At 68.1% G+C, this 55,478-nt stretch carries 54 protein-coding genes (1 of these 54 running past the window's edge); 22 read left to right on the top strand and 32 right to left on the bottom strand.

Annotation, left to right across the window (positions count from 1 at the left end; genetic code table 11):
- A protein-coding gene (locus tag F624_RS0115340) for an NAD(P)-binding protein (RefSeq protein ID WP_019575207.1) crosses the window boundary here: on the bottom strand, positions 1-1,979 show its 5' portion. 190 nt of this gene lie to the left of the window's left edge; 1,979 of the gene's 2,169 nt are visible here — the first part of the coding sequence; it begins with the start codon at positions 1,977-1,979; its stop codon lies beyond the left edge, outside the window.
- A 221-nt stretch (positions 1,980-2,200) separates the two neighbouring features.
- Here F624_RS0115340 and F624_RS0115335 point away from each other — a divergent pair, with 221 nt between their 5' ends.
- From F624_RS0115335 to F624_RS0115285, 11 genes are all read left to right on the top strand, one after another.
- On the top strand, positions 2,201-2,740 hold the full coding sequence (locus F624_RS0115335) for a nucleoside deaminase (protein ID WP_031255160.1): 540 nt from the start codon (positions 2,201-2,203) through the stop codon (positions 2,738-2,740).
- 10 nt (positions 2,741-2,750) lie between these two features.
- Positions 2,751-3,446 (top strand): TetR/AcrR family transcriptional regulator, encoded by a 696-nt coding sequence (locus F624_RS0115330; protein WP_019575205.1) that lies wholly within the window; start codon positions 2,751-2,753, stop codon positions 3,444-3,446.
- Between the two features lie 145 nt (positions 3,447-3,591).
- On the top strand, positions 3,592-4,179 hold the full coding sequence (locus tag F624_RS0115325) for an NAD(P)H-dependent oxidoreductase (protein ID WP_019575204.1): 588 nt from the start codon (positions 3,592-3,594) through the stop codon (positions 4,177-4,179).
- Positions 4,176-5,480: an amidohydrolase family protein gene (locus F624_RS0115320; protein WP_019575203.1), complete on the top strand. Its 1,305-nt coding sequence runs from the start codon at positions 4,176-4,178 to the stop codon at positions 5,478-5,480. Before F624_RS0115325 ends, F624_RS0115320 begins: the two co-directional genes overlap by 4 nt.
- Positions 5,481-5,502: 22 nt before the next feature.
- Positions 5,503-5,967: a RidA family protein gene (locus F624_RS0115315; RefSeq protein WP_019575202.1), complete on the top strand. Its 465-nt coding sequence runs from the start codon at positions 5,503-5,505 to the stop codon at positions 5,965-5,967.
- A 28-nt stretch (positions 5,968-5,995) separates the two neighbouring features.
- Positions 5,996-6,844: a creatininase family protein gene (locus tag F624_RS0115310; RefSeq protein WP_019575201.1), complete on the top strand. Its 849-nt coding sequence runs from the start codon at positions 5,996-5,998 to the stop codon at positions 6,842-6,844.
- Between the two features lie 77 nt (positions 6,845-6,921).
- On the top strand, positions 6,922-7,932 hold the full coding sequence (locus tag F624_RS0115305) for an ABC transporter substrate-binding protein (protein WP_019575200.1): 1,011 nt from the start codon (positions 6,922-6,924) through the stop codon (positions 7,930-7,932).
- Between the two features lie 86 nt (positions 7,933-8,018).
- Positions 8,019-8,867 (top strand): ABC transporter ATP-binding protein, encoded by an 849-nt coding sequence (locus tag F624_RS0115300; RefSeq protein ID WP_084679524.1) that lies wholly within the window; start codon positions 8,019-8,021, stop codon positions 8,865-8,867.
- On the top strand, positions 8,864-9,691 hold the full coding sequence (locus tag F624_RS0115295; RefSeq protein WP_019575198.1) for an ABC transporter permease: 828 nt from the start codon (positions 8,864-8,866) through the stop codon (positions 9,689-9,691). Before F624_RS0115300 ends, F624_RS0115295 begins: the two co-directional genes overlap by 4 nt.
- A 52-nt stretch (positions 9,692-9,743) precedes the next feature.
- Entirely contained in the window at positions 9,744-11,105 is a 1,362-nt protein-coding gene (locus tag F624_RS0115290; RefSeq protein WP_019575197.1) for an FAD-binding oxidoreductase, read from the top strand.
- Between the two features lie 66 nt (positions 11,106-11,171).
- Positions 11,172-12,326, top strand: coding sequence for an FIST signal transduction protein (locus tag F624_RS0115285; protein ID WP_019575196.1), 1,155 nt, complete (start codon positions 11,172-11,174; stop codon positions 12,324-12,326).
- A gap of 23 nt (positions 12,327-12,349) precedes the next feature.
- Here the strand turns inward: F624_RS0115285 and F624_RS0115280 are convergent, their stop codons facing one another.
- From F624_RS0115280 to F624_RS0115210, 15 genes are all read right to left on the bottom strand, one after another.
- On the bottom strand, positions 12,350-13,078 hold the full coding sequence (locus F624_RS0115280) for a GntR family transcriptional regulator (RefSeq protein WP_019575195.1): 729 nt from the start codon (positions 13,076-13,078) through the stop codon (positions 12,350-12,352).
- A gap of 12 nt (positions 13,079-13,090) precedes the next feature.
- Entirely contained in the window at positions 13,091-13,777 is a 687-nt protein-coding gene (locus F624_RS0115275) for a cysteine hydrolase family protein (RefSeq protein WP_019575194.1), read from the bottom strand.
- Between the two features lie 70 nt (positions 13,778-13,847).
- Complete coding sequence (locus F624_RS0115270; protein WP_019575193.1) at positions 13,848-15,464, bottom strand: ABC transporter ATP-binding protein; 1,617 nt, start codon at positions 15,462-15,464, stop codon at positions 13,848-13,850.
- Between the two features lie 15 nt (positions 15,465-15,479).
- The gene (gene biuH, locus F624_RS0115265) at positions 15,480-16,208 is read right to left on the bottom strand and encodes a biuret amidohydrolase (RefSeq protein ID WP_031255153.1); all 729 of its coding nucleotides are present in this window, start codon (positions 16,206-16,208) and stop codon (positions 15,480-15,482) included.
- A 25-nt stretch (positions 16,209-16,233) separates the two neighbouring features.
- Positions 16,234-17,151: an ABC transporter permease gene (locus F624_RS0115260; protein ID WP_019575191.1), complete on the bottom strand. Its 918-nt coding sequence runs from the start codon at positions 17,149-17,151 to the stop codon at positions 16,234-16,236.
- Positions 17,148-18,221 carry an ABC transporter permease gene (locus F624_RS0115255; protein WP_019575190.1) on the bottom strand — a complete coding sequence of 358 codons (1,074 nt, stop codon included), beginning with the start codon at positions 18,219-18,221 and terminating at the stop codon, positions 17,148-17,150. The genes F624_RS0115260 and F624_RS0115255 overlap by 4 nt, the downstream gene beginning before the upstream one ends.
- A gap of 21 nt (positions 18,222-18,242) precedes the next feature.
- Positions 18,243-19,358, bottom strand: coding sequence for a BMP family ABC transporter substrate-binding protein (locus tag F624_RS0115250; RefSeq protein WP_019575189.1), 1,116 nt, complete (start codon positions 19,356-19,358; stop codon positions 18,243-18,245).
- 88 nt (positions 19,359-19,446) lie between these two features.
- Positions 19,447-19,845, bottom strand: coding sequence for an oxalurate catabolism protein HpxZ (hpxZ, locus tag F624_RS0115245; protein WP_019575188.1), 399 nt, complete (start codon positions 19,843-19,845; stop codon positions 19,447-19,449).
- Between the two features lie 11 nt (positions 19,846-19,856).
- Positions 19,857-21,293 (bottom strand): AtzE family amidohydrolase, encoded by a 1,437-nt coding sequence (locus F624_RS0115240; RefSeq protein ID WP_019575187.1) that lies wholly within the window; start codon positions 21,291-21,293, stop codon positions 19,857-19,859.
- Positions 21,283-21,531, bottom strand: a complete 249-nt coding sequence (locus F624_RS0115235) for a DUF4089 domain-containing protein (RefSeq protein WP_019575186.1) — start codon at positions 21,529-21,531, stop codon at positions 21,283-21,285. Before F624_RS0115235 ends, F624_RS0115240 begins: the two co-directional genes overlap by 11 nt.
- Positions 21,528-22,349, bottom strand: coding sequence for an ABC transporter ATP-binding protein (locus tag F624_RS0115230; RefSeq protein ID WP_019575185.1), 822 nt, complete (start codon positions 22,347-22,349; stop codon positions 21,528-21,530). Before F624_RS0115230 ends, F624_RS0115235 begins: the two co-directional genes overlap by 4 nt.
- 3 nt (positions 22,350-22,352) lie before the next feature.
- A complete protein-coding gene (locus F624_RS0115225; RefSeq protein ID WP_031255149.1) occupies positions 22,353-23,198 on the bottom strand; it encodes an ABC transporter permease in 846 nt (281 codons plus the stop codon).
- A 35-nt stretch (positions 23,199-23,233) separates the two neighbouring features.
- Entirely contained in the window at positions 23,234-24,232 is a 999-nt protein-coding gene (locus tag F624_RS0115220; protein ID WP_019575183.1) for an ABC transporter substrate-binding protein, read from the bottom strand.
- Positions 24,233-24,324: 92 nt separating this feature from the next.
- Positions 24,325-26,046: an allophanate hydrolase gene (gene atzF, locus F624_RS0115215; RefSeq protein ID WP_084679523.1), complete on the bottom strand. Its 1,722-nt coding sequence runs from the start codon at positions 26,044-26,046 to the stop codon at positions 24,325-24,327.
- Positions 26,047-26,305: 259 nt separating this feature from the next.
- On the bottom strand, positions 26,306-26,749 hold the full coding sequence (locus F624_RS0115210) for a universal stress protein (protein WP_031255145.1): 444 nt from the start codon (positions 26,747-26,749) through the stop codon (positions 26,306-26,308).
- 446 nt (positions 26,750-27,195) lie between these two features.
- Between F624_RS0115210 and edd the strand changes: the two genes are divergently transcribed.
- A complete protein-coding gene (gene edd, locus F624_RS0115205; protein ID WP_019575180.1) occupies positions 27,196-29,019 on the top strand; it encodes a phosphogluconate dehydratase in 1,824 nt (607 codons plus the stop codon).
- Entirely contained in the window at positions 29,010-29,663 is a 654-nt protein-coding gene (gene eda, locus F624_RS0115200; protein WP_031255143.1) for a bifunctional 4-hydroxy-2-oxoglutarate aldolase/2-dehydro-3-deoxy-phosphogluconate aldolase, read from the top strand. Before edd ends, eda begins: the two co-directional genes overlap by 10 nt.
- A 22-nt stretch (positions 29,664-29,685) precedes the next feature.
- On the opposite strand, the gene gloA is transcribed toward eda, so the two are convergent.
- Together gloA and F624_RS0115190 are read right to left on the bottom strand one after the other, a co-directional pair.
- Positions 29,686-30,096 carry a lactoylglutathione lyase gene (gloA, locus tag F624_RS0115195; protein ID WP_019575178.1) on the bottom strand — a complete coding sequence of 137 codons (411 nt, stop codon included), beginning with the start codon at positions 30,094-30,096 and terminating at the stop codon, positions 29,686-29,688.
- A 57-nt stretch (positions 30,097-30,153) separates the two neighbouring features.
- Positions 30,154-30,747, bottom strand: a complete 594-nt coding sequence (locus tag F624_RS0115190; protein WP_019575177.1) for a PaaI family thioesterase — start codon at positions 30,745-30,747, stop codon at positions 30,154-30,156.
- A 53-nt stretch (positions 30,748-30,800) separates the two neighbouring features.
- On the opposite strand from F624_RS0115190, the gene F624_RS0115185 reads away from it, so the two are divergent.
- On the top strand, positions 30,801-31,304 hold the full coding sequence (locus F624_RS0115185) for a MarR family winged helix-turn-helix transcriptional regulator (RefSeq protein WP_019575176.1): 504 nt from the start codon (positions 30,801-30,803) through the stop codon (positions 31,302-31,304).
- Between the two features lie 16 nt (positions 31,305-31,320).
- Here F624_RS0115185 and F624_RS0115180 read toward each other — a convergent pair whose 3' ends face one another.
- The gene (locus F624_RS0115180) at positions 31,321-32,124 is read right to left on the bottom strand and encodes an SDR family NAD(P)-dependent oxidoreductase (protein ID WP_019575175.1); all 804 of its coding nucleotides are present in this window, start codon (positions 32,122-32,124) and stop codon (positions 31,321-31,323) included.
- A gap of 92 nt (positions 32,125-32,216) precedes the next feature.
- Here F624_RS0115180 and F624_RS0115175 point away from each other — a divergent pair, with 92 nt between their 5' ends.
- Positions 32,217-32,636 carry a cupin domain-containing protein gene (locus tag F624_RS0115175; protein ID WP_019575174.1) on the top strand — a complete coding sequence of 140 codons (420 nt, stop codon included), beginning with the start codon at positions 32,217-32,219 and terminating at the stop codon, positions 32,634-32,636.
- Between the two features lie 18 nt (positions 32,637-32,654).
- Here F624_RS0115175 and F624_RS0115170 read toward each other — a convergent pair whose 3' ends face one another.
- Complete coding sequence (locus tag F624_RS0115170) at positions 32,655-33,713, bottom strand: endonuclease/exonuclease/phosphatase family protein (protein ID WP_019575173.1); 1,059 nt, start codon at positions 33,711-33,713, stop codon at positions 32,655-32,657.
- A gap of 8 nt (positions 33,714-33,721) precedes the next feature.
- On the bottom strand, positions 33,722-35,542 hold the full coding sequence (locus F624_RS0115165; RefSeq protein ID WP_031255139.1) for a DEAD/DEAH box helicase: 1,821 nt from the start codon (positions 35,540-35,542) through the stop codon (positions 33,722-33,724).
- A 231-nt stretch (positions 35,543-35,773) separates the two neighbouring features.
- Here F624_RS0115165 and ettA point away from each other — a divergent pair, with 231 nt between their 5' ends.
- Together ettA and F624_RS32545 are read left to right on the top strand one after the other, a co-directional pair.
- Entirely contained in the window at positions 35,774-37,435 is a 1,662-nt protein-coding gene (ettA, locus tag F624_RS0115160) for an energy-dependent translational throttle protein EttA (protein ID WP_019575171.1), read from the top strand.
- 79 nt (positions 37,436-37,514) lie between these two features.
- Positions 37,515-40,085: a DUF1631 family protein gene (locus F624_RS32545; RefSeq protein ID WP_019575170.1), complete on the top strand. Its 2,571-nt coding sequence runs from the start codon at positions 37,515-37,517 to the stop codon at positions 40,083-40,085.
- 6 nt (positions 40,086-40,091) lie between these two features.
- Here F624_RS32545 and F624_RS0115150 read toward each other — a convergent pair whose 3' ends face one another.
- The 6 genes from F624_RS0115150 to F624_RS0115125 all read right to left on the bottom strand — a co-directional run bounded on the left by F624_RS0115150 (position 40,092) and on the right by F624_RS0115125 (position 46,363).
- The gene (locus F624_RS0115150; protein ID WP_019575169.1) at positions 40,092-41,465 is read right to left on the bottom strand and encodes a TAXI family TRAP transporter solute-binding subunit; all 1,374 of its coding nucleotides are present in this window, start codon (positions 41,463-41,465) and stop codon (positions 40,092-40,094) included.
- A 9-nt stretch (positions 41,466-41,474) separates the two neighbouring features.
- Positions 41,475-42,527, bottom strand: a complete 1,053-nt coding sequence (locus F624_RS0115145) for a P1 family peptidase (protein WP_157443478.1) — start codon at positions 42,525-42,527, stop codon at positions 41,475-41,477.
- 75 nt (positions 42,528-42,602) lie between these two features.
- Complete coding sequence (locus F624_RS0115140) at positions 42,603-44,117, bottom strand: multicopper oxidase family protein (protein ID WP_019575167.1); 1,515 nt, start codon at positions 44,115-44,117, stop codon at positions 42,603-42,605.
- A gap of 2 nt (positions 44,118-44,119) precedes the next feature.
- Positions 44,120-45,565, bottom strand: coding sequence for a TolC family protein (locus tag F624_RS0115135; protein WP_043426060.1), 1,446 nt, complete (start codon positions 45,563-45,565; stop codon positions 44,120-44,122).
- Positions 45,566-45,675: 110 nt separating this feature from the next.
- A complete protein-coding gene (locus F624_RS0115130) occupies positions 45,676-46,047 on the bottom strand; it encodes a hypothetical protein (protein WP_019575165.1) in 372 nt (123 codons plus the stop codon).
- A gap of 43 nt (positions 46,048-46,090) precedes the next feature.
- Positions 46,091-46,363: a hypothetical protein gene (locus tag F624_RS0115125; protein ID WP_031255132.1), complete on the bottom strand. Its 273-nt coding sequence runs from the start codon at positions 46,361-46,363 to the stop codon at positions 46,091-46,093.
- Between the two features lie 166 nt (positions 46,364-46,529).
- Between F624_RS0115125 and F624_RS0115120 the strand changes: the two genes are divergently transcribed.
- Complete coding sequence (locus tag F624_RS0115120) at positions 46,530-47,750, top strand: cyclic di-GMP phosphodiesterase (protein WP_031255130.1); 1,221 nt, start codon at positions 46,530-46,532, stop codon at positions 47,748-47,750.
- Positions 47,751-47,777: 27 nt separating this feature from the next.
- Here F624_RS0115120 and F624_RS0115115 read toward each other — a convergent pair whose 3' ends face one another.
- From F624_RS0115115 to lptF, 5 genes are all read right to left on the bottom strand, one after another.
- Positions 47,778-48,956 (bottom strand): pyridoxal phosphate-dependent aminotransferase, encoded by a 1,179-nt coding sequence (locus F624_RS0115115; protein ID WP_019575162.1) that lies wholly within the window; start codon positions 48,954-48,956, stop codon positions 47,778-47,780.
- Positions 48,957-48,984: 28 nt separating this feature from the next.
- The gene (locus tag F624_RS0115110) at positions 48,985-49,926 is read right to left on the bottom strand and encodes a CysB family HTH-type transcriptional regulator (protein WP_019575161.1); all 942 of its coding nucleotides are present in this window, start codon (positions 49,924-49,926) and stop codon (positions 48,985-48,987) included.
- Positions 49,927-49,997: 71 nt separating this feature from the next.
- Positions 49,998-50,357: a sirohydrochlorin chelatase gene (locus F624_RS0115105; RefSeq protein WP_019575160.1), complete on the bottom strand. Its 360-nt coding sequence runs from the start codon at positions 50,355-50,357 to the stop codon at positions 49,998-50,000.
- Between the two features lie 37 nt (positions 50,358-50,394).
- Positions 50,395-51,492 (bottom strand): LPS export ABC transporter permease LptG, encoded by a 1,098-nt coding sequence (lptG, locus tag F624_RS0115100; RefSeq protein ID WP_019575159.1) that lies wholly within the window; start codon positions 51,490-51,492, stop codon positions 50,395-50,397.
- The gene (gene lptF / locus F624_RS0115095; protein WP_019575158.1) at positions 51,489-52,595 is read right to left on the bottom strand and encodes an LPS export ABC transporter permease LptF; all 1,107 of its coding nucleotides are present in this window, start codon (positions 52,593-52,595) and stop codon (positions 51,489-51,491) included. Before lptF ends, lptG begins: the two co-directional genes overlap by 4 nt.
- A gap of 22 nt (positions 52,596-52,617) precedes the next feature.
- Here lptF and F624_RS0115090 point away from each other — a divergent pair, with 22 nt between their 5' ends.
- From F624_RS0115090 to F624_RS0115075, 4 genes are all read left to right on the top strand, one after another.
- Positions 52,618-54,189 carry a leucyl aminopeptidase gene (locus F624_RS0115090; protein ID WP_019575157.1) on the top strand — a complete coding sequence of 524 codons (1,572 nt, stop codon included), beginning with the start codon at positions 52,618-52,620 and terminating at the stop codon, positions 54,187-54,189.
- Positions 54,186-54,620 carry a DNA polymerase III subunit chi gene (locus F624_RS0115085; protein WP_019575156.1) on the top strand — a complete coding sequence of 145 codons (435 nt, stop codon included), beginning with the start codon at positions 54,186-54,188 and terminating at the stop codon, positions 54,618-54,620. The genes F624_RS0115090 and F624_RS0115085 overlap by 4 nt, the downstream gene beginning before the upstream one ends.
- Positions 54,620-54,919 carry a hypothetical protein gene (locus tag F624_RS0115080; RefSeq protein ID WP_031255127.1) on the top strand — a complete coding sequence of 100 codons (300 nt, stop codon included), beginning with the start codon at positions 54,620-54,622 and terminating at the stop codon, positions 54,917-54,919. Before F624_RS0115085 ends, F624_RS0115080 begins: the two co-directional genes overlap by 1 nt.
- A 149-nt stretch (positions 54,920-55,068) precedes the next feature.
- Positions 55,069-55,478 (top strand): ABC transporter substrate-binding protein (locus F624_RS0115075; protein WP_043426069.1); only part of this gene is annotated, 410 nt, incomplete at its 3' end.

Raw genomic sequence — 55,478 nt, 5'->3', positions numbered from 1 at the left:
GCCACCGACATCACATAGCGCTCCGAGGGGTCGACGTTGGCGCGCTGGTAGACCTCGACCACGGTATCGGCGGGCAGGGCGCCCGCGCCGTCCACGGCCTCGGGCCACAGCAGGCGCACATGCTCGCGGGTCAAGGTGGCCGTGGCGGCCTTGACCTTGTCCAGGGCCCGGTAGGGTGTGGCTGCGTCTTGCGGGTCCAGCGGCGGTTCGTCCAGAGCGCCGCAGAAATAGGCCACGTTGCGCGGCGCCTGGCCTTCGGGCCAGACCTCCATCGGTAACAGATGGCTCATGTCGGCCCAACTGTCCAGCGGCTCAAGGAAGGAGTCGACGATGGGCGCTGGGGCCGTCCAGCCCAGTTCGGGCAGGCTGGGCCGCAGCCAGAACTGCACGCCCTGGGTGCACACCGTCTTGACCCGGTCGACCATGGTCTGCCAGCGCGGCTCGGCCCGGCACAGCTCCTTGCACAGCAGGGGCACGCTGCCCAGCGAGATGCCGAACACCACGGTGTCGAAATCGCGCCCGCGCTGCAGCTCGAACTCGGCCGCGTTGTCCCAGCGGAACCACAGCGACTCCAGGTCCAGGCCCTGCTCGGCCACCGCCTGGCGCAAGGCCTCACCCTGGCTCAGCTGGCTGTAGTCGGGCTCGGCTGGCCAGCAGTCCAGGCCTTTCACGTTCACCAAGGGCTGGTAGGGGCCGGCGGTGTCGACCTGGCGCACCATGGCGATGCGCTCGATCGAGCGGCGGTCCTCCGACAGGCCCAGGCTCTGCACCTTGTGGAAGAAGCGGAACTGCACCCCGCGCTGGGCCAGCGCCTTGTACAGCGGGGTGAAGATGGTGTCGCCCATGCCGGCGCGCATCTTCCAGAAGATCGCGCCGTTGTAGGTGCAGCACATGCGAAACAGGGTGCGCACCGTGGGCGCGGTGGCGTAGTTGGCCGTGCGTTCGGTGTCCTGGCTGTCCCCGTTGTCAAAGGCGAACACAAAGTCATAGAACAGGCGCAGCAAGGGGTTGATGCGGGTGTCCAGCGTGGCCGGCATGGCGCCGTGGCGCTTCAGCCAGACCCGGATCTCCTCGTCCAGCTCACCCAGGGGGCGGCCTTCCAGCACCTCGTCCACCAGCAGGCCACGCAGCACCGACACCACCAGATCCACCATCAGCAGGTGGCGCAGCGCGGCCAGGTCGTCCGGGTCCAGTCGCTCGTACTCGTGCGCCACCCAGGTCTGCAGGTGGCCCAACAGGCTTTCGATCAGCGCGCGTTCGCGTGCTTGGTGCGCCGCAGGGTCCTTGGCCAGGCGGGCCAGCAGGTGTTGCAACAGCACCAGGGCACCCAGGCCCGCACTGACGGCCACTTCCTCCACGGTCAGGGCGAGTTCCAGGGCCTGTTCCTTGATCCAGCCGATCAGTCCGTGGTGGTGGGTCGGGTGCTCGTTGCGGTACACCTGGGCATGCACCGACTGGCCGGCCTGGCCCAGCAACAGCTGCACCAGCTCGGACAGGTAGGACCACAGCGAGGGCAGGGCGCCGCCCTCCCAGGGCTTCTGGCCATTGGTGGGCATCTGCATCATCCAGGGCGTGGGGTCGCCGTCGAAGGCCTCGTAGGCGCCCACATAGCTGTGGGGTTCGAAGGCGTCCTCGCAGCGCAGGAACACGCCCTTGGCGATGCGCGGCGGTGTGTGGCCCACGGCCACAGGCGCGGCTTCGGGGTTCAGCTCGGTCAGGGCCTGCTGCATCATGCGAAAGGCGTTGTGGTAGAAGCCCAGCCAGATGTGCAGCCCATGCTCCTCGATGCGCCAGTGCGGGGCACGCCGCCCGCTGGCCCCCTTGCCGCCCAGCCGCCAGCCCATCTGGTACACCGTCACTTCGTAACGGTCTTGCCAGCCGGGCTCGCTGGTGATCTGGAAGGCGCTGGTCATGGCACCGACGCCACCTCCCAGAATGGCGATCTTCTGCTTGGGGCGGGTGTTCTGCGCTGTGTTCATGGAGCGGTTTGAATTGTTAATAATGATCATTTTCCGATCGGCGGCGAGAGTATCCCGGGGCGTTCAGGCCGGGGTCAAGTCGTTTTTTCAGTCCGCCGGTGCAGCGCAGCCCCTGTGCTGTGGCATGGGAAATGCTTCGGTCCGGGGCGCAGCCGGTGGCCGTCCGGGCCCTGGCTGCGGCGGCTCCGTGTTCCTTCATTTCGCCTTTGGGCCTGTTCCTGATGTCCTCTGATTCACCTCTGGCAACCCCTGATACCGCCGCCGCCTTGCCGGCCGAAGTGCCCCTGGACGAGCGCGATGGCCGCTACCTGCGCCAGGCCATCGGCCTGGCCGATCTGGGGCGCTCGCGTGGCAATCGGCCCTTCGGGGCGGTGCTGGTGTCACCGGGCGGCGAGGTGATGGGCGAGGCCTGGTGCAACACCACCGAAACCGGCGACTGCACCGGGCATGCCGAGACCAGCCTGGTGCGCGCCGTCAGCCCCCGTTACTCTCGGGACGTGCTGGCCCAGGCCACGCTGTATTCGTCGGGCGAGCCCTGCGTGATGTGCGCCGGGGCCATCTACTGGTCCAACATCCGCCGCGTGGTGTACGGCATTGACGCCTGGCGGCTGCGCGCCTTCCGCGGCGAGCGCCTGGACCAACGCGACGCCGAGCTGTCGTGCCGCGATGTGTTCGAGGCCTCGCCCTACGCCATCGAGTGCATCGGCCCGGCGCTGATCGAAGAGGCCAGTCGTTCGCACGTCGGTGCCTGGAAGCTTTGACGGGCGCCGCATGAGCGCCGAGCCCCTGTCCCTGGACGAGCCTGCCCCCCAGGCCCGGCATCGGCTGGGCCGTGAGCGCACGCTGGCGCTGATCCGTGAGGCGGCCATCGCCGAGTTCAGCCTGCACGGCTTCAAGGGCGCCTCCACCCAGGCCATTGCCGAGCGCGCCGGCCTGACCAAGCCCCAGCTGCATTACTACATCCGCGGCAAGGACGAGCTGTACGAAGAGCTGCTGGGTTCGGTGCTGGCCGGCTGGAGCAATGCCTTCGTGTTCGACGGCAATGCCGCCGAGCCGCGCGAGGTGCTGCGCGAGTACGTGCGCCGCAAGCTCGACTACGCACTGGACAACCCCGGCCTGTCGCGCATCTTCACCAGCGAGGTGCTGGCCGGCGGGCGCAAGCTGGGGCGCTACTGGCCGGTGGCCCGCCAGTCCACCGACGACAAGGTGGCCATCATCGAGCGCTGGATGGCGCAGGGGCTGATCCGCCCCCTCAACCCGCGCGTGCTGCTGATGCAGATCTGGGGCATGACCCAGCACTACGCCGACTACGGCGTGCAGGTGCGGGTGATGCTGGGGTTGGCCCCCGATGCACCGATCGAACGCGGGCCGATCGTGCAGGAACTCACCAATTTCGTGCTGCTGGGCTGCGGTCTGCCCGCGGATGACGCAGCGGTGCATCGCCCTGGGGCATCCGACACCGCTTGACCCGGGTCATGCCCGCTTTGGCCTCGAAACAGGCCTGGCACAGCGTTTGCAAGTGATTTGACCGATTGATCAAATCAAACGGTCAACTTTCAGCCGAACGGGTTTTGCTGGGGTTGATTCCTTCGCCACGAAAGGGGAGAAGTCGATGCGGATTCTGGTGATTTACGCCCACCCGGTGGAGACCAGCTTCAATGCGGCGCTGCACCGCCAGGTGCTGGAGAGCCTGCGCCAGGCAGGCCACGAGGTGGATGATTGCGATCTGTACGCAGAAGAGTTCAACCCCGTGATGTCGCGTGAAGAGCGCCTGGGCTACCACGAGGTGCCGCACAACCAGCGCCCGGTGCAGCGCTATGTGGACCGCTTGCTGTGGGCCGAGGCCCTGGTGTTCTGCTTCCCCACCTGGTGCTTCGGGCTGCCGGCCATCCTCAAGGGCTTTTTCGACCGGGTGCTGATGCCCGGCGTGGCCTTCGACATCAGCGACCCGCAAAACGTCAAACCCTCGCTGACCCACATCCGCCACATCTCGGCCGTGGTCACCTACGGCCGCCCGCGTTGGACGGCGCTGCTGATGGGCGACCCGCCGCGCAAGGTGATCTCGCGCTACCTGCGCCTGCTCACCGGCGGCGGGGCCAAGGTCAGCTACCACGCCCACTACCACATGAACGTGGCCACCCCGAAGACGCTGGAGGCCTTCAAGGCCCGCGTCGGCCAGGCCATGAGGCGCTTCGCATGAGCCCGCTTGACCTGAACTTGAACCTGAACACAGGTGCCGTCCTGGACGACGCACCACCCGCCCTGGGCGGTGCCCGCCTGCCCACCTGGGCGCTGCCGGCCGATTGGCCCCGCAGCCAGGGCCTGCCCGTGCTGGCCGACATGTTGCTCGAAGGAGGGCGCATCACCGCCGTGCGCCCTCAGGGCGCCGCCCCTTTGCCACCGGGGGCCTGGGCCCTGGGCGGCGCGCCTGTGCTGCCCGGCCTGGTGGATGCCCACACCCACCTCGACAAGGCTTTCACCCTGCCGCGCATGGGCCAGGTGCAGCCTGGCCTGCTGGGCGCCATCGAGGCCATGATGGCCGACCGCGCGCACTGGACGCCGCAGGACGTGCACCAGCGCGCCAGCCAGGGCCTGCAGTGGGCCCATGCCGCCGGGGTGGTGCAGTTGCGCAGCCATTGCGACTGGTGGGAGCCCGAGGTCACACCGGTGGCCTGGCCGGTGCTGCGCGAGCTGGCCGAAGACTGGCGTGGCCGGGTGCAGCTCGACCGCGTCAGCCTGATCCCGCTGCACCTGTTTGCCGAGCTGGACACTGCGCTTTCACTGGCCGCCCGGGTGGCGGCCTCCGGCCCCGGCGCCTGCCTGGGTGGCTTTGTGCACAGCACCAACTGGGACCCGCAGGCCCTCAGGCACCTGCTGATGGCCGCCCGCCAGCACGATCTGGATGTGGACCTGCATGTGGACGAGGAACTGCAGGCCAACGCCCAGGGCCTGGCCCACATCGCCGAGCTGGTGCCGGCCCTGGGCCTGCAGGGGCGCGTGGTGTGCGGCCACACCTGTGCCCTGGCCGCCATGCCCGAAGACCGGGCCCTGCGCACCCTGGACGCGGTGGCCCGCGCCGGCCTGACCCTGGTCACCCTGCCCATCACCAACTTGCTGCTGCAGGACGCCGTCACCGGGCGCACGCCGCGCCAGCGCGGGCTGACCCTGGTCAAAGAGGCGAGGGCGCGGGGCATCCCGCTGCTGCTGGCCAGCGACAACGTGCAAGACCCTTTCTGCCCGCTGGGCAGCTTCGACCCGCTGGAGGCCTTTGGCGTCGGGGTGGCCATGGGGCAGTTGACGCAGGCCTTCGACGACTGGACCGACACCCTGTGCCGGCGCGACTGGCTGGCCCGCGCCGAGGCAGCCCGCCCCTGGGGCGTGGGCAGCGAGGCCGACCTGCTGATCTTTCCCGATGCCAACGCCTGGGGCTTTCCCTCGCGCAGCGCCCGCCGCGTGGTGCTGCGCCAGGGGCGGCGCCTGGCCCCTTTGAACCCGTTCTGAATCCGCTGCAGGAGGCCCGCTCATGACCCCGCAACCCACGCCCACCATCGCCCAGCCCCTGGCCCGCTATGCCGCCTGGCGCCGTGCCGGTGATTTCATCTTCCTGTCGGGGGTGATCGCGGTGGAGCCGGCGCAGCAGAAGATCGTGCGCGGCTTTGCCGACATCCCCGACGAGGCGGCCGAGTTGATTGGCCGCACCGGTGAGTTCTCCAGCGACTACAAGGACGGCCCCATCCTGGCCCAGAGTTGGTTCGTGCTGGACCGCATCCGCCTCACCGTCGAGGCCGCCGGCGGCCAGATGAGCGATGTGTTCAAGCTGGTCCAGTATTTCAAGTGCCTGGACGACTTTCCACGCTACAGCCGGGTGCGCCGGCTGTTCTTCCCGGGCGAGCCACCGGCCTCCACCGTGGTCGAGGTCAGCGGCATGCTGCCCAGCCCCGACATCGTGATCGAGGTCGAAGCCACCGCCTACCTGCCGCTGCGTTGAACCCCGGCGTTGAACCCAAGGAACCCCCATGCTGCACGGCTACAACCCACCCCAACGCTACCTGCCCTACCTGAGCTGGCGCCAGATCGCTGACCTGCCCGACCCGGCCAACACCGTCATCGTGCTGCCCACCGGCGCCACCGAGCAGCACGGCCCGCACCTGCCGTGCGCGGTGGATTCGGTGATCGCCGCCGGCGTGGTGGGCCACGCGCTGGCCCGTCTGGGCGCTTCGGTGCCGGCCTATGCCATGGCGCCCATCACCTACGGCAAGAGCGAAGAGCACCTGCACTTTCCCGGCACCATGACGCTGAGTGGCGAAACCCTGCTGGCCACCATGAACGAGATCGGCGAATCGGTGTACCGCGCCGGCTTTCGCAAGCTGCTGATCGTCAACGGCCATGGCGGCCAGCCGCAGGTGATGGAGATGGCGGCGCGCGAGCTGCGCCTGCGCCATGGCGACTTCATCGTGGTGCCCAGCTTCACCTGGCGCGTACCCCATGTGGCCGGGCGCTACCTGTCGGAGCGCGAAAAAAAGCTGGCCATGCACGCCGGCCATGCCGAGACGGCCCTCATGCTGGCCCTGGCCCCCGACACCGTGGACATGTCGCTGGCCGTGAGCAACTACCCACCCGAATTCCCCTCGCGCCTGCTGTCGCCCGATGGTCGGCCTGCCTGTGCCTGGAGCGCGCGTGATTTCGGCCCCAGCGGGGTGATCGGCGACCCGCTGCCGGCCACGGCCGAGCAGGGCCAGGCCATCCTCGATTCGCTGGCCGAGAGCTGGGCCCAGGCCATCACCGAGTTGCACGAGCTGAGCTGGGCACCGCGTGCCGAGCCCACCTGGGGCCGCGCCCAGCACACCGGCCACATCGAGGGCTGAGGCCTGGCCCGCTTTGTGCCTGTGCCGCTGCCATCCACCGTTCCCCCCTGTTTCAACCACCCCACTGGAGCTATGCCATGACCTTCTCTGCCGTGTCGTCCACTCTTCGCCGCCTGCGCCCGCTGGCCCTGGCCAGCCTGGCCCTGTGCGCCCTGGGCTCCGGTGCCGCGCGGGCCGATGAGTCCTTTGTGTACATGACCAACTGGTACGCCCAGGCCGAGCATGGCGGCTTCTACCAGGCCCTGGCCACCGGCCTGTACAAGAAGGCCGGGCTGGATGTGAGCATCAAGATGGGCGGCCCCCAGGTCAATGTGGTGCAGATCATGGCCGCCGGCCAGGCCGACTGCGTGATGGGCTCCAGCGACCTGCAGATGGTGCAGATCCGCGAAGGCGGCGTGCCCGTGGTCAACGTGGCCGCGCTGTTCCAGAAAGACCCGCAGGTGCTGATCGCCCATGAGGACGTGAAGAAGTTCGAAGACCTCAAGGGCAAGACCATCCTGATCGCCGGCTCGGCCCAGAAGGGCTTCTGGCCCTGGCTCAAGGCCAAGTACGGCTTCACCGACGCCCAGACCCGCCCCTACACCTTCAACATCCAGCCCTTTGTGGCCGACAAGAACACGGCCCAGCAGGGCTACCTGACCAGCGAGCCCTTCGCCATCCAGAAGGCCGGCGTCAAGGCCAACACCCTGATGTTCAGCGACCACGGCTTCCCGGCCTATGCCACCACCATCTCCTGCATGGACAAGACCACCCAGACCCGCAAGAAGGCGGTGGCCGCCTTTGTGAAGGCCTCCATCGAGGGCTGGAAGAGCTACCTGGCCGACCCGGCCCCGGGCAACGCCCTGATCAAGAAAGACAACCCGCAGATGACCGACGAGCAACTGACCTACAGCGTGGCCAAGCTCAAGGAAACCGGGATGGTGGGCGGCGGCGACGCGGCCAAGCTGGGCATCGGCGTGATGACCGAGGCACGCATCAAGGCCAGCTACGACTTCCTGGTCAGCACCCAGCTGATCGACCCGGCCAAGGTCAAGATGAGCGAGGCCTACAGCACCGAGTTCGTCAAGGACGTGAAGGTTCTGCCTTGACCCTGCTGCATTGACTCTGCTGCATTGACCTTGCTGAGGGCGGCCTGTGCCCGCTCACAGGCCGCTTCGATCCGGAAAGCCCCGCCATGAAACCCGACCCCAGTAGTCTGCCGTCCGCGCCCCGGCCCCCCGTCGTCGAGCCAGCCCCCGTGCCCGAGGTGCCGGCCGTCGACATCCTGTCGGCCGAGAAGATCTACCCCAACGGCACCCGGGCCTTGTTGCCGGTGGACCTGAGCCTGCGCGAGGGTGAATTCGTGACCCTGCTGGGCCCCTCGGGCTGCGGCAAGAGCACCTTGCTGAAGATGGTGGCCGGCCTGCTCGAACCCAGCGACGGGCGCCTGCTGCTGTGGCGCAAGCCCGTGGCCGATCTGGCCCAGACCGGGCGGCGCATGGCTTTTGTGTTCCAGTCGCCCACGCTGATGCCTTGGGCCAGCGTGCGCAGCAATGTGCGCCTGCCGCTGGACCTGGCCGGCGTGCCCCGTGCCGAGGCCGAGGCCCGCGTGAGCGAGGTGCTGGCCCTGGTGGGCCTGTCCAAGTTCGACCGGGCCTTGCCCCGGGCCCTCTCCGGCGGCATGCAGATGCGGGTGTCGATTGCCCGCGGCCTGGTCACCGAGCCCGATCTGCTGCTGATGGACGAGCCCTTTGGCGCCCTCGACGAGATCACCCGCCACAAGCTCGATGCCGACCTGCTGGAGCTGTGGCGCAAGAAGAAGCTCACGGTCATCTTCGTCACCCATTCGATCCATGAGGCGGTGTTCCTGTCCAGCCGTGTTGTGATGATGGCGGCCCGCCCCGGTCGGGTGGTGGAGCAGTTCTTCATCGACGAGCCGCACCCGCGGCACGCCGACTTCATGGTCTCACCCCAGTTCAGCCAGTACGCCCGCCAGTTGCAGGACAGCCTGCTGCGCGCCAGCATCGAGGAGCCCCAGCCATGAGCCCGCATGCACCTGCACCCAAAGCCCCCGTGGCCTGGCTGCACCGCCCCGAGGTGCAGCGCGTTGTCTACCCGCTGCTGGTGGGCCTGTTCCTGCTGGCGCTGTGGCAGGGCCTGGTCACCGGGCTGGAGCTGCCCCCCTACCTGGTGCCCTCGCCGGGCCTGATGCTGCAGACCCTGATCAAGGACTGGGCCACCCTGGGCCTGGCCCTGTGGGTCACCCTGAAGATCACGCTGTTGGCCTTCGCCCTGGCGGTGGTGGTGGGCGTGCTGATTTCGTTCCTGTTCGTGCAGAGCCGCCTGATCGAGACCGCCTTGTTCCCGTATGCCGTGCTGCTGCAGGTGACCCCCATCGTGGCGGTGGCCCCGTTGATCATCATCTGGGTGCGCGATGCCACGCTGTCGATGGTGATCTGCGCCGCCCTGGTGGCGCTGTTTCCGATCATCAGCAACACCACGCTGGGCCTGCGCAGCATCGAGCCCGACCTGCAGAACTACTTCCGGCTCAACCACGCCACGCGCTGGCAGTCGCTGGTGCGCCTGCGCATCCCCAGCGCCTTGCCGTACTTCTTTGGCGGCCTGCGCATCTCCAGCGGCCTGGCCCTGATCGGGGCGGTGGTGGCCGAGTTCGTGGCCGGCACCGGTGGCACCGGCGCCGGGCTGGCCTACCAGATCCTGCAGGCCGGCTTCCAGCTCAACATCCCGCGCATGTTTGCCGCGCTGTTGCTGATCTCGCTCACCGGGGTGGCGCTGTTCGCGCTGATGGCCTGGCTGAGCCGGCGCGCCCTCAGCGGCTGGCATGCCAGCGAGACCTCCCACGAGTGAGCCTGTTCCCTGAGCACTCTTTGATCCTCCCCAGCTTTCCGGAGACCCCACCATGACCGCCCCCAGCCTGACCGCTGCCGAACTGCCCGACCAACTGCCCCAGATCGACTGGATCACCGACCCCTCACGGGTGGCGCGCCTGTCGCAGGACTTTGCCTGGTTCAGCCCCGTGCTCAAGCGCGAGCTGGGCGGCAAGGTGGGCGAGGTGGTGGTGCGCCCGCGCACCGAAGACGAGATCCGCCAGGTGGTGTCGCTGTGCGCACGCCAGGGCGTGCCCATCACGGTGCGCGGCAGCGGCACCGGCAACTATGGCCAGAGCACACCGCTGTCGGGCGGCGTGGTGCTGGACCTGAGCGCCTACAACGGCTTCATGTGGTGCCGCGACGGCGTGGGCCGGGCCCAGGCCGGCATCCGCCTGGCTGATTTCGACCAGCGCAGCCAGCCCCTGGGCTGGGAGCTGCGCTGGCTGCCCTCCACCTACCGCAGCGCCACCCTGGGCGGCCTGTTCGGTGGCGGCTTTGGCGGGGCCGGTTCCATCACCTGGGGCCCATTGGCCGCCAGCGGCAATGTGCTGGGGGTGCGGGTGATGTCGGTCGAGCCCGAGCCGCAGATCACCGAGCTGCGCGGCGAAGACGCCATGCTGCTGCACCACACCTACGGCACCAACGGCATCGTGCTGGAGCTGGAGGTGGCCCTGGCCCCGGCCACGCCCTGGTTGGAGTGCATCGCGGTGTTCGAGGATTTCGAGGCCGGGCTGCGCTTTGCCAGCGAATTCGGTGCCGCCCCGGGCCTGCTCAAGAAAGAGGTGTGCTTTCTGGGGGCGCCCATCCCCGACTACTTCGTCAACCTGGCCGATCACCTGCCCACCGGCAGCCACGCCGTGCTGCTGATCCTGGCGCCGGCGGCCGAGGCCGGCATGCAGGCCCTGCTGGCGCGCCACGGCGGGCGCATCAGCTACCGCAAGACGGCCGAAGAGGTGGCCGACAGCCACCGCACGCTGCTGGAGTACACCTGGAACCACAGCACCTTGCACGCCCTCAAGGTGGACAAGGGCCTCACCTACATCCAGAGCGGCTTCGACCCCAGCCGCCACCTGGCCCAGGTGTTGGCGCTGGAGGAGGTTCTGGCCGGTGAGGTGATGACGCACCTGGAGTTCTTGCGCACCAAAGAGGGCGTGTTCACCTGCAGCGGGCTGCAAATCATCCGCTACAGCACCGAGGAGCGCCTCAACGCCATCATGCAGATCTACCGCGATCACGGTGTGTTCATCAACAACCCGCACGTGTTTGTGGTGGAAGACGGCAAGCAGGCCGGCAAGCTGGCTGAGGGCGTGCTGGACATGAAGCATCGCTTCGACCCGCAAGGCCTGCTCAACCCCGGCAAGCTGCGCAGTTGGCAGGCGGCTGCCATGTGAGGGGGCGCGCGCCAGCGGCCGGGCCGCATGTGAGAATGTGCGTTCTGCCAGAACCTCACCGTGCCCATGTTTGCCGCCCAGCACCTGATCCCTGCCGATCTTCCCGATCTGTCTGATACCTTGTCGGTCAGCTTGGCGGCCTGGCAGGCCCGCTGGCCCGACATGGGCGTGCTGGCCCTGGTGCCCGAAGCCTTGGCCGACCGGGTGCCCAGCCTTCAGGCCGCCTGCCGCGACCACGTCGTGCCACTGTTGGGGGCGGTGTTCCCCAGCCTGTTCACCGCCCAGGGCTTTGTCACCGACCAGGTGCTGCTGCTGTGCCTGGCCCCCATGCCCCCCTGGCTGTTTCAGCCCGTGCTCGATGCTGCGGGGCGCGAGGCCTGGCACGAGGCCGTGCGCTTCATGCAGGCCACCCAGCCTGTGGCGCCTGGTGCCGAGCCGCTGCTGTTCATGGTCTTCGACGGCATGCTGCCCGACGTGGGCTCGCTGGTGGACGAGCTCCACATGGCGCTCGAAAAACCAGTGCGCTATTCGGGGGTGAATGCGGGCAGCGAAACCTTCCAGCCCATGGCTTGCCTGTTCGATGCCGAGCGGCAGGCCGGCATGGGCGTGATCAGCCTGTTGCTGCCCCCGGCGGTGGATGCGCTGACCCGCCATGGCTACCCGGTCAGCCGCGCGCTGATGACGGCCACCTCGGGCGAGGGCAACCGCATCGACACCATCGACCATCGGCCGGCCTTCGACGTCTACCAGCAACTGATCCTCGAAGAATACGGCGTGCACCTGACGCGTGAAAACTTCTACGACTATGCGGTGCATTTCCCTTTCGGCCTGGTGACGATGGTGGATGTGCTGGTGCGCATCCCGGTGGCGCTGGGCGAAGACGGCTCGCTGATCTGCGTGGGCGAGATTCCGCCCAACACCTTGATGCGCCTGCTGCGTGCCCCCGCGGCCGGGCAAGGCACGGCCGTGGATGAACTGGCCACCTTTGTGGCCGAACGCCAGCGCAGCGCGCCTGCGCGCAGCTGGCTGCATTTCTACTGTGCCGGGCGACGCATGCACCTGGGTGAGCAGGCCCTGCAGGAGCTGCAGAGCCTGCAGCGGCAAAGCGGGCAGGGCGCGCTGCTGGGGGCACTGACCCTGGGCGAGATCGACACATTGGACGCAGCGGGCCTGCCGCGCCTGCCGCGCTTCCACAACGCCTGCCTGGTGGCCCTGGGCTGAGCCCTCACACCGGCAACAGGGGCTCAGCCCGGTGGCGCTGACGCGGCCCGGGCCATGTGCACCTGGTGCAGCGTGATCTTGCGCACCTCGGCCTGGCTGGTCTGGATGTGGGCGCGCAAGAGCATCACGGCCTGGTCGCTGCGGTGCGAGCGGATGGCGCTCAGGATCTTGCCGTGCTCTTCGTAGGTGGCGGCAATGCGGTCCTGCTTGGTGAAGTCCAGGCGGCGGATGATGCGGATGCGCTCGGTCACCTCGCGGTGCACGCGCGCCATCTCGCGGTTGCCGGCGGCCTCGACCAGCGCGCAGTGAAAGCCTTCGTCCCAGCGTGAGACCTCGGCGCCGTCGTGGCTGCGTTCGGCCTCGGGCACCAGCCAGATGGCTTCGAGCTGGCGCAGCAGCGCCTGGTCGACCTTGTCGTCGCCCGAGCACAGGCGCTGCACGGCGGTCGATTCCAGCACCTGGCGCAGGTCGTAAAGCTGCTCGAACTGCTCGAAATCAAAGGGCAGCACCCGCCAGCCGCTGCGAAACTGAACCTCGACATAGCCCTCTTGCTGCAGGCGCACCAGGGCCTGGCGCACCGGCGTGCGCGACACCTGCAGGCGATCGCACAGCTCGTTTTCGGAAAATCGGTCGCCGGGCACCAGCTGGAAGCCGGCGATGTCGGCCTTGAGCTGATCGTAGACATCGTCGGCGCGCGAACGCCGGGCGGGAGCGCGCGCGGCGCGGGGAATCTGTTGACCTGTGGTGTGCACGGCAGGACTGTATCAGGCTGCTGTCGGCGGCTGGCTCAGCAGGGCCAGCAGCGCGGGGCTGGCCGCCACCCAGCCGACGATGGCACCCTGTGCGCTCACCATCTCCAGGGTGGCCGCCTTGAAGGCGGCAAAGTAGCTCTCGGTGCAGTCTTCCAGCAACAGGCAGTCGTAGCCGCGGTCGTTGGCCTCGCGCAGGCTGGTCTGCACGCAGACCTCGGTGGTCACGCCCATCACGATCAGGTGGCTGATGCCGCGCTGCTGCAGCAGCTCATGCAGGCCGGTGGCGTAAAAAGCCCCCTTGCCGGGTTTGTCGATCTCGATCTCGCCGGGCTGCGGCGCCAGCTCGGGGATGATCTGGTTGCCGGGCTCGCCGGCCACCAGGATGCGCCCCATCGGCCCTGGGTCGCCGATGCGCAGGCGCGGCTGGCCACGCAGGCGCTTGGCCGGCGGGCAGTCGCTGAGGTCGGGGCGGTGCGCCTCGCGCGTGTGCACCACGCAGCCGCCAAGCGCACGCCAGGCCTGCAGCACCGCCTGGCAGGCCGGCACGATGGCCTGCAACAGGCTCACGTCGTTGCCCAGCGACTCGCCAAAGCCCCCGGGCTCCACGAAGTCGCGTTGCATGTCGATGATCAGCAGGGCGGTGTGGGCCGGGTCGAACACATAGTCGAAGGGGCGGGCGGCCAGGGTAAGGGTGCTCATGGGGGCTCCGTGCAGAGGTGTGGGGCAGGGTGGCGGGAGGGTGGGGGGCTGAGGGGGGGCTGGTGGCGCCTCAATGCGCGCCACCGCCCATGTGGGCGCCCAGCTCCAGTCGGTCGGCGCCGGCGGCCGGGGTTTCGTAGACGATGCGGCCTTCGCTCATCACCACCAGGCGGTCCGCCAGCTCCAGCAGTTCGTCCAGGTCTTCGCTGACCAGCAGCACCGCACCGCCGCGCTCGCGCACCTGCACGATGCGCTGGTGGATCTCGCGCACGGCGGCAAAGTCCAGGCCGAACACCGGGTTGGCCGCGATCAGCACCTGGATGTCGCCGGCCAGCTCGCGCGCCAGCACGGCCCGCTGCACATTGCCGCCCGACAGGCTTTTGATCGGGGCGTTTTCGCTGCGGGTCTTGACGCCGTAGGCCGCAATCCAGTCGCGTGCACGCTGGCGCCACAGCCGCGGTCGCAGCCAGCCGTGGGTGCTCAGCGGGGGCTGGTCGAAATCGCGCAAGGCCATGTTCTGGGCCACGCTGAGCTCGCCCACGCAGGCGTTGCGCAGCGGCTCTTCGGGCAGGCTGCGCACGCGCAGGCGGCGGGTTTCCTCGCGCCGGGCCAGGTAGGGCTGGCCCGCCACGCGCACGCTGCCGGCCGTGCGCGCGCGCTGCCCCACCAGGGCTTCGACCAGCTCGCGCTGGCCGTTGCCGGACACACCGGCCACGCCCAGGATCTCGCCGGCCCGCACCTGCAGGCTCAGATCGTGCACGGCGGGCAGACCCCGGTCGCCCGGGGCCTGCAGGCCTTGCACCTCCAGCGCCACGGGCGCCTCGGCGGCCAGGGCGCGGCGCGGGGGCTGGCCTGCCGCTGCGTGGGGGGCGGCGTCGGAAGATGCCTCGGTCTCGCCCATCATGGCGCGGGCCAGCCGGGCCGGGCTGGTGTCGCCCACTGAGGCGTGCAGCACCGCCTGGCCGCGGCGCAGCACGGTCACGGCATCAGCAAAGGCCATCACCTCGCGGAATTTGTGCGTGATGATCAGCACCGTGCACAGGCGCTGGCGCGCCAGCTCTCGCACATGGCCCAGCACCTCATTGGCCTCTTGCGGGGTCAGCACCGAGGTGGGCTCGTCCAGGATCAGCAGGCGTGGGCGCAGGTACAGCTGCTTGAGCAGTTCGAGCTTCTGCTTCTCGCCGGCCGCCAGCTCGGCCGGCCGGGCCTCCAGGTCGAGGCGAAACGGTGTGGATTCGATGAAGCGCTGGAGTTCGCTGCGGCGCTCGCGCCAGTGGATCAGGCCCGGCACCTGGCCGCCGGCCAGCAGCAGGTTCTCGGCCACGCTCATGCCCGGGGCCAGCGTGAAGTGCTGGTACACCATGCCGATGCCCAGGGCCCGGGCCACCACCGGGTTGCTGATGGCCTGCTCGCGCCCGTCGATCAGCACGCTGCCCACTTCGGCCCGCTGGAAGCCGGCCACGCACTTGACCAGCGTGCTTTTGCCAGCCCCGTTTTCGCCCAGCAACGCGTGCACGCTGCCGGCGGCCACCTTCAAGTCCACGCTGTCCAGCGCGGTGAAGGCGCCAAAGCGCTTGGTGAGGCGGTAGGTGTCCAGCGCCAGGGCGCCGGTGCCGGCGGGCAGCGCGCCAATGGGATGCTGGGGCTGGTGCTGGGCTGACAGGGTGGGGTGGGTCATGTCGGGCATGGTGGGCTCCTGCGCCTAGATGGATGAAAGCCCCGCCAGGGCCTCCAGCAGCTGATTCGAGCTGGCGTGGGCGCCGAACACGCCCCCCTGCATGGTGATCATGTTGAGCGCGGCCTGGTGGTTGGCAGGGTCGGTGGCGGCCGTGCCGTCGGACAGCAGCAGGCACTCGAAGCCCCGGTCGTTGGCGTCGCGCATCGTGGTGTGCACGCAGACATCGGTGGTGATGCCGCCCAGGATCAGGTTCTCGATGCCGGCCAGGCGCAGCACCATGTCCAGGTCGGTGGCATAGAACGAGCCCTTGCCGGGCTTGTCGATCACCAGCTCGCCGGGCAATGGGGCCAGCTCGGGGATGATCTCCCAGCCCGGCTCGCCGCGCACCAGGATGCGGCCGCAGGGGCCGGCATCGCCGATGCCCAGGCCGTCGCGGCCGATCTGGCGCGAGCGCCAGCGCTTGTTGGCAGGCAGGTCCGACAGGTCGGGGCGGTGGCCCTCCCGGGTGTGGATCACCAGAAAGCCCAGGGCGCGCAGCCGGGCCAGCACCTGGCGCAGGGGCTGGATGGGGGCGCGGGTGAGCGAAATGTCGTAGCCCATCACGTCGACATAGCCGCCGGGGCCGCAGAAGTCGGTCTGCATGTCGATCACGATCAGGGCGGTGTTGTCGGCGCGCAGGGCGCCGTTCCAGGGCCAGGCGTAGGGCTGGGCGTCCACGTGGAGCGCGGTGGGGGTAGGCAGGAGTGGGCTCATGGCGAGGCTGGTTTCGATCAAGAGGTCAACGTGACGACAGTTCACCTGGGCTGCCCGCGGCCACGCTGCCGGGGCGGCAGGTGATCACCAGGATCAGCAGAGTCAGCCCATAGGGCACGGTGTTGAAGAGGTGGTAGCCCCAGCCGATGCCCACCGACTGCAGGGCCGGGCCGATGGCGCCAGCGCCGCCGAACAGGGCGGCAGCCCCCACGCAGCGCAGCGGGCTCCAGCGGGCAAAGATCACCAGGGCCACGGCGATCAGGCCCTGGCCGCTGGAGATGCCCTCGTTCCAGCTGCCCGGGTAGAACAGCGTGAGCGAGGCGCCGCCCAGGCCGGCGATCAGCCCCCCGCCGGCGGTGGCGGCCCAGCGGATGCCACCGACCGAATAGCCCAGCGCCCGCGCGGCATCGGCCGAATCGCCGGCCAGGCGCACCAACAGGCCCATGCGGGTGTTGGCAAAGGCCCAGCTCATCAGGCCGGCCAGCACCAGGCCCAGCGGCAGCAGGGCATTCACCTGCAAGGCGGCCTGCACGGCGGGGCTGCTGCTCCATTGGCCCAGCGCCAGGGCGGGTAGTTGCGGCGCCTGCGGCTGGATCAGGGGCTTGCCCAGGTAGAAGGCCAGGCCGGTGCCGAGCAGCATCAGGGCGATGCCGGTGGCCACGTCGTTGACCCCGGGCAGGCTGCACAGGCCCGCATGCAGGCTGGCCAGGGCGGCGCCCGCCAGGGCCCCGCACAGCACCCCCACCCAGGGCGAACCGCTGAGGTAGGCGCCACCGAACGAGGCCATGGCCGACAGCACCAGCACGCCCTCCAGCCCCAGGTTGATGCGCCCCGACTTTTCGGTCAGGCACTCGCCCAGGCTGACGAACAGGAAAGGCGCGCCGACGCGCAAGGCCCCACCCACGATGGCGGCCAGCAGGGTGATCCATTGATCGGCGTTCATGGGCTGGACTCCTTCAAAGCGGGGCGGGCCGGCCACAGGCGGCGCCACAGCGCCGCCGGCTCGCCCTGGCGCAAGGCCTCGCTGGCCAGGATGAAGACAAAGGTCAGGCCCTGCAGCACCAGCACCGAGGCGTCGGGCAGGCCGAGGCGGCGTTGCAGCAGGCTGCCGGCCGCGCCAAAGCCGCCGAACAGAATGGCCACCGGCACGATGGCCAGGGGCTGGTGGCGGGCAATGAACGAGACCAGGATGCCCGCGTAGCCGTAGGCCGCGATCAGTGAGGCGTTGGCATTGGTGTGCACGGCGGCCACCTCGACCGCGCCGGCCAGGCCGGCGCAGGCGCCCCCAAGGGCGCAGGCCAGCAGCACCAGGCGGGTGGCCGGCAGGCCCATGAGCTGGGCCGTGCGCAGGTTGCCCCCCACCACCCGCAGCGCAAAGCCCGAGGCGGTCAGGCGCAGCCAGCCGCCCAGCAGCAAGCAGGCCAGCACGCCCAGCACCAGGCCCCAGTGCACATCGGAGCCCGCGATGCCACCGATGCGCAGGCCTTCGGGCAGCGACAGGGTGGACGGCTTGTTCAGGCTGGCCGGGTCGCGCAGCGGCCCTTCGACCAGGTGCTTGAACAGCCCGATGGCCACATAGGCCAGCAACAGGCTGCTGATGGTCTCGTTGATGCCCCGGTACTGGCGCAACGCGCCCGCCAGCATCACCCACAGCGCCCCGGCCAGGGCGCCGGCCACGCAGGCCAGCACGCTGCCGGCCAGGTTGGCCGGCAGGGGGAGCTGGGTGGCTGCCGCGGCGCAGGCCAGGCCGCCCAGCACCAGCGCCCCTTCGCCCCCGATCACCACCAGGCCGGCCTGGGCCGGCAGGGCCACGCACAGCGCGGTCAGCATCAACGGGGCGGCCCGTTGCAGGGTGTTCTGCCATGAGAAGGCATCACCGAAGGCCCCTTTGAAGAGCAGCCAGGCCATGTCGAACGGATCCACACCGGCCAGCCAGACCAGTGCGCCGAACACCAGCAGCGCCGCCGCAAGGGCGCCGATGGGCAGAGCGATTTCCCGCAGGGCGTTGCGCATGATGGGTGGGCCGTGCGGGCGTCAGATCGAGCCGACCACGCCCTCGACGAGGTAGTTCATCTTTTCGAGCTCGAGGTCGGTCTGCTTGAGCACCTTGCCGGCGGCCAGGATGGTGTTGCCCTTGTTGTCCTTGAGCGGGCCCTTGAAGATGTCGAAGCTGCCCGCGAGCATCTTGGCCTTGACCTCGTCGGCGTTCTTCTTGGCCGCCTCGCTCACGCTGCTGCCATAGGGCGACATCTTCACGTAGCCTTCCTTCAGGCCGCCGCGCAGGAAGTTGGGGTGCGGCTTGCCGGCCTGGGCGGCCTCGATGATGGTCTTGTAGGCGGTGAGCCAGTTCCATTCGGCACCGGTCAGGTAGGCGGCCGGGGCCAGCTTGGCCTGGCTGGCGTGGTAGCCACAGACCATCTTGCCGCGCTTGGCGGCGGTCTCGACCACCACCTTGGGGCCGTCGACGTGCATGGTGAACACGTCCACGCCCTGGTCGGCCAGGCTGTTGGTGGCCTCGGCCTCCTTGACGGCCATGGACCAGTCGCCCGTGAAGATCACGCTGCAGGTGATGTCGGGGTGCACCGAGCGCGCGCCCAGCAAGAAGGCATTGATGTTGCGCAGCACCTGCGGAATCGGCTTGGCGGCCACGAAGCCGATCTTGCGGCTCTTGCTCATGTGGCCGGCCACCACGCCATTGAGGTACTGGCACTCATCGATGTAGCCGAAGAAGCTGCCCACGTTCTTGGGGTGCTTGCCTTCGGTCCACAGACCGCCACAGTGCGAAAAGCGCACATCGGGGTACTTGGGCGCCAGGGCCAGGATGTGCGGGTCGAAGTAGCCGAAGGAGGTGGGGAACAGCAGGCCGGCGCCGTCCTGGGCGATCATGCCGGTCATGGTCTTTTGCACGGCGGCGGTCTCGGGCACGTTCTCTTCCTCGACCACCTTGATGCCGGGCAGCTTCTTGAGCTCGGCGGCGGCCTGGGCATGGGCCTGGTTGTAGCCGTAGTCGTCACGCGGGCCGACGTAGATCACGCCGACGGTGAGCGGCTTCTGGGCATGGGCCAGCAGGCTCAGCGGGCCGAACGAGGCCACGGCGCCGGTACTGGCGAGGGTTTGCAGGGCGAGACGGCGGTTCAGCTTGCGGTTCATGTTTCGGGCTCCATGGGTTCAGGTCGGGGGCACTTGCAAGGGTTGACAGCGGGAACCCCGGTCCACGCTGCCCAAGAGAAAAAGGGGCTCAGTCGAGCAGGCTCACGTGGGCGGCCACCACGCGCCAGCCCTCGGGCGTGCGCATCCAGGTCTGGCTTTGGCGCCCCAGGCGGGTGCTGCCGGCGCGGCGGAACTCGGTGTTGGCGGTGGCAAAGTCGGGCCCGTAGGTGGTGATCACGGTGTTGTGCAGGCTGCGCGCCAGGCCTTGCGGCGAGCGGCCGGCGCGAAAGGCCTGGATGGCCTGGTAGCCCAGCAGGTTTTCGGTGGCGCCATAGCGCAGGGTGTGCGGGCTGTTCCAGAACAGCTCGTCGAGCACCTCGACGCGGTTGTGCACCAGCGCGTCTTCGTAGCGGGCGAAGACGGCCTGGACCTCGGCGAGCACTTCAGGCAGGTTGATGGGCAGCAGGGTGGAGGGGGTGTGGGGCATGGCAATCACTCTCATCGGGGCAGGAAATCCGGCGCGATCGGGGCCCGGGCCGGGCCCAGGGCCTCCAGCGCGGCGGCGGCGCGCAGGGTCAGGTCTTCGCGCCAGGGCGCGGCGATCAGTTGCACGCCGATGGGCAGGTGGGGCAGCTCGGGGTCGCAGCCCCACACCGGCACGCTGCACACCGGCAGGCCGATGCACGAAATGGGCTGGGTGAGCAGGCCCATGCTGGGGCGCAGCGGCAGTCGGCGCTCGCCGAGCTGCAGGGTCTCGGCACCGATCGGTGTGGCGGCACAGGGGGTGGCCGGGGCCAGCAGCAGGTCCACCTGCTGGAACACCGCCGCCACGGCCTGGGCATAGCGCAGCCGCACGCGCTGGGCGCGGGCCACCCAGGCCGCCGGGATCAACGCGCCGGCCAGAAAGCGGTCACGCGACAGGGGCTCGAAGTCGTCGGCGCGGCGGCGCAGGTCGTTCAGGTGGCCGCTGGCGGCCTCGGCATTGGTGATGACAAAGGCGGCCGCGCGCCCGGCCTCTACCAGGGGCAGCTCGTGGCGGGTGGTGGCGCCCAGGGCCTGGGCCACCTGCTGCACGGCGCGCTGGGCCGGGGCGCCGGCCTGCTCCTCGAACCAGCCGCCGAGCACGCCCACGCGCAGGCCGGCCAGGCCTTGGGTCAGCAACGGGCTGCAGGCCTGCACCGGGCGCTGGCCGCAGCCGGGGTCGTGGGCCAGCCGGGGGTCTTCAGGCCCCTGCATCAGGTCGTAGGCCAGGGCCAGGTCGCGCACCGAGCGGGCAAACGGGCCCAGGTGGTCCAGGCTCGACACAAAGGGGTAGCTGCCCGTGCGCGGCAGGCGGCCGAACGTGGGCTTGAGGCCGAACACCCCGCACAGCGAGGCCGGCACGCGGATCGAGCCATTGGTGTCCGAGCCCAGGCTCAGCGGCACCTGCCCACCCGCCACCGCGGCCCCCGAGCCGCCCGACGAGCCGCCCGCGATGCGCGCCGTGTCGTGCGGGTTGCGGCAGGGGCCTTCGTGGCTGTTCTCGGTGGTGAAGCCGTAGGCGTATTCGTCCATGTTGAGCGCGCCCACCAGCACCGCGCCTGCGGCCTCCAGCCGGCGCACCAGCAGGGCGTCCGCGTTGGCGGGTGGGCTGTCGCGCTCGATGCGCGAGCCGGCCAGGGTGGGCAGGCCGGCGATGTCAAACAGGTTCTTCACGGCAAAGGGCACGCCGGCCAGCGGGCCCTGGCGCAGCAGCGGATCGGCATCCATCTGGCGCGCCCGTTGCCTTGCCCGATCGACCAGCACCGCGGTGAAGGCGTTGAGCTGCGGGTTGCTCTGGTCGATGTGCTGCAGGCAGGCTTCGGTCAGCGCGCTGGCGCTGAGCTGGCCGGTGCGCACGGCCTGGGCCATGGCGCTGGCGTCCTGGCCCAGCCAGGGGGTGGCGTCAGAGGGCATGTTCACCTCCGGTGGGCCCGGCGGGTGGGGCCGGTGGCACGGCCACGGGCTCGAAGTGCAGGGCCGATTCATCGTGCGGATGCAGCTCGGTGGCTTCGAGCACGGCGGCAAAGCGCGCCGCCATGCCGAAAAAGGCCAGCACGCCGGGGCGTTGCTCGGGTGTCAGTGACAGGCCCAGCGCGTCGGCGGCGGCCTCCACGTAGCGGGCCAGGGCTTCGGGGGGGATGTCCGGGCTCATCGGCGCACCTCGCGTTGGAAGATCTCCAGGCTGCGCCGGCGCGTGCTCACGAAATCGGGCTCGCTGAGGGTGTCGACGGTGCGCGGGCGCGGTGCGTCGTAGCGCAGGATCTCGGCCACCCGGGTGGGGCGCTTGGTCAGCAGCAGCACCTCGTCGGCCAGGTAGACGGCTTCTTCGAGGTCGTGCGAGACCAGCAGCATGGTGGTGCCGGTCTGCATGAACACCTCCTGCAGCTTTTCGCGGATGAACAGCGTCATCTCGAAGTCGAGCGCCGAGAAGGGCTCGTCCAGGAACAGCACCTCGGGCCGTGGCGCCAGCGCCCGCATGATGGAGGCGGTTTGCTGCTGGCCGCCCGACAGCTCGTAGGGGTAGCGGCGCAGGTCGAACTTGACGTCGAACGAGGCCACCAGCTCTTCCATGCGCCGGTCCACCTCGGCCTTGCTGCAGCCCTGCAGCTTGAGCGGGTAGGCGATGTTGTCCAGGGTGCGCATCCAGGGGAACAGCGCCTCGCGGTAGTTCTGGAACACGTAGCCGATCTGGGTGTCCTTGAGCGACTTGCCGTCGAACAGCACCTCGCCCGAATCGATGGGCACCAGGCCGGCGATCATGTTGATCAGGGTGCTCTTGCCGCAGCCGTTGGGCCCGAACACCGAGACGATCTTGCCTTTGGGAATGTCGAGGTCGAAGTTCTCGTACAGCGGCCAGCCGGCAAAGTACTTGGTCAGGCCGCGGATGGTGATGTGGGTTCCGGCCGGGCCTGGGCGAAAGGCCGGCGTGGGCAGGTCGGCGAAGACAGGGGCGTTGGCGACCACACTCATGGTTTATCTCCCGCTCCAGTGGACGATGCGGCGTTCGGCCAGCAAGAAGCTGATGTTGAGCACATAGCCGAGGGCACCTGCGGCCAGGATGGAGGCGTACATGTCACGCACGTTCATCACCTGCTGTGAATTGATGATGCGGTGGCCCAGGCCACTGTCGGCACCGATGAACATCTCGGCCACGATGACGATCACCAGGGCCATGGACACGGCCGAGCGCAGGCCGACAAAGCTGGGCTGCAGGCTTTCCCAGATCAGCACGTCGCGAAAGGTCTGCCAGCGGCTGGCCCCCATGACCTGGGCCGCCATCACGCGCTGCTTGCGTGCGTTGATCACCCCGTAGGCGCTGTTGAAGACCACGATCAGCCAGGCGCCGAAGGCCGCGATGGCGATCTTGTTGACGTCGGACACCCCGAAGATCATCAGGAACAGCGGGATCAGGGCCGACGAGGGCGTGGAGCGGAAGAAGTCGATCAGGAACTCGACGCTGCGGTAGGCACGCTCCTGGCTGCCCAACAGCACGCCCAGGGGCACCCCGAGCACGGCGGCGATCACAAAGGCCTGCACGGTGCGCCACACGGTGGTCAGAAAATCGCCCAGCAGGGCGCCCCCGGCCAGCCCGGTGATCAAGGTGGCCAGGGTGTCGGCCGGCGCCGGCAGCAGGATGGGCTTGACCCAGCCCACGCGCACCACCAGATCCCACACGATGAAGAGCAGCAAGGGGCCGGCAAAGGGCAGGGCGGCCGAGGCCGAGGAGGCGAAGCGGCGTGGGGCTTGCGGCGCCTGGGCCGAGGGCGCCTGCCAGGGGCGGGTGGCGGGCGGCGTCGTGGCCGGTGTAGTGGCCGTCATCGCAGCCGGTGTTGGGGTGGCGGTGCCCATGGCGCTCAAGCCTTGTAGAGCATGCTGTCGACCACCAGACGCGAGGCGAAGATGCCCTTGTCCGAGAACAGGTCGAAGAACTTCTGGAAGTGCGCGATGTCGGCCGCCGTGAATTCGTTGTAGAGGGTGTAGGCCGCCAGGGGCACCTCGCCGGTCAGGGGGCCTTCGATGGCGGTGTAGCCCTTGAGGTACTGACGCGCGTCGGCCGGCTTGCTGCGCACATGGGCCACGCCCTTGGCATAGGCAGCGATGAACTTCTGGGCCTCGGCCGGGTACTTCTTGATGAAGGCCGAGGTCAGCGAGGCCGAGCCGCCGAACCACGGCGCCATGGGGTCGCCCAGCACGTAGCGGGAGATCACGCCGGCCTCGAGCACCCGGGTGCTGCTGTTCAGGCGCCCGATGGTGCCGGTGGGTTCCAGGGTGTAGCAGCCATCGACCTGACCGGCGGCCAGGGCGGCCACGTGCTGGCCGATGGGCAGCTCGATGACCGTGGCGCCGGTGGCGCCGCCGCGCTCCAGCACGGTCTTGGCCAGGGTCACGTTCTGGATGCCGGGGCCCGAGGCGATGCGCTTGCCCTTGAGGTCGGCCATCACCTTGGCCGGGCTGGCGCTGGGCACCAGCACCTCATCGAGCACGTACTTGGCGTTGCTGGGGTTGGAGCAGAAGATCTTGAAGGTGCCCGGGGCCGCCAGCTCGCCGATGGCGATGTTGGCCGAGCCGGTGCCGTTGGCGCTGCCGTCGCAGCGGTCCGACAGCATCGCTTCCATGATCTGCTGTGCGCCGGCGTGGCGCTGCACCTCGACGTTGAGGCCGGCCTCCTTGAAGAAACCCATCTCCACCGCCGCATAAAAGGGCAGGCCGGCGGCGATGGGCCAGTAGCCGATGCGGATCTTGGGGCCGCTCTGGGCGCGCAGCACGGCGGGTGCCGCCAGGGCCAGGGTGCTGCCGGCTTGCAGCAGGTGGCGCCGGGTCGGTTGGTGGAGGGAACGGGGGGCTGGGCTCATGGGCGGGCTCCTGGTCGGGGGACGGGTGTGGGTGATGGGTGTGGGTGATGGGGGGTGATGGGGGGTGATGGGGTGTCGGGGGCAGGGGGGCGTCAGCGGTTCGCGCTGGTATAGGCCACATAGGCTCGCCAGCCACCGCGGGCGGTGATGTCGGTGGCGCCCTCCAGAGCGTGGCCTTCGCAGATGAAGCCATGCACCCATCGGCCGTCGATCAATTCGAGGCTGCCCAGGCCCAGTGGCGCGGGCACCCCGGCCAGAAAGCTGCCGACCTGTTCCATGGGCACCTGCCACACCTCGACGGCGATGGGCGCGCCCTGGCCGGGGCGGCGTTGCAGGCCGGGTTTGGGCGGTGTGGTGCCCGGCAGCGCAAACAGCCGGTAGTGGGCCGAGGTGGTGGTGGCTTCGAGCAGGGTGGCGCCGCGCTCGGTGAGCTGGTGGTTGAGCGGCATGCCCGACAGGTGGGCGCCGACCACCGCCAGCTTGAGGCTGGCCGGGGCGGTGCTGGCGCGCAGGCCTTGCACAGGCTGGGGCGCTGGCAGCGCCTGGCCGGTGGCGCCCAGCGGCAGGCCGCTGGCCTGGTGGTAGCGCTGGCCCAGCTCGGCCAGTTGCAGATCGCTGCCGCAAGGGCCGATCAGGGTGATGCCGAAGGGCAGGCCGTCAGGGCGCAGGCTGCTGGGCACCGAGAGGGCCGCGTAGTCGAGCAGGTTGACGAAGTTGGTGTACTGGCCCAGGTTGCGGTTCAGCGTCACCGGGTCGGCCAGCATGGCTTCGATGCTGTAGTGGGTGGGCGCGGTGGGCACCAGCAACACATCGATCTGCTGCCACAGGTCGACCACGCGCTGGGCGCAAGCCTTCAGGCGGAGCTGGGCCTGCACCAGATCGGCCGCGCTGTAGCGGCGGCCGGCCCCGAGGATGCTGCGCACGGGCTCGATGACCTCCGCTTCGTGGGCATCGAAGAAGTCGCGCACGGCGGCATAGCGTTCGGCCACCAGGGCGCTTTCGTAGAGCAGGGCAGCGGCTTCGGCCAGCGGCGCGTAGTCGATCGTGCGCGGGGTGCCACCCAGTGAGCGCAGGCGGGCCTGGGCCTCGTCAAAGGCGGCGCGGGCCAGCTCGTCGCCGAAGAACTCCAGCCGGTCGGGCACGCCGAACACAAAGGCGGCGGGCAAGGGCTGGTCGAGCAGGGGCAGGGCGCGTGAGTAGGGGTCGGCCGGGTCGTGGGCGGCCAGTGTGTGCAGCACCTGCACCGCCACATCGACCGTGCGGGCAAAGATGGACACGCAGTCCACGCTTTGGGCCGCAGGCAGCACGCCGTGGGTGCTGATCAGGCCCTTGGAAGGTTTCAGGCCCACGATGTTGTTCAGCCCGGCCGGCACCCGGCCCGAGCCCGCGGTGTCGGTGCCCAGGGCGAAGTCCACCTGGCCGGTGGCCACCACCCAGGCCGAGCCCGAGCTGGAACCCCCGCTGACCAGGCGCGGGTCGAAGGCATTCGGCACCGGCCCGTAGGGCGAACGGGTGCCGTTCAGGCCGCAGGCAAACTGGTCCATGTTGGTTTTGCCGCGCAGGCTGGCGCCGGCTGCCAGCAGGCGTTGCACCACGGTGGCGTGCGACGTTGCGGTCAGACTGAAGGCGGGGCAGGCCGCCGTGGTGGGCAGGCCCGCCACGTCGATGTTGTCTTTCACCGCAAACGTCCATCCCGCCAATGCGCCTTCGGCGCTGGTTTGCAGGGGGGTGTGCAGCCGATGAAGCCAAGCTGGCTCCGTGTCGGTATGAGCCAGCGGCGCGGTGGTCGGCGTTGAGGTTGGATGGTGCACCATGTCAATGCATTCAAGCTTGGATACAAGAAGGAATGCAAACGCTGTGCCAACCCTGCCGGGCCCAGCGGCGAGAGGGCACCGAGCCAACGCTCAGCAGCAGGCCTACAGAGGGGAAAAAACAGAAAAGGCCCCGTGACGGGGCCTGGGTTCGGGCCGAACCTGCGGCTTCAGGCAGGTTGGAAAATGGTGCACTGCCCGGACCGGTGGGGCCTCAGACTGGGGCACGGTGGGGGCCGCGCCCCGCCACCCCGGCGTGAAATCAGTGCAGCACCAGCACCGGCAGCTTGCTGCGGGCGATGATCTTCTTGGTGTGCGAGCCAAAGACAAATTCGCCCAGCGGGCCACGGCCGTGGGTGACCATGACAATCATGTCGCAGCCGGCCCTCTCAGCTTCTTCGATGATGGCGTGGTCCACGGCATAGGCGGTCACGGTCAGGCCGGCAAAGGTCACGCCAGCGGCTTGGGCGCGTTCTTCGAACTGCGTCAACAGGGCATTGGCATGGCTCTGGTTGCGGTCTTCGTGCTCTTTCATCCGGGCGGTGGCCACGGTGGCATCACTGCTGATGGTTGACAGCGGCATGTCGGGTTCGACCACGAAGCCGGTGATTTTGGCGCCGAGCTGCAGAGCGAGATCGATGCTGCCATCCATGGCACGGTGGGACAATTCAGAGCCGTCGACGGGGACGAAAAGGTGTTTGTACATGCTGTCTTTCTCCTCAGATGGATTCACCAAGGCGCCAAGTGGCGCTCATAAGATGATGAGTTGGCTTGAATTAGTTTTTGTGGGCGCGTAAGCGCCCAGCAAAGTGTCACCCAGGCCCGCCAGGGCAGGCGTGTGGATGCTACGTAGTGCCCGGGGGCGCTGAGCCCCTGCAGGCCGCGGCAGGGCCTGCAGCGAGGGAGGGGAGGGCAGCGGTAAGAGCATGTCTGAATTGTTTCAGAAGCTTGATTCCACCGCGCGCAAGCGCTAGCGTAGAAATTTGACTGTGGTCAAACAGCTGCAGGATTGGCAGACTGCCCGGCGGGGCGGCAGCTGGATTTTGAACCTACCGGGGTGGCCACAGGGTTCGTACCCATTCTGTAACCAGGGCTGGGTCCAAAGCCCGGTCTTCGGCGTTACCATAGCGCTGTAATTTAGTTACATAAACCATGAAACTCCATCCCACCGTTGAAGCTGTCACCCGCCGCATCGTCGAGCGCAGTGCCCCTGGCCGCGGCGCCTATCTGGCCCGCATCGACGCCGCCGCGCGCCAGCCCCGGGGGGCCGATCGCATGGGCTGCGCCAATGTGGCCCACGCCTTTGCGGGCGTGCCCGGTGACGACCGTTTTCGCATCGTGGCCGAGAAGGCCCCCAACATCGGCATCGTGACGGCCTACAACGACATGCTGTCGGCGCACTCGCCGCTCCAGCATTACCCGGATCTGATCAAGTCCGAGGCCCGTCTGCACGGCGCCACGGCCCAGGTCGCCGGCGGTGTGCCGGCGATGTGCGATGGCGTGACCCAGGGCACGGCCGGCATGGAACTCAGCCTGTTCAGCCGCGACGTGATCGCCATGAGCACGGCGGTGGCCTTGAGCCACGACGTGTTCGATGCCGCGCTGATGCTGGGCGTGTGCGACAAGATCGTGCCGGGCCTGTTGATCGGCGCGCTGCAGTTCGGTCACCTGCCCACCGTGTTCGTGCCCGCCGGACCCATGACCTCGGGCCTGTCGAACAACGAGAAGTCCAAGGTGCGTGAGCAGGCCGCCCAGGGCCTGGTCGGGCGCGAAGCCCTGCTCGAGGCCGAGATCAAGGCCTACCACGGCGAAGGCACCTGCACCTTCTATGGCACGGCCAACAGCAACCAGATGCTGCTGGAGGCCATGGGCCTGCATGTGCCGGGCACCGCCTTCGTGAACCCGGGCCAGGCCCTGCGCGCCGAGCTGACCCGCGAGGCCGCCCGCACCGTGCTGGGCATCACCCACGCGCGCCGCTTTGCCCCGATTGGCCGCGTGGTGGACGAGCGCTGCATCGTCAACGCCATGGTGGCCTTGCTGGCGACCGGCGGCTCGACCAACCACCTGATCCACTGGGTGGCGGTGGCCCGTGCCGCGGGCATCCTGATCGACTGGAACGATTTCTCCGAACTCTCCGATGTGGTGCCTCTGCTGACCCGCGTCTACCCCAATGGCAGTGCCGATGTGAACCAGTTCCAGGCGGCGGGCGGCCCGGGCTTTGTGATCCGCGAACTGCTGGATGCCGGCCTGATGCACGAAGACGTGCTGACGGTGCGCCCCGGTGGCCTGCGTGAGTACACCCGCATCCCCGAGGCCGGTGCCGACGGCCAGGCCCTGCAATGGCGCGACATCGGCGCCAGCGGCGACGACAGCGTGGTGCGCCCGGCCAGCCAGCCTTTCAGCGCCACCGGTGGCCTGCGCCTGCTGCAGGGCCGCCTGGGGCGCAGCGTGATCAAGGTGTCGGCCGTGCCCGAAGACCGCCATGTGATCGAGGCCCCGGCCCGGGTGTTCGACTCGCAAGATGAGCTTCATGCGGCCTTCAAGGCCGGCGAGCTGGATCGCGATCTGGTCTGTGTGGTGCGCTGGCAGGGGCCGCGGGCCAACGGCATGCCCGAGTTGCACAAGCTGACGCCGCCGCTGGCCGTGCTGCAAGGCCGGGGCTTCAAGGTGGCCCTGGTGACCGATGGCCGCATGAGCGGCGCCTCGGGCAAGGTGCCGGCGGCGATCCACGTTTCTCCTGAGGCTTTGGCCGGCGGTCCGCTGGCCAAGGTGCAAAACGGCGATCTGATCCGCCTCGATGCCGTGGCCGGTACGCTCGACGTGCTGGTCGATGAAACCACCTGGGCGGCGCGTGCGCTGGCTCAGATGCCTGCTGAGCTGCAGGCTTCGAATGCGCTCGGTTGCGGGCGCGAACTGTTCACCGGCATGCGCAGGCATGCCCTCACCGCTGAAGAAGGAGCCTGCACATGGCTTTGAAACCCCTCGCCACCCCCTTGAACGCCCTCGCCGTGATGCGCGATGCCCCGGTGATCCCGGTGATCGTGCTCAACGATGTGGCCCATGCCGTGCCGCTGGCCCGCGCCCTGGTTGCGGGCGGCATCCGCATGCTCGAGGTGACGCTGCGCACGCCACAGGCCCTGGCCTGCATCGAGGCGATCGCCCGCGAGGTGCCCGAGGCCGTGGCCGGTGCCGGCACGCTGCGCAGCGCGGCCGATGCCCGTGCGGCCGTCAACGCCGGTGCACGTTTCGGCGTCAGCCCGGGTTACACATCGGCACTGGGTCAGGCCTGTCGTGACCTGGCGCTGCCCCTGCTGCCCGGCGTGGCCACCGGCAGCGAGATCATGGCCGCCATGGAAGACGGCCTGACCGAGCTGAAGTTCTTCCCGGCCATGCAGGCCGGCGGCCCCGCCATGCTCAAGGCCTGGCATGGCCCGTTTGGCGACATCCGCTTCTGCCCCACGGGCGGTGTCAGCCCGTCCAATGCGGCCGAGTTTCTGGCCTTGCCGAACGTGGCCTGCGTGGGCGGCTCGTGGCTCACCCCGGCCGATGCCGTGGCACAGGGCGATTGGGCCCGCATCGAGGCGCTGGCGCGCGAGGCCAGCCAGTTGCCGCGGGCTTGAGGCTTGTGCTGCCCCCAGGGCCTCAGCGCAGGCCCTTGCCTTCTTCGTGTTCGGCCCGCTGGATCAGCTCGATCTTGTAGCCATCCGGGTCTGTCACAAAGGCGATCACGGTGCTGCCACCCTTGACTGGGCCGGCCTCGCGCGTCACGTTGCCACCGGCGGCCTTGATTTTTTCGCAGGCGGCGTAGGCGTCGGGCACGCCCAGGGCGATGTGGCCGTAGGCCGTGCCCAGTTCATAGCTTTCCACGCCCCAGTTGTAGGTCAGCTCCAGCTCGGCATGCTCGGGGTTGCGGCCGTAGCCCAGGAAGGCCAGCGAGTACTTGTACTCGGGGTTTTCCGAGGTGCGCAGCAGTTGCATGCCCAGCACCTGGGTGTAGAAGTCGATCGAGCGCTGGAGGTTGCCAACGCGAAGCATGGTGTGCAGAAACCGCATTCGGGGGTCCATCAATAGGCAAAGACAAGGCGCCCATTTTGCGTGTTTCTGCGCGCCTCAACGTGTTGGCAGGTCGAACACCAGGCAGGTTGTGGTGGCATGGGCGTACAAGGTGCCGTCGGGCCCCACCAGGCGCGCCTCGGCCGTGGCCAGTTGGCGGCCGCAATGGATCACGCGGCCCTCCGCCCGCACACGGCCGACCTTGGGGGTGATGGCCTTGACCAGGTACACCCCCAGCTCGGCGGTGGTGTAGCCCCGACCCGGCAGCATGCAGGTGTGCACGGCGCAACCCAGGGCCGAATCGAGCAGGGTGGCAAACCAGCCCCCGTGCACGGTGCCCATGGGGTTCAGGTGCTGTTGCCTGGGCGTGCCCTGGAACACGGCGCGCCCGGGGCCCACCTCAACGATGAGAAAATCCAGCGTGCGCGCCATTTCGGCATAGGGCAGGGTGCCCTCGAGCAGGGCCTGCATCTGTTGCAGGCCATTCTTGCCGACAATCTGTTCGGGGCGGGCCACGCCGGGGCCAGGGCCCTGGTCCAAGATGGCGCGGATGGCGGCTTCCTCCTGCAGCCAACGCTGCAGGGTGGCTTCACGGGAGTCTGCCGTAGGATCGGTATCGGCGTGGCTGCTGGGTGGGTTGGCAGTGCGCATGGTTGAATTCCGTTAAATATTGCAGATGCAATTATTGCAAATACAATGAACTCATGAACAAGCGCACCCCCTCCGAAACTGTCAAGGACGCGACAGCCCGTCCGCAGGGCTGCACGAATTTCAAGCTGCGCCGCCTGATGCGGCAGGTGGCCCAGCATTACGACGCCCACATGAGCCCGTGCGGGCTGAAGACCACGCAGTACTCCTTGCTGAACACGGTGGAGCGCCTGGGGCCCATCCAGCCGTCCGAGTTGGCGCGCAGCATGGCCATGGACGCCTCCACGCTCACGCGCAATCTGCGCCCCCTCATGGACGCAGGCTGGCTGCTGCTGGGCCCGGGGCAGAACGCCCGCAGCCGCCTGGTTCACATCACCGAGGCCGGGCGCGAAAAACGCCGTGAGGCCCAGGCCTTGTGGCGGGTGGCACAACTCAGCCTGAACGAGATGCTGGGTGAGTCCACGGTGGTGGCCCTGCACGGGCTGATCGATGACTGCATGGAACTTCTGGTCGAACCGGCCGCTGAGCCGGCCGCTGCAGAACAGGCAGCCGGGGCCTGAACTTCAGCCCAGGCGCTCAGGCGGCCACGGTGTAGTTGAGCGTCATGCGGCCGCCGTCGGCCACCACGATTTCGCCGGTGACGTAGCTGGAGGCATCGCTGGCCAGCCAGGCCACCACATCGGCCATCTCGTCAGGCGTGCCCAGGCGTTTCAGCGGGGTGCGGCTCATGATGCGGCGCCGGGCCTCGTCACTGGTCAGCACCGATTGGGCCGCCAGTTCGGTCGCGATGGTGCCTGGGGCCACGGCGTTGACTCGGATGCCGTGATCGGCCAAAGCCAGGGCCATCACGCGGGTGAGCTGGTTGATGCCGCCCTTGCTCACGTTGTAGCTGGCGATGGTGGGAATGGTCAGCACGCCATTGACCGAACTCATGTTGATGATGGCGCCGGGCGCCCGCTCGGGGGTGGTGCCGGCCTGCTGCACCATGGCACGGGCCACGGCCTGGCCGACCAGGAAGGCCCCCTTGAGGTTGACGTCGAGCACGGCATCGAAGTCGGCCTCGGTGATGTCCAGAAAATCGGCGGCCTTGAAGATGCCGGCATTGTTGACCAGGATGTCGATGCGGCCGTGGGCCTGCAGCGCGCGGGCGACCAGGGCATCGACATCGGCCTTGCGGCTGACATCGCAGTGCACATACAGGGCGCCGGTCTCGGCCGCCAGGGCCTGGCCGGGGGCGTCGGCCACGTCGGCGATCACGACCTGGGCCTGTTCACGCACAAAGCGGCGCACGCAGGCCTCGCCAATGCCTTGCGAGCCCCCGGTGACGATGGCCACGCGGCCTTGCAGGCCGAACGAGATGGAAGCGTTGTGAGAAGTCATCGGGGCATGCTAACAGCTTGCCCCGCAGCGCCGGGCATGCGCCCGCAGGCGCTATGCTTGGCGTTCATTTCGGCCTCAGGGCCCCGTTTCAGATGTCACCCTTGATTCAAACCGATGCCGCCAGCGGCCAATCCAGTTTCACCCGCGTGGTGTTGGCCACCGGTGCCGACGGCCGAGCCTGTTTCCGTGAAGAATCGTTGCCCCTGAGCGAAGGCAAGCCGGCCTCGCAACTCAGCCCCTTCATGAGCGCGCAGGGCTACCAGTTGCGCCACAGCCCGGTGGGCTTTCGCAGCGATTTTCACTGCACGGGCGAGCCGCAGTGGGTATTCATTCTGCAGGGGCAGATGGAGATCGGCCTGCAGGGTGGGGTCTCGCGCGTGTTCGGGCCGGGCCAGCATTTCTACTCGGCCGACACCTTGCCGGCAGGCGCGGTGTTCGACCCTGCGGTGCATGGGCACTGGAGCCGGCAGGTGGGGCCCGATCCGCTGGTGACCGTGTTCCTGCGCGACTGAAACCCGCAGGCACCGGCCTCAGGGTCGGTAGTCCTCGGGCAGGCGCAGGCGCAGCAGGGCGCGCACAAAGCCGTGATCCGAGCGGGTGCGGCTGTGCCCCTCGTTGAGGTGGTCGGTGAAATACTGGATGCGGCGCACATCGCCCAGGCTGAAACGGCCTTCGGCCAGAAAGCCTTCGCTCACCAGGATCTGGTCCAGCACCTCGGGGCGGCCCTGGTGGATGTGGGAATAGGCCACGTCCTTGCGCAGCGCCATCTCGCTTTGCACGTCGTAGGCATTGAACAAGGCCAGGCGCCGGGCCGACTTGTCATAGGCCACCTCGGAGGTGGCGGCCACCAATTGGGTGGTGACGCTGGTCGGGCTGTCATTGAAGTCGCCCACCATCACCAGAGGGGCCTTGTCGGTGTTCAGCAGATCGACCACCAGGCCCCGCAAGGCCGCGGCCTCGGCGCCGCGCATCATCAGCGAGCGCAGGGTGGCCAGGGCCATGATCTTGGGGTCGTCGCGGTCTTCCAGCGATCGGCCCTGTGCATCGAGCAGAAAGCGCGGGCGCTTGGACTTGAGGTGCACGTTCAGCACGCGGATGCGCTGCCCATGCTTCATGCGCAACACCGCCAGCAGGGGCGGGCGCTCGAACTGGCCATGCACGCCGCAGCCCGGGATGTCGAGCGCCTGAGGCAGGGCGTAGTCGGTGAGGGAGCGGATTTCTTCCACGGCCAGGCGTGTGGCCAGGCCCAGCCGGGGGGTGCCGCTGGCGCCGTGCTGGTGCGCGTTGTTCTCGGCGCCTGGAACCCGGATCTCGTTGTAGTGCAGCTTGCTGCGGTGGATGGCGCCCTTGAAGGCGGCCTCATCCCACACCTCCTGAACGGCCAGGATGTCGGCGTTCAGGGTGGCGAAGCGCTCACCCAGCCAGGCGAGTTTGTGGTCAAACTCGTGCTGGGTGTAAGGGTCTTGGTTGGGGTAGTAGACCCGGCCAGGGTTGGCCAGGTTGAGCACATTGCAGGTCGCCACCGAGAGGGTGGCGTACCGCGTGTTGCCAGAGGAGGAGCCGGAAGAGGGGGCCAGGTCTTGCGACATGGCGTGGCTCAACGACCGAAGGAACGGCCACCGCCAGAGCGGTTGCCACCGAAGCCACCACCACCACCCGAGCGGCCACCGCCGCCGCCACCACCACCGAAGCCGCCGCGTCCACCGCGACCGCCCCGGCCGCGGTCGGCCATGCTGTCGACGCTGGTGCGCATCGGGTCGGGCTGGCCCACGGGCGTGCTGCGCTGGGCTGGCACGGCGCGGCCGGTCAGGCTGGCCAGCGCGGCGGAGGCGTCGTGGCGCACACCGGCCTGGCTTTCAAAGCGGTCGGCACCGCCGCCGCCGCCTTGGCGGGGGCCGCGCGGGCCCTGGCCTTGGCCGTGACCCGGGGCACGCGGCGGACGCGGCGCCTGGGCGCGTTGAGCACCGCCTTCACCCTGGCCGTCGCGGGCCGGACGGGCGCCACGGGGGCCTTGGCCTTGGCCGTTGCCATTGCGTTGGCCGCCACCGGCGGCACCGCCGCCCTGGCCACGACCGCCGCCGCCGCCATTGCCGCCGTTGCCCTGGGCTGCACCGTTGCCGCCGCCTTGGCCGGCCTTGTTCTCGCGGATGCGTTGCATCATCTCGGCACGTGCCGCCTTGGCCGCAGCGGCCATGACTTCACGGCTCGGCGGCTTGCCGGCGCCGCCCCAGATGGTCTGGCGGCCCATGGCGATGGGTTCGGCGCGCTCGCCGGGTTCGGGGCCGAAGCCGTCGATCACCTTGACGTCGATGTTCTGCTTGGTGAAGCGCTCGATGTCCTGCATGAAGCCTTCTTCGTCCAGGCAGACCAGGCTCACGGCCTCGCCGCTGGCGCCCGCGCGGCCGGTGCGGCCGATGCGGTGCACGTAGTCTTCGCTGACGTTGGGGATTTCGTAGTTCACCACGTGCGGCAGCTCATCGATGTCGATGCCGCGGGCTGCGATGTCGGTGGCCACCAGGGCGCGGATGTCACCGCTCTTGAAGCCCTGCAGGGCCTGGGTGCGGGCGCTCTGGCTCTTGTTGCCGTGCAGCGCCATGGCCTTGATGCCGTTCTTGGTCAGGAATTCGGCCACGTTGTTGGCGCCGAACTTGGTGCGGGTGAACACCAGCACCTGGCTCCAGTTGTGCTCCTGGATGATGTGGGTCAGCAGGGCTTTTTTCTTGCCGCGGCCCACCGGGTGGATCACCTGGGTGATGCGTTGCACGGTGGTGTTGCGCGGGGTCACCTGGATGCTTTGCGGGTTGCGCAGCAAAGTGGCGGCCAGGTCGCGGATCTCGTCGCTGAAGGTGGCCGAGAACAGCAGGCTCTGCTTTTCCTTGGGCACCAGGGCCAGCACCTTCTTCACGTCGTGGATGAAGCCCATGTCGAGCATGCGGTCGGCTTCGTCCAGGATCAGGATCTGCACATTGGACAGGTCCAGGTGGCCCTGTTGCTGCAGGTCGAGCAGGCGGCCCGGTGTGGCCACCAGGATGTCGACGCCACGCTTGAGGGTGCTGATCTGCGGGTTCATGCCCACGCCGCCGAAGATGACGGCGGAGCTCAGTTGCAGGTACTTGCCGTAGTCGCGCACCGACTCTTCCACCTGAGCCGCGAGTTCGCGGGTGGGGGTGAGCACCAGGGCGCGGATGCCGACGCCGCCCGTGCGGTTGGTGGCGCGGTTGCCCAGGCTCAACTTGTGCAGCACGGGCAGGGTGAAGGCGGCAGTCTTGCCGGTGCCGGTCTGGGCACCTGCCAGCAGATCCTGGCCTTCGAGCACGGCGGGAATCGCCTGTGCCTGAATGGGGGTTGGGTTTTCGTAGCCTTGTTCGCTAACGGCTTTGAGAATCGCCGGAGCGAGGTTCAGATCGTCAAAAGTCATGGTGTGGTGCCCTTGCCGGGCACTGGGGAATCGGCCTGTCCAGGCGCTTGGCAGCGCTGGGCCAGTCTAGGCAGATGAACTTCAGGGTGGGGCAGGCAAGGGCTTGGTTCAGGCCCTTTTGCCCCGCAGCAGATCGCTGATGTTGCGTTTACTGGTGAGCGCAACGAGGGTGATTGTCGCATGAGTCGATAATCACGGATTGATTCGTCACTTTTTCCATCAAAGCAGAACATGGCCCAATACGTTTTTTCCATGAACCGAGTCGGCAAGATCGTGCCGCCCAAGCGTCAGATCCTGAAGGACATTTCGCTGAGTTTCTTCCCGGGCGCCAAGATCGGCGTGCTGGGCTTGAACGGCTCGGGCAAGTCGACCCTGCTGAAGATCATGGCTGGCATCGACAAGGAGATCGAGGGTGAAGCCATCCCCATGGCCGGCCTGAAGATCGGTTACCTGCCGCAGGAGCCCCAGCTCGACCCCGAACAGACCGTGCGCGAATCGGTTGAAAGCGGCATGGGCGAGATCAAGGCCGCCCAGCAGCGCCTCGAAGAGGTGTACGCCGCCTACGCCGAGGAAGACGCCGATTTCGACGCCCTGGCCGCCGAACAGGCCAAGCTCGAAGCCATCATCGCCACCGCCGGCGACGCCTCCGACCACCAGCTCGAAATCGCGGCCGATGCCCTGCGCCTGCCGGCCTGGGATGCCGTGATCGGCAAGCTCTCGGGCGGTGAAAAGCGCCGCGTGGCGCTGTGCCGCCTGCTGCTGTCCAAGCCCGACATGCTGCTGCTCGACGAACCCACCAACCACTTGGACGCCGAATCGGTCGACTGGCTGGAGCAGTTCCTGGCCCGCTTCTCGGGCACCGTGGTGGCCATTACCCACGATCGCTACTTCCTGGACAACGCCGCCGAGTGGATTCTGGAACTCGACCGGGGCCATGGCATTCCCTACAAGGGCAACTACAGCACCTGGCTGGACCAGAAGCAGTCTCGCCTGGAGTCGGAGCAAAAGGGCGAAGAAGCCCGTGCCAAGGCGCTCAAGAAGGAACTGGAGTGGGTGCGCCAGAACGCCAAGGGCCGTCAGGCCAAGAGCAAGGCCCGTATCGCCCGCTTCGAGGAACTGAGCGATTACGAATACCAGAAGCGCAACGAAACCCAGGAAATCTTCATTCCTGTGGCCGACCGCCTGGGCAGCCAGGTGATCGAATTCAAGGGCGTGAGCAAGTCCTTCGGTGACCGCGTGCTGATCGACAACCTCACCTTCAACATCCCGGCAGGCGCCATCGTCGGCATCATCGGCCCGAACGGGGCCGGTAAGTCGACGCTGTTCAAGATGATCGCGGGCCGCGAGCAACCCGATTCGGGCGAAGTGGTGGTGGGTCAGACCGTCAAGATGGCCTATGTGGACCAGAACCGCGACGAGCTGGCCAACGACAAGACCGTCTGGGAAGACGTTTCCGGCGGGCTGGACATCCTCACCGTGGGCAAGTTCCAGATGGCCAGCCGCGCCTACTGCGGTCGCTTCAACTTCAACGGTGGTGACCAGCAGAAGAAGGTCGGCCTGCTGTCGGGCGGTGAACGTGGCCGTCTGCACCTGGCCAAGACCCTGATCGCCGGCGGCAACGTGCTGCTGCTGGACGAACCCTCGAACGACCTGGACGTGGAAACCCTGCGCGCCCTGGAAGACGCGCTGCTCGAGTTCGCAGGCACCATCCTGGTCATCAGCCACGATCGCTGGTTCCTGGACCGCATCGCCACCCACATCCTGGCGGCCGAAGGCGATAGCCAGTGGACCTTCTTCGACGGCAACTACCAAGAGTACGAAGCCGACAAGAAGAAGCGTCTGGGTGAAGAAGGCGCCAAACCCAAGCGTGTCCGATTCAAGGCACTGAAATAAGCGTAAAAAACTGAAACAATGACGGGGCCCCATGGCCCCGTTTTTGTGTCGGGTCGGGCCGTACCCTAGGAGCCTGTCCATGTCAGCCCAGCCGCCCAGCAGCCAGCCCTCTGCCGTGCTTCAGGAGTGCCTGGAAGACGCGCGTCGCGAGGCGCGCCTGCTGATCGAGAAACTGGTCGATTTCACCCGCCACAACCTGCGTCATCGCGAGAGCGCCGGGCGCAACTTCACCGACCGCAATGCGGTCACCGCGGCGATCGATGAGTTGGGGCGTCATCAACGGGGGCTGGTCGATGGCTTTGTGACCCGGGTCAACCAGGGGCTGATGGCATCGCCTCAGGCCGCCACGGAGAAAGCCCAGAACCAGTCGCTGATGCAGCTCAAGTTCGACCAACTGGAGCTGATGGACGAGGACCAGGTGCAAAGCCGGGTCGAGCTGGCGCGCGCCCTGCAGATGACCCTGCACGCGGTGGATCCCACGCTGCCCGAACTCAACACCCTGAGCTGCGCCTTGCAAGGCCTGCCGGTGGTGATCCCCGACCGCAACCCCTTTCGCCCCGAGATGTACCTGCGCGCCTTGCAGGCTTCGCTCGAGAGCGTGCCGGTGTCGGCCGCCGTGCGCATGGTGTGGACGCAGCAGATGTGCAGCCTGCTGGGCACCGAGCTCAACGATTTCTACCGCTTTCTCAACCACAAGCTGAAGCAGCGCGGCATCAAGCCGGCCCTCTACACCGTGGCCCAGCAGGAGGCCAGCAGCCGACCCGTGTATGTGCCGGAGGTCCTGCCTGTCGCGGCCCCTCCCTCCATGGGCGTTGTCGGTTCCGCTCGGGGCAGCGCGCCCGTCAGCGGCGCGGGCCTGGGGCAGGGCGGGTCGGTTGTGCCAACGGGTTCTGCGGCGGGGCGTTCGGTGGCCTCCGGCAGCCCCGCAGCGTCAGGCCGTCGCGTTGGCGCAGGGGCTCCACCGCTCTACCTGGATGCATTGCCACAGTCCTTGCCGGGTCCGCTGGTAGCACGTGACGCGGACGACGCCAGTGCTCTCACGGTCGGTCAATTGCGGCGCCTCCTGGCCAGCGATGGCAACGCCCGTGGGGCACGTGCTGCAAGTCCGGATGCCTCGCGACTGGAAACCTTTGCACAGCAATTTGAGCGGCGGTTTGAGGCCGAGGCTGAGCCCGATGAGGTGAATCACACCGATTTCGACAGCACCCTGCCGGCGGCCTTCGATGCCTTGAGCAGCGAGCGGGAGATGAGCCAGGTTCTGCAGCGCCTGGCCCAGCGCCAAGGGGCGCTGGCCCCGGCAGGGCGCCCGATCAGCGTGCGTGAACTGCGTGAGCAACTGCGCCGACAAGGGCAGGAGGTTGGGCCGCTGGTGGCGCTGGAGGTGGTTGCCTTGATGATCGACAACATCACGCGTGACGCCCGGTTGCCGCAGGTCGTGCGCCAGACCGTGCGCGAGTTGGAAAATCCACTGGCCCAGTTGGTCGTGGCTGATCAGCGCTTTTTCAGCGACAAGGCGCATCCAGCCCGCCGCTTGCTGGACGAGCTGACCCAGCGCAGCCTGGCTTTCGAAAATGAGAGTGCGCCGGGTTTTGAGGCCTTCATGGCCCCGGTGCGCCAGGTGGCGGAGATGCTGGGCGGGGCTGCCATTGACGGCCCAGGTCCGTTCGAGGTGGCTTTCAAGGAGTTGGAGCGCACCTGGAGCGAGCACCAGGAGGCTGAACGCCGCAAGCGCGATCTGGCGGTCAAGGCCTTGTTGCACGCTGAGCAGCGCAATCTGTTGGCGACCCGCCTGCGCCACGAGCTCAAGGCCTTGCCGGGCCTGGCCCAGGTGCCTGCCGAGGTGAGTGAGTTCCTGTTGGGCCCATGGGTGCAGGTGATGGCCCAGGCCCGGCTGGGTGACCGGGCGTCGGAAGGCGACCCCGGGCATTACCTGGCCCTGGTCGACGAACTGTTGTGGAGTGCCCAGCCCGTGCTCACGCGGCGCAACCCTGGACGTCTGACGAGGCTGATCCCCAGCCTGCTGGGGCGCCTGCGTGAGGGGCTCAAAACCATCGACTACCCGCCAGTGCAGACCAGCGCCTTTCTTGAAAAGCTCATCGTTCTGCACCAGGCGGGCTACCGCACTGGCGTTGCGGCGCCCGCACAAGCGCCTTCCGAATTGCCGTCGGCAGCATCCAGGCCGCCCGCTGAGCTGCCGACCGCCAGCCCCACTGAGATCGAGTTGGATGACAACCCGGCCTGGCTGGCCCCCCAGGAGGCGCGGGACTCCGGTTTCCTGACGCTGCCGTCCGAGCAACCTGCCGAGGACGAGGCGCTGCCTTTGTTGCCGCCCTTGGCCAACGAAGCGCTACCCAATCTGGAGTTGGGCAACTGGGTGGAGATGAACACGGGCCGGGGCTGGCAGCGCTCTCAGCTGACCTGGGCCAGCCCGCATGGCACCTTGTTCCTCTTCACCCGCCCAGACGGCAGCACCCAGTCGATGACCCGGCGGATGCGGGAGCGCATGATGCGCGAGGGCCTGATGCGGGTGCTCAGCACCCAGCCTGTGGTCGCGGGTGCCCTGGACGAAGTGGCGCGCACGGCCTTGCGCAACACCGTCTCCACGCCCGAGGCCGATGCTGGCGGCGGACCCGGGCCGGTCACAGGCTGAGGTGGTTCAGGGGGGGGCACTGGCCGGGTCGTTGGCGCCCGGCTCACCCCCCAGGCGGCGCCGCACCCATTGCAGGTGGCTGCGCAGCGCGTACAACTCGTCGGTGTAGGACAGGGGCAGGTGGATGTGGCCCAGTTGCTGCTCCACCTCGTCCAGTTCGGCCAGCAGGCTGGGCGCGTCGGCCTCCTGCCGATCGAAACGGCCTTCGATGTCGCGCAGGCGCCCGTACCAGCGGAACACCCGGGAGCGCACGCGGAAGGTGTACAGCGGCGGTATCACCCGGCTCAGGGGCAGCACGATGGCCACGATCACGCCCAGGGCCAGGGCCATGCGCTGCACCAGGTTGGCCAGCCAGAAGGGCAGGTGCCGTTGCAGGATCGAAGGGCCCTCGGTGTAGGCGCGTTCGGCTTCGCGGCTCAGCGGCAGTTCGCTGTGGTTGAGGTTGGGGAACTCGCGCGCCCGGTTGAACCAGCCCGCCCCGCCATGCAGGCGCAGCGCCTGCTGGGCAAACAGCTGCTGCAGGGCCGGGTGGGTGTCTTCATGGGCCAGCAGCGAGGTGGTCGAGGCCACCAGGCGCAGCTCGCGCCCGGGCAGGTCACGCGCCAGGTCCACCATGCCGCGCGGCAGGGTGACTGGGCTCAGGTAGGGAAAGCGTCGCGCATAGGCCTCGCTTTGCACAAAGTTCATCAGCTGCACGCCGGGCGTCTGCAGCAGCATGCGCACAAAGGCCGATTCGGGGGCCGAGGCAAACACCACCACATCCAGCTCGCCCCCCAGAAAAGCCACCACGGCCTCGGTCTGGGGCAGGTGCGACAGCTTGAGCCTGGCCGGGTCCTGGCCATTGGCCTGCAACAACTGGTTCATCAAGGCCGGCACGCCGGTGCCGGGGGCGCCCACGTTGACGCGCAGGCCACGCAACTGGACCAGGCTGTTGAGCGTGAGCTTGCTGCCCGCAGGCTCCGGGCTGGCCGGGCTGGGCCGGTAAAACACCCAGATCGGCTCGACAAACAGGCTGCCCAGCGACACCAGGGCCTGGTCATCGTCCGCGCTTTCGGCCGAGGCCGTGCCGCCTTGCACAAAACCCAGGTCGGCGCGGCCCTCGGCCAGCAGCTGCAGGTTGGCGGCGGAGCCTTCGGAGGGCAGCAGGTGCACGGTGATGCCCTCGCGGGCCAGGGCCTCGGCATAGGCCTTGCCAAAGCGTTCGTAGGCGCTCTGGGCCGGGCCGGTGGCCAGGGTCACCTCGCGCGGCGGGTTGGGGTTGAGCCACCAGTAGGCCAGCCCGAGCAGCAGCACCGGCAACAGCGCGATCGGCCCGGCCGAGACCAGCAGGTCGCGCAGGGTCAGCAGGTAGTAACGCAGGGTGCGTGACAGCTTGGACATGGTGACCCCTCAGCGTGCCGCCCGCAGCTCGGCTGCGGCGGGCAGGTGCAGGCCCTCGGCCGTGGTCAGGCCCCGGGCGGCCAGCACGGCGTTCAGCGTGGCCCGGGCGGTGACTTCGGCGGCCAGCGTGGCCAGCACCATCATGCCCGGTGTGCTGGCGGCGCGGCCGGTGGCCAGGGCGAACACGGTGTCGCCATCCGAGGGGGTGTGCACCGGGTTGATGGCCCGGGCCAGCCCGTCGTGCCCCGAGACGGCCAGTCGATGGGCCTGGGCCTTGCTCAGCGGCGCGTCGGTGGCCAGCACGGCCAGGGTGGTGTTGGTGCCGGGCAGCAGGGGTTTGGGGGGCTCGCCGCGCAGCAGGGCGCGCCGGCTGTCCAACAGGCCCTTGCCGTTCAGGGTCCGGGCCCCGGCGACCACGGCGCCGGTGTCCGGGTCGATCACATCGCCCAGCGCATTGCAGGCCACCAGCGCGCCCACGGTGACGCCGGCCACCGTCAAAGAGGCCGTGCCCACGCCCCCCTTCATGGCCCGGTCGATGCCGAAGATCTTGCCCACGGCGGCACCTGTGCCGGCGCCCACATTGCCTTCGGGCGGGCGGCGGGTGCCGGCCGCCACGCAGGCCGCATAGCCCGCAGCGGCGTCCGGGCGGATGCGCATGTCGCCCACCAGCAGGTCGAACAGCACGGCCGAGGGCACGATGGGCAGCCGGCCCACGCCCACGTTGAAGCCCACGCCTTGCTCCTCCAGCCAGCGCACGGCCCCCGTGGCCGCCTCCAGTCCCCAGGCACTGCCGCCGGCCAGCACGATGGCATGCACCTGCTGCACCAGGTTCGAGGGGTCGAGCAGATCGGTTTCGCGGGTGCCCGGGGCGGCGCCGCGCACGTCCACCCCGGCCACCGCCCCGTCACGGGCCAGGATGGCGGTGCAGCCGGTGGGGCGGCGCGGGTCGGTGAAATGCCCCACCTCGATGCCGGGCACCTCGGTGATGCTGCCGGGGTGGCGGCGGCGTGGGGCTGGGGAGCCTGTTGGGGCGGGGCGGGGGGCTCGGACGGCAGAGGTCATGGCGGGGGCGGATTTTCGAGACAGACGGCGCCCGATTATGGGCGCTGTCAGGCTTGCGACCCGCCGTGGGCCTGTTCAGTGCACGTGGCTGCCCGTTGCTGGCTTGCGCACGCTGGGCAGACCGGGCTCGGGGGCTGTTGGGGCCGCAGACGCCGGGGGCTCGATCGCCTGGGCACCGTGGGCTGAATGATCGCCTGCCGTGCCTGCAGCCTGTCCATGGTCATGCCCGTGGTGGTGCATGGCGCCCGGCGCATTGGCCGCCGGGGCCGCCGGCGGGCTGCCCTTTGCCCGCACCGGCTCGGGCAGCGGGCCGGTCCATTCGCGGGCCACGCTGCCGACGGGGGGATTGAAGGGGCCGGGGTCGCTGTAGTCGCCTGGCTTTTGCCCGCGCCGCACCTTGAGCAGGCTGAACATGCCCCCCATCTCCAGCGGGCCGTAGGGGCCGGTGCCGGTCATCATGGGCAGGGTGTTCTCGGGCAGGGGCATGCGCATGGCGCCCATGTCGGCCATGCCCCGGTCGCCCATGGGCATGTAGTCGGGCACCAGCTTCTGGATCTTGTCCAGCACGGCACGCTGGTCCACGCCGATCATGGTGGGCACGGCGTGGCCCATCGGGCCCATGGTGTGGTGGCTCTTGTGGCAGTGCAGCGACCAGTCGCCTTCCTCGTCGGCCACGAACTCGATCTGGCGCACCTGGCCCACGGCCACATCGGTGGTCACCTCCGGCCAGCGGGCCGAGGGGGGCACGGGGCCGCCATCGGTGCCGGTGACCGTGAATTCATGGCCGTGCAGGTGCAGGGGGTGGTTGGTCATGGTCAGGTTGCCCACCCGGATGCGCACCCGGTCGCCCTGGCGCACGTTGAGGCTGTCAATGCCCGGGAACACCCGGCTGTTCCAGGTCCAGAGGTTGAAATCGAGCATGGTGCTGACCTGGGGCGTCATCGAGCCGGGCTCGATGTTGTAGGCCGCCATCAGAAAGCAGAAGTCACGGTCGACCTTGGCAATGTGCGGGTGGCGCTGGCGTGGGTGGGTGACCCACAGGCCCATCAGGCCCATGGCCATCTGCACCATTTCGTCGGCATGCGGGTGGTACATGAAGGTGCCGGGTCGGCGCGCAGTGAACTCGTAGACAAAGGTCTGACCGGGCTGGATGGCCGGCTGGGTCAGGCCGGCCACGCCGTCCATGCCATTGGGCAGGCGCTGGCCGTGCCAGTGCACGCTGGTGTGTTCGGGCAGCCGGTTGGTCACGAACAGGCGCACCCGGTCGCCCTCGACCACCTCGATGGTGGGGCCGGGGCTCTGCCCGTTGTAGCCCCAGAGATTGACCTTCATGCCGGGCGCCATCTCGCGCACCACAGGCTCGGCCACCAGGTGGAACTCCTTCACCCCGGCATTCATGCGCCAGGGCAGGGTCCAGCCGTTCAGGGTCAACACCGGGTTGTAGGTCGCCCCCTCGGGGCGCCAGGGGGCGGCGCTGTCGGCGTCGGTCTGGGTGGCGGGCTCGGGCAGGGCGGCGAGGGCACTGCGGGCCACGGCGGCACTGGCCACCGCACCGGCCAGGGCGCCCGAGAAAAATTGTCGTCTTTGCATGGTCAATGTCCTTGGGGTGTGGCTGCGGGGGCAGTGCCTTGGGGGTAGGTCAGGCTCAGCGCACCGGGCGAGGTGCCGTTGAGCGCCAGGCGCAGGTCGGTGTCGGCCAGCCAGAAGTCGCGCCGGGCCTCAATGGCTGCGTTCACGCTCAGCAAGTTGCTGCGGGTTTCGCTCAGCAGATCCCACACGCTGAGCAGCATGCCGTTGTAGCGCAGCAGGGTTTCGTCGCTGAGCTGGCGGCGCAGCGGCAGCACCTCGGTCTCGTAGTGCCGGGCCAGGGCCCAGGCCGATTGCCAGGCCTGCCAACGCGTGCGCGCCTCGCTGCGTGCCAGCACGGCCACCTCGCGCACCCGGGCCTGACCTAGGCGCAACTGGGCCTCGGCACGGGCCTGGCGGGCCTGGCCCTGGTCGAACAGCGGCAGCGGCACGGCGATTTCAAAACTGCGCTTGCTGTCGCGGTTGCCCGGGGTGGTCACGGTGTTGTAGCCCGCGCCCAGCTCGAAAGCGCTGACATAGCCCGTCACCCGGGTGAAGCCCATGCTGGCCGCCACATGGCGGTATTCGTCCTGGGCCGCCCGCACATCCAGCCGTTCGCGCAGGGCCTGGGCTTCGTAGTCGGGGGCGGGCTGCAGGGCGTCGGGCAAGGCCGGCAGCTGGGCGGGCAGTTGCAGCGACTCACCGCTTTCCAGGCCCAGCAGGCGGATCAATTGCTCCCGGCTGGCCTGGGCCTGCAGGCGGCTGCGTTGCAGCTGGGCCCGTATGTCGGCCAGCACGGCCTGCTCGCGGGCCTGTTGCAGCCGGCTCCAGTTGCCGGCCCGCACCATGGCGTGGCCCAGCTCGACGGCCGCCTCGGCGGCCTCCTGCACCTGGGCCAGGTAGTCGGCCGTCTGCTGGGCTGCCACGGCGCGCACCCAGGCGCGGCGCACGTCGGCGCTCAGGCGCAGCACCTCTTGAGCGGTCTGCAGGCGGCCCAGGGCCAGCTGCCGGTCTTGCCATTGCAGGCGCCAGGGCAGGGTGATCAGGCTCCACAGATCGATGCGCAGCAGGCGCTCAATTTCGACCTGCTGGCCTTCCACCACCCGCCCCAGGCCCAGGGTGGGGTTGGGCCACAGGGCCATCTGCTGGCGCTGCGCATTCGACACGTCGAGCGCCGCCAGCGCGGCCTCCAGGGCCGGGTTGTTGAGCAGGGCCAGGCGCTGGGCTGCGTCGGCGTCAAGTGGGTGTGACAACAGGCGCTGGCGGGCATCGCCCACGCTTTCGCCGGCAGGGGCTTGCCATTGGCTGGCTTCAGGGCCGCCATGCTGTTGCACCAGCGTGCGCATGTCGGGGATGTCGGCGCCATCGGCGGGGCCGCCCGGCGAGGCACAGGCGCCCAGCAGACCGGCGGCCAGCAGACAGGACGCGAGGAGGGGGACAGGGCGGCGGCAGCCACCCGGGGTTTGGGACATGAAGGTCACTCCACAATCGTGAGAACAGACGCCGCCTGGCACTAGGCCTGGGCAGGCGGACACCGCACCGCAGGCTCTAAGGAGCCTGGCGGGGCAAGGCGAACGGGTTCTCAGCCGATGGGGGGTTTGAGGTGTGGCGCCAGATGGGTGCTCTGGAAGCGTGTCACCGGCGCTGTGTGCACAGCCTGAGGCAGAGGGCCGCCGAGGCAGACCGGCAGGGCCAATGCCAGCAGCGGCAAATGGCACACCTGGCAGGCATTGCACAGGCCACCGTGGTCGGCTGGCCCGGCATCGGGAGTGGCGTCGGTCGGCGTGGTGGTGACCAGCGCTGCGGCTTCGTGACAGGGCGCCAGGGCCTGGCTCGCTGCCTCGACCGAAGCGGGCCCTTGCAGCGACGGCAGGCTGGCGAAGGCCATGGCGTCGCCCACCCACACTCTGAGGGTGAGCAGGCAGATCAGCAACAGCAGGCCGGGGCGACGCATGGCGTGATCATAAGCCCAGGCCGCAGGGGCCCTCTGTGCCAGGTCAAGCCAGGCGGCCGCGGGCCTTGTCGATCCAGACTTGCAGGTGGTCGATCAGGCCTTGCTGGCTGAACGAGCAGCTTTCTTCCGAAAACAGGGCCGAAGACTCCAGTCGATCCAGCAACTGGGACAGAACCTCGCGGAAGGCGGATGGCAATGCCGAGAGCAGTGATTCAAACAGACGGGCCTGGCGACTGAACTCATGAGGAGACAGGCTGCCATCGCGTAGATGCTCGAACAGAGCGCTCAGGGAGTCAAGTTGAGTGGAGGGCGTCATGTGGGCAGGTCGGGGCACGTTGGGCACGCGGGGCTTTTGTTCGTTGTGTGGAAAGCATCAGGAATTTCTGATCGCAACAGCGCTTGCCTTGCGGCATTTTCGTTGAATTCGTTGAATTTTTGATCCGTGCCTCAGGACAGGGCTTGTCACTTCCTAGAATAGAAACATGTTGAAACTCATAAATGCCAAGCAATTGAGGCTAGGCATGTATGTGCACAAGTTTGAAGGGTCCTGGTTGCACCACCCTTTCTGGCGCAGTGCCTTTTTGCTGGAAGATCAAAAAGACCTGGATGCGATCGCGGCCAGTGGGGTGAGCGAGCTGTGGATCGATCTTTCCCGCGGTTGTGGATTGCCCGACGCGTCGCCGGTGGCCGTGGCTGAGCCGGCACCGCCACCCGCCCCATCTCCGGCACCCGCCCCGGCACCAGCGCCTGTGAGGCAAGCTGGCACCAGCATGAGCCAGGAGCTGGTGCAGGCCAAGCGCATTCTGCTGCAAAGCCGCGAGGCGGTGACGTCCTTGTTCAACGATGTGCGCTTGGGCAAGGCCATCGATGTCAATGGCGCCATGCCGCTGGTGGAAGAGGTGACCTCGTCGGTGATGCGCAACCCCGGCGCCCTGGTGAGCATCGTTCGTTTGAAGAACCGTGACGACTACACCTACATGCACTCGGTGGCCGTGTGCGCGCTGATGGTGGCCTTGGCGCGCCAGCTGGGCTTGGACGAGGCGCAGAGCCGCGACGCGGCCATGGGCGGGCTGATGCACGATCTTGGCAAGGCCTTGATGCCTCTGGATGTGCTCAACAAGCCCGGCAGCCTGACCGAGGACGAGTACGGCATCATGAAACGCCACCCCGAGGCCGGCTGGAAGCTGCTCAAAGAGGGGGGCGGTGCCACGGCGGCCACCCTCGATATCGCACTGCACCACCACGAGAAAGTGGATGGCTCCGGCTACCCGCATCGGCTCAAGAGCACCGACATCACGCTGCTGGCGCGCATGGGGGCAGTCTGCGATGTGTATGACGCCGTGACATCCAACCGGCCTTACAAGGCCGGATGGGATCCGGGCACCTCGATCCGGCGCATGAATTCATGGGCCGGCCATTTCGACCCGGTGATCCTGAAAGCCTTCATCCGCAGCATCGGTATCTACCCGGTTGGATCGCTGGTGCGGTTGGAGTCCGGCCGCCTGGCGGTGGTGACGGAGCAGAACGACAGCTCGCTGCTCACACCCAAGGTCACGGTGTTTTTCTCGCTCAAGTCGAACGAGCCCATTTCGCGCCAGGTGCTGGACCTGGCCGGTCGTCACAGCCACGAGAAGATCGTGGCGGTGGAAGACAAGGAGAAGTGGGGCTTCAAGTACCTTGACGAGATCTGGTCCGAGGCCTGAGGGGCGGCCTTCCGGCCCCCACTGGGTTCACAGCTTGGCCAGGCGGTCGAGCGCCGCCAGCAGCGTCTCGTCCTTCTTGGCAAAGCAGAAGCGCACCACGCGCTGGTCAAAGCCATTGCCATAGAAGGCCGACAGCGGGATCGCCGCCACGCCGATCTCGCGCGTGAGCCACTGGGCAAAGTCGGCCTCGCCCAGGTCGCTGACCTCGGAGATGTCCACGCACTGGAAGTAGCTGCCCTCGCTGGGCAGCAGCTTGAAACGGGTGCGCTCCAGCCCGGCGCGGAACAGATCGCGCTTGCGCTGGTAGAAGGCCGGCAGGTCCAGGTAGGGCGTGGGGTCGGCCATGTAACGGGCCAGGGCATGCTGCACCGGGGTGTTCACGGTGAACACGTTGAACTGGTGAACCTTGCGGAACTCGGCCGTCAGCGGCGCCGGGGCGGCCACATAGCCGACCTTCCAGCCGGTCACGTGGTAGGTCTTGCCAAAGCTCGAGACGATGAAGGCGCGGGCGGCCAGGCCGGGAAAGCGCGCCGCGCTCTGATGCGTCTGGCCATCGAACACCATGTGTTCGTACACCTCGTCGCTGATCAGGAAGATGTCGGTCGGGGCCAACAGGTCTTGCAGGCGCAGCATGTCGGCCTCGCTCCACACGGTGGCGCTGGGGTTGTGCGGCGAGTTGATCAGGATGGCCCGGGTGCGCGGCGTGATGGCGGCGGCAATCAGGTCGAAGTCGGGGCGGAAGGTGCCTGGCGTGAGCGGTACGCGCACCACCACGCCGCCGGCCAACTCGATGTTGGGCACATAGCTGTCGTAGCAGGGCTCCAGCACGATCACTTCGTCGCCGGCACGCACGATGGCCAGGATGGCGGTGATGATGGCCTGGGTGGCGCCGGCCGTGACGGTGATCTCGTCGGCGGCACTGTAGTGGCGGCCATGCAGGGCTTCAATCTTGCGTGAGATGGCCTCGCGCAGGGCCGGCACGCCGGCCATCGGCGGGTACTGGTTCAGGCCTTGCTGCATGGCCTGGGTCACATCGTCCACCAGGCGCGGGTCGCAGTTGAAGTCGGGGAAGCCCTGGCCCAGGTTGACGGCGCCGGTCTCGGTGGCCAGGGCCGACATCACCGTGAAGATGGTGGTGCCCACAGCGGGCAGCTTGGTTTGCAGCGGAGGGGTGCGGCCGGTGGCCGGGCTGGCGTTGGTGCTCATGGCGGACGACGGATGAAGTGGGTTCAGATCAGAGTTCGTAATCGTTCACATGGCCACTCAAGGCCTTGGCGATCAGTTCGCGGCTGAGGCGGTCGCTCAGCAACTCAGCAAATTTGTACACGAAATTGCGCAGGTAGGCGCTGCGCTTGAAGGCCACGCGGGCCACGTTCTGACCGAACAGGTGGCCCATGGGGCGCACGGCCAGGTCGCCGATCGGGTCATCGCGCACCGCCATCTCGGCCACGATGCCCACGCCCAGGCCCAGGCGCACATAGGTCTTGATCACGTCGGAGTCGATGGCCTCCAGAGCGATGCGGGGCTGCAGCTTTTTGGCTGCAAAGGCCTGGTCGATGCGCGTGCGGCCCGTGAAGGAGGGGTGGTAGGTGATCAGCGGCTCGTTGGCAATGTCTTCGAGGCTGAGGCGCTCTTTCTGCACCAGGGGGTGCTCCGGCGGGAGCACCAGCACGTGCTGCCATTCGTAACAGGGCAGGGTGACCAGGTCGGCATAGTCGGCCAGCGATTCGGTGGCGATGCCGATTTCGGCCACCTCGTCGAGCACCATGCGGGCCACCTGGTCGGGGGCGCCCTGGTGCAGGCTGACGTTGACCTTGGGGTAGGCCTCGCGCAGTCGCGCCACCGGCACCGGCAGCACGTAACGGGCCTGGGTGTGGGTGGTGGCGATCGAGAGGGTGCCGCTGTCCTGGGCGCTGAACTGTTCGCCGATGCGACGCAGGTTGCCCACTTCGCGCATGATCAGTTCGATGCTCTTGAGCACGTGCTGCCCTGGCTCGGTGATGCGTTTGAGGCGCTTGCCGTGGCGGGCAAAGATCTCAACCCCCAATTCCTCTTCGAGTTCGATGATCGCCTTGGACACCCCAGGCTGCGAGGTGTGGAGCGCCTTGGCGGCTTCGGTCAGGTTCAGATTGCGCCGGGCGGCCTCCTGGACGAAGCGGAATTGGTGCAGGTTCATATCGAATATCGGCTAAAGATGCTGGGCATTATGCTGCAGAAGTCTAATGAATCCTGCCGGCCCAGCCCCGTTCAGGGGGCCAGGGCGACCACGGCCAGGGCATCCAGGATGTCGGGGTGTTCGCCCACGGCATCGCTTTGATCGAAGGCCACCGCCGGGTGCTGACGCGCCAGCTCGGCCATCAGCACCGGCAGGTCTTCGCGGGCGTGGCGGCCCACACCCAGGAACATGGGCACCACGCGCACCCGCGAGGCGCCCTCGGCGATCAGTGCTGCGGCGGCCTCGGGCAGGCTGGGGGAGGTGAGTTCGAGGTAGGCGCAACTCACGGGGGTGCCGGGCGAACGCTCGCGCACGCGCTGGGCCACGGCCTCGATGGGGCGCGCCCAGGCCGGGTCGCGCGAGCCATGGGCAAACAAGATGATGGCGGTCATGGGGTGGGGGTACTTTCTCGGGCTGCAGGCTGTGGGGTCAGCGGCGCAGCACCAGCCAGCCAAACGCGGCCAGCGACATCAGTGAATAAATCAGTCCGGGCGCGGCGGCCACCACCCACGGCACCCAGTTCTGCAGGTTGCCGATGTAGCCGAACACGTTGTTGAGCAGGAAGAAGCTGATGCCCGCCATCACACCGCCAAACACATAGGTGGCAATGCCGCCCGAGCGGAAGTGCAGGTAGGCAAAGGGCAGGGCCAGCACCACCATCACCAGGCAGCTCAATGGGTAGAACACCTTGCGCCAGAACTCGATCTCGTAGCTTTGGGCGCTTTGTCCGTTGGCGTCCAGGTGCTGGATGTACTCGAACAGGTCAATCGTGCGCATGCGATCTGGCTTGAGCAGGGCGGCCGAGGCCATCTCGGCCGTGATCTGGGTGGGCCAGCGCAATTCTGGCAGCTTGCGCTGGTCGATGCGGGCGCTGGAGCGCTCTTCGTTGGGAAACTCGCTGCGCTCGACCTGCTCCAGTTGCCAGGAATCGTCCTGGTTGAAGTGCCCTGTCTCGGCCCGCGTCATCGACACCAAGTGTCCTTGGGGGTCGAACTCGAAGATGCGGATCTTCTGCATGCCACCATCTGGCCGCATGCGGGCGATGTTGACCGCATACGAGCTGTAGGCCTGGCGCTCTTTCATCCAGGCACCGGTCTGGCCGGTGGTCAGCCGGCCCTGGTAGCGGGCTTTCATCAGTTGGCCAGCCCGTTCGGCCGCGGGCGCCAGGTAGTCGCCCACGGCAAAGGTCGTGATCACAAAGGCCAGGCCCAGCGTCAGCAGGGTGCCCAGGGCGCGCCAGGGGCCGAGCCCGCCGGTGCGCAGAATGGTGAATTCGGAACTCTGCGCCAGGTTGGCCATCACGAAAATGGTGCCGATCAGCACGGTGATCGGGAACAGCTCATACAAATGACTGGGAATGGCCAGGCCCACATACATCAGGGCCTGGGTGATGTGGTAGCCACCCTGGTTCACCCAGCGCAGCTCATCGACCAAGTCAAAAAAGAAGAACAAAGCCAGAAAACCCAGGGTCACGAAGGACACGGCGCTCAGGATCTGCCCATACAGATAGCGGCGGATGGTGTTCATGCCGCCTCCCCAGCGCTCAGCCGGCGCATCAGCAGGTGGCGCCAACTCCAGTTGTAGTGCCGTTTGGCCAGCAAGGCCAGGCCCACGACGCCGGCACCACCGTGCAGCAGCAGCATGAACTGGCCGGCCTGGATGCTGCCGTTGGCCACCCAGTTCTGCCCCAGGTTGATGAAGTTGTAATAAACCACGAACGCAAACAGCGCGAACACCAGGCTGCCGGCGCGCCCGGCGCGCGGGTTGACCACCGACACGGCCAGGGCCAGCACCACAAAGTTCAGGCCGGCCAGGGCCAGGCCCAGGCGCCAGGTCAGCTCGCCCAGGTTGGGCGGGGTCGGGTCGCGCAACAGGCGCAGGGTGGACAGGGCCTTGGTCGGCCCGTCATCGGCTTCGATCAGGCTGGTGCTGCCGACCAGGGTGCCGTATTCGCTGAAATCGCTGACCTTGATGCTGCCATCGCTCATCAGTTGCTCCATGCGCTGGCCCTGGCTAAGCATCACGTAGCGGCCATGCTGCAGGGTTTCGATGCGTGCGGTGCGGGCCGAGGTGACGGCTTCCTTGCCATGTTCCTGTGCGGCAATGAACACATTGCTGCCGGTGGTGTTGTCGTTGGACTGCTTGTCCACAAAGAACACCCGGGCCCCATTGGCCGATTCCTGGAACTGCCCCGGGGCCACCCGTTCCACATCGCCGCGCTTTTCGTAGTGGTCGCGCATGTCCTGCACCTGCTGGTTGGACCAGGGCCAGCCCACCAGGGCCAGCAGCGCGATCACCAGCAACACGGGCCAGGCAAAGCGGAACAGGGGCGAAACGAAACTGGCCAGGCCGCGTCCGCTGGCAAACCAGATCACCATCTCGCTGTCGCGGTACATGCGCGACAGGGTGCCGACAATGGATACGAAAAGGCTCAGCGCCAGGATGGTGGGCAGATGGCCCAGCACCGTGTAGCCCATGACCATCATCACGTCGGACGGGCTGACGGCGCCACGCGAGGCCTGTCCCAGGGTGCGGATCAGCATCATGGTCATGACCACCGTGGCCAGCACCACCAGCGTGGCGCCGAAACTGCGGGCCAGTTCCTTGCGCAGAGTTGAATGGAATAACATAGAACGAGATAAAAGGGTGATTATGAACTTTGAACTGAAACCCCTCAGCCTGTCTGCGGCCGCTGCCGAGAAGGCTGATCTTCTGGTGATCCTGGTGCCGGAGGGCTTCAAGCCTGGCCCGGACACCCTGTCCACCGTGCTGGCGCAGGCGCTCAAGGCCGAAGACTTCAACACCAAGGCGGCCCGCCTGCTGTCGGCCTACCGGCTGGCCGGTGTCGGCAGCGCCCGGGTGGTGTTTGCCGGTGTGGGCGATGGCTCGGCCAAGGCCGTTCGTCAGGCCGTGCAGGCAGCCTTGGCCTCGGTGCGTGCCGAATCCGTCAAGCGCCTGACGCTGGTGTTTGCCGGCGCCGAGGTCTCGGCCGCCGCCGTGCGCTCTGCAGTGCAGGCCGTGGCCGATGGCAGCTACGTCTACACCGCCACCAAGCCGCGCGCCGACGCCCGTGTGTTGCAAAAAGTGACCCTGGGTCTGGCCGCCGCCCCGAATGCCGAGCAGCGCGCCGCCCTGGCCCAGGCCACCGCGGCCGTGCTGGGGATTGAACTGGCCAAAGAGTGGGGCAACCGCCCCGCCAACCATGCCACGCCCACCGATCTGGCCGCGGCCGCCAAGGCGCTGGCCAACCGGGGCTCCGGTGTCCAATGCGAGGTTCTGCTGCCGCGTGATGTGGCCAAACTGGGCATGGGCTCGTTCATGGCGGTTGCCAAGGGCTCCGAGCAGGAGCTGCGCTTCATCGTGCTGCGCTACCAGGGCGCGGCCCGCACCCAGGCCCCCGTGGTGCTGGTGGGCAAGGGCATCACTTTCGACACCGGTGGCATCTCGATCAAGCCGGCCGGCGAAATGGACGAGATGAAGTTCGACATGTGCGGTGCGGCCAGCGTGCTGGGCACCTTCCGTGCGTTGGCCGAACTCAAACCCAAGATCAATGTGGTGGGCCTGATCCCGGCCTGCGAGAACATGCCCGACGGGCGGGCCCTCAAGCCCGGCGATGTGGTGACCAGCCTCAGTGGGCAGACCATCGAGGTCTTGAACACCGACGCCGAAGGCCGCCTGATCCTGTGTGATGCCTTGACCTACGCCGAGCGCTTCAAGCCGCGTGCCGTGGTCGATATCGCCACGCTCACTGGCGCTTGCGTGGTGGCCCTGGGCGCCGTGCGCTCGGGCCTGTTTGCCACCGACGACACCCTGGCCAATGCCTTGCAGGCGGCGGGTGACCGGGCCCATGACCTGTGCTGGCGCCTGCCGCTGGACGAAGACTATGCCGAAGGCCTCAAGAGCAATTTTGCCGATGTGGCCAACGTGGCAGGGCGCGCCGGTGGTGCCGTCACAGCGGCCAAGTTCCTGCAGCGCTTTGCGGGCAAGTTCCCCTGGGCCCACCTTGACATCGCGGGCACGGCCTGGAAGAGCGGCAGTGCCAAGGGGGCCACGGGCCGTCCGGTGGGCTTGTTGCTGGAGTACCTGCTGAGCCAGGCCAACCATGATGCGCACCAGCCAGTCGCCAAGGCGCCGGCCAAGACCGCTGCTGCCAGCAAGCCCGTCAAGGCCCCCGTCAAGGCCAGCACACCACGTGCCAAACCATCCGCCGCCAAGAAGGCATGACCGAGATCGCCTTCCACTTCAACATGCCGCAGAAGCTGCCCTATGTGCTGCGGCTGATCCGCAAAGCGGTGGCGGCGGGGGCGCGTGTCACCGTGACCGGGGCCGAGGCGCAGCTGCGCACGGTGGATACGCGCCTGTGGGAGTTGGCTCCCCAGGAGTTCATTCCCCACTGTGCGGCGGGTGCCGAAGCCCATGTGCTGCAGCATTCACCGGTGCTGCTGACCGCCGACCTGTCGCTGCAGAGCCAGCCGCAGGTGCTGGTCAATGTCGGCGCCGAGGTGCCGTCCGGCTTCGAGCGCTTCGAGCGTGTGATCGAGATGGTCAGCCTCGAAGACGCTGACCGCCAGGCCGGGCGTGCACGCTGGCGCCACTATGCCGATCGTGGCTACGCCATCCAGCGCCACGACATCCAGGTCAAAGGAGGTGCTTGATGAGCCAACCCCCCCGAGTTCCCCCGCGCTTTGTGCCCACCCTGACCGAGGTGGTGCAGGTGGCGGCGCCGCCCGCAGCGGCGCCCGTCTTTGATGCGCTGGCGTTTGAAGAGCAACTGGTGCACCGGGTCATGCAGCGGGTGGACGCCTTGCTGGAGCAGCGGGTGCGGCAGGCCGTGACCCATGTGATCGAGGAGCAGACGCGCAGCCTGCTGCCCAGGCTGCGCGAAGAGCTGGACTCCGTGGTCCGTGGCTCGGTCAGCGAGGCGCTGGCGCAGGAGCTGGCCTCGCCGCGCTGAGGCGGCATGAATCACGTTTGACCCACCTCATTTCGGCGCTGTTGTTTTTGATGACTTATCGTGTTCCCTGATGTTTCTGTTGTGTGGATTGCGCTATCGTGGCTGTCACTGAGTCAAGATCAACCTCAGCACTTATCTCGGAGTCTCTTATGCAAATGAAGTTGAAAATCACCGCTGTTGCTGCCCTGGCAGTTCTGGCAGGCGCTGCCTCGGCACAAGACGTCCAGGTCGTGAAGATCGGCCACGTCGCCCCGATGTCGGGTGCCCAGGCCCACTACGGCAAGGACAACGAGAACGGCGCCCGCATGGCCGTTGAAGACCTGAACACGCAAAACATCGTGATCGGTGGCAAGAAGATCAAGTGGGAACTGGCCGCTGAAGACGATGCAGCCGATCCGAAGCAAGGCACGGCCGCGGCACAGAAGCTGTGCGACGCCAAGGTCGCCGGCGTGGTCGGCCACCTGAACTCGGGCACCACCATCCCGGCCGCCAAGGTGTACAACGACTGCGGCATCCCGCACATCACCGGTGCCGCCACCAACCCCAACCTGACCAAGCC

Origin of the sequence: Curvibacter lanceolatus ATCC 14669, from assembly GCF_000381265.1 — a bacterium.
Lineage (GTDB): Bacteria > Pseudomonadota > Gammaproteobacteria > Burkholderiales > Burkholderiaceae_C > Curvibacter > Curvibacter lanceolatus.
The sequence above is the reverse complement of the archived record's forward strand: the minus strand, read 5'-3'. Positions and strand labels throughout refer to the sequence as shown.

Coding starts and splice junctions, on each gene's coding strand:
- F624_RS0115335 (WP_031255160.1), top strand. CDS start 2,201: ATGTCCTCTGATTCACCTCTGGCAACCCCTGATACCGCCGCCGCCTTG.
- F624_RS0115330 (WP_019575205.1), top strand. CDS start 2,751: ATGAGCGCCGAGCCCCTGTCCCTGGACGAGCCTGCCCCCCAGGCCCGG.
- F624_RS0115325 (WP_019575204.1), top strand. CDS start 3,592: ATGCGGATTCTGGTGATTTACGCCCACCCGGTGGAGACCAGCTTCAAT.
- F624_RS0115320 (WP_019575203.1), top strand. CDS start 4,176: ATGAGCCCGCTTGACCTGAACTTGAACCTGAACACAGGTGCCGTCCTG.
- F624_RS0115315 (WP_019575202.1), top strand. CDS start 5,503: ATGACCCCGCAACCCACGCCCACCATCGCCCAGCCCCTGGCCCGCTAT.
- F624_RS0115310 (WP_019575201.1), top strand. CDS start 5,996: ATGCTGCACGGCTACAACCCACCCCAACGCTACCTGCCCTACCTGAGC.
- F624_RS0115305 (WP_019575200.1), top strand. CDS start 6,922: ATGACCTTCTCTGCCGTGTCGTCCACTCTTCGCCGCCTGCGCCCGCTG.
- F624_RS0115300 (WP_084679524.1), top strand. CDS start 8,019: ATGAAACCCGACCCCAGTAGTCTGCCGTCCGCGCCCCGGCCCCCCGTC.
- F624_RS0115295 (WP_019575198.1), top strand. CDS start 8,864: ATGAGCCCGCATGCACCTGCACCCAAAGCCCCCGTGGCCTGGCTGCAC.
- F624_RS0115290 (WP_019575197.1), top strand. CDS start 9,744: ATGACCGCCCCCAGCCTGACCGCTGCCGAACTGCCCGACCAACTGCCC.
- F624_RS0115285 (WP_019575196.1), top strand. CDS start 11,172: ATGTTTGCCGCCCAGCACCTGATCCCTGCCGATCTTCCCGATCTGTCT.
- F624_RS0115275 (WP_019575194.1), bottom strand. CDS start 13,777: ATGAGCACCCTTACCCTGGCCGCCCGCCCCTTCGACTATGTGTTCGAC.
- F624_RS0115270 (WP_019575193.1), bottom strand. CDS start 15,464: ATGCCCGACATGACCCACCCCACCCTGTCAGCCCAGCACCAGCCCCAG.
- biuH (WP_031255153.1), bottom strand. CDS start 16,208: ATGAGCCCACTCCTGCCTACCCCCACCGCGCTCCACGTGGACGCCCAG.
- F624_RS0115260 (WP_019575191.1), bottom strand. CDS start 17,151: ATGAACGCCGATCAATGGATCACCCTGCTGGCCGCCATCGTGGGTGGG.
- F624_RS0115255 (WP_019575190.1), bottom strand. CDS start 18,221: ATGCGCAACGCCCTGCGGGAAATCGCTCTGCCCATCGGCGCCCTTGCG.
- F624_RS0115250 (WP_019575189.1), bottom strand. CDS start 19,358: ATGAACCGCAAGCTGAACCGCCGTCTCGCCCTGCAAACCCTCGCCAGT.
- hpxZ (WP_019575188.1), bottom strand. CDS start 19,845: ATGCCCCACACCCCCTCCACCCTGCTGCCCATCAACCTGCCTGAAGTG.
- F624_RS0115240 (WP_019575187.1), bottom strand. CDS start 21,293: ATGCCCTCTGACGCCACCCCCTGGCTGGGCCAGGACGCCAGCGCCATG.
- F624_RS0115235 (WP_019575186.1), bottom strand. CDS start 21,531: ATGAGCCCGGACATCCCCCCCGAAGCCCTGGCCCGCTACGTGGAGGCC.
- F624_RS0115230 (WP_019575185.1), bottom strand. CDS start 22,349: ATGAGTGTGGTCGCCAACGCCCCTGTCTTCGCCGACCTGCCCACGCCG.
- F624_RS0115225 (WP_031255149.1), bottom strand. CDS start 23,198: ATGACGGCCACTACACCGGCCACGACGCCGCCCGCCACCCGCCCCTGG.
- F624_RS0115220 (WP_019575183.1), bottom strand. CDS start 24,232: ATGAGCCCAGCCCCCCGTTCCCTCCACCAACCGACCCGGCGCCACCTG.
- atzF (WP_084679523.1), bottom strand. CDS start 26,046: ATGGTGCACCATCCAACCTCAACGCCGACCACCGCGCCGCTGGCTCAT.
- F624_RS0115210 (WP_031255145.1), bottom strand. CDS start 26,749: ATGTACAAACACCTTTTCGTCCCCGTCGACGGCTCTGAATTGTCCCAC.
- edd (WP_019575180.1), top strand. CDS start 27,196: ATGAAACTCCATCCCACCGTTGAAGCTGTCACCCGCCGCATCGTCGAG.
- eda (WP_031255143.1), top strand. CDS start 29,010: ATGGCTTTGAAACCCCTCGCCACCCCCTTGAACGCCCTCGCCGTGATG.
- gloA (WP_019575178.1), bottom strand. CDS start 30,096: ATGCGGTTTCTGCACACCATGCTTCGCGTTGGCAACCTCCAGCGCTCG.
- F624_RS0115190 (WP_019575177.1), bottom strand. CDS start 30,747: ATGCGCACTGCCAACCCACCCAGCAGCCACGCCGATACCGATCCTACG.
- F624_RS0115185 (WP_019575176.1), top strand. CDS start 30,801: ATGAACAAGCGCACCCCCTCCGAAACTGTCAAGGACGCGACAGCCCGT.
- F624_RS0115180 (WP_019575175.1), bottom strand. CDS start 32,124: ATGACTTCTCACAACGCTTCCATCTCGTTCGGCCTGCAAGGCCGCGTG.
- F624_RS0115175 (WP_019575174.1), top strand. CDS start 32,217: ATGTCACCCTTGATTCAAACCGATGCCGCCAGCGGCCAATCCAGTTTC.
- F624_RS0115170 (WP_019575173.1), bottom strand. CDS start 33,713: ATGTCGCAAGACCTGGCCCCCTCTTCCGGCTCCTCCTCTGGCAACACG.
- F624_RS0115165 (WP_031255139.1), bottom strand. CDS start 35,542: ATGACTTTTGACGATCTGAACCTCGCTCCGGCGATTCTCAAAGCCGTT.
- ettA (WP_019575171.1), top strand. CDS start 35,774: ATGGCCCAATACGTTTTTTCCATGAACCGAGTCGGCAAGATCGTGCCG.
- F624_RS32545 (WP_019575170.1), top strand. CDS start 37,515: ATGTCAGCCCAGCCGCCCAGCAGCCAGCCCTCTGCCGTGCTTCAGGAG.
- F624_RS0115150 (WP_019575169.1), bottom strand. CDS start 41,465: ATGTCCAAGCTGTCACGCACCCTGCGTTACTACCTGCTGACCCTGCGC.
- F624_RS0115145 (WP_157443478.1), bottom strand. CDS start 42,527: ATGACCTCTGCCGTCCGAGCCCCCCGCCCCGCCCCAACAGGCTCCCCA.
- F624_RS0115140 (WP_019575167.1), bottom strand. CDS start 44,117: ATGCAAAGACGACAATTTTTCTCGGGCGCCCTGGCCGGTGCGGTGGCC.
- F624_RS0115135 (WP_043426060.1), bottom strand. CDS start 45,565: ATGTCCCAAACCCCGGGTGGCTGCCGCCGCCCTGTCCCCCTCCTCGCG.
- F624_RS0115130 (WP_019575165.1), bottom strand. CDS start 46,047: ATGCGTCGCCCCGGCCTGCTGTTGCTGATCTGCCTGCTCACCCTCAGA.
- F624_RS0115125 (WP_031255132.1), bottom strand. CDS start 46,363: ATGACGCCCTCCACTCAACTTGACTCCCTGAGCGCTCTGTTCGAGCAT.
- F624_RS0115120 (WP_031255130.1), top strand. CDS start 46,530: ATGTTGAAACTCATAAATGCCAAGCAATTGAGGCTAGGCATGTATGTG.
- F624_RS0115115 (WP_019575162.1), bottom strand. CDS start 48,956: ATGAGCACCAACGCCAGCCCGGCCACCGGCCGCACCCCTCCGCTGCAA.
- F624_RS0115110 (WP_019575161.1), bottom strand. CDS start 49,926: ATGAACCTGCACCAATTCCGCTTCGTCCAGGAGGCCGCCCGGCGCAAT.
- F624_RS0115105 (WP_019575160.1), bottom strand. CDS start 50,357: ATGACCGCCATCATCTTGTTTGCCCATGGCTCGCGCGACCCGGCCTGG.
- lptG (WP_019575159.1), bottom strand. CDS start 51,492: ATGAACACCATCCGCCGCTATCTGTATGGGCAGATCCTGAGCGCCGTG.
- lptF (WP_019575158.1), bottom strand. CDS start 52,595: ATGTTATTCCATTCAACTCTGCGCAAGGAACTGGCCCGCAGTTTCGGC.
- F624_RS0115090 (WP_019575157.1), top strand. CDS start 52,618: ATGAACTTTGAACTGAAACCCCTCAGCCTGTCTGCGGCCGCTGCCGAG.
- F624_RS0115085 (WP_019575156.1), top strand. CDS start 54,186: ATGACCGAGATCGCCTTCCACTTCAACATGCCGCAGAAGCTGCCCTAT.
- F624_RS0115080 (WP_031255127.1), top strand. CDS start 54,620: ATGAGCCAACCCCCCCGAGTTCCCCCGCGCTTTGTGCCCACCCTGACC.